Origin of the sequence: Mangrovicoccus algicola, assembly GCF_014903745.1 — a bacterium.
Taxonomy (GTDB): Bacteria; Pseudomonadota; Alphaproteobacteria; order Rhodobacterales; family Rhodobacteraceae; genus Mangrovicoccus; species Mangrovicoccus algicola.
Map to the genome: position 1 here is coordinate 1 of NZ_JACVXA010000041.1, position 45,308 is coordinate 45,308.

45 protein-coding genes, 1 tRNA gene and 2 pseudogenes are annotated in these 45,308 nt (G+C 69.7%); 24 read left to right on the forward strand and 24 right to left on the reverse strand.

The window, feature by feature from the left end:
- A pseudogene (locus ICN82_RS13320) lies at positions 1-647 on the reverse strand (hypothetical protein); the annotation flags it as partial.
- Between the two features lie 120 nt (positions 648-767).
- On the opposite strand from ICN82_RS13320, the gene ICN82_RS13325 reads away from it, so the two are divergent.
- Entirely contained in the window at positions 768-1,475 is a 708-nt protein-coding gene (locus ICN82_RS13325; protein WP_193183587.1) for an SIMPL domain-containing protein, read from the forward strand.
- A 51-nt stretch (positions 1,476-1,526) separates the two neighbouring features.
- On the opposite strand, the gene ICN82_RS13330 is transcribed toward ICN82_RS13325, so the two are convergent.
- Positions 1,527-2,810: an O-acetylhomoserine aminocarboxypropyltransferase/cysteine synthase family protein gene (locus tag ICN82_RS13330; protein ID WP_193183589.1), complete on the reverse strand. Its 1,284-nt coding sequence runs from the start codon at positions 2,808-2,810 to the stop codon at positions 1,527-1,529.
- 138 nt (positions 2,811-2,948) lie between these two features.
- Here ICN82_RS13330 and ICN82_RS13335 point away from each other — a divergent pair, with 138 nt between their 5' ends.
- The 4 genes from ICN82_RS13335 to pgi all read left to right on the forward strand — a co-directional run bounded on the left by ICN82_RS13335 (position 2,949) and on the right by pgi (position 8,028).
- Entirely contained in the window at positions 2,949-3,980 is a 1,032-nt protein-coding gene (locus ICN82_RS13335) for a ligand-gated ion channel (protein ID WP_193183591.1), read from the forward strand.
- 314 nt (positions 3,981-4,294) lie between these two features.
- Positions 4,295-5,746 carry a glucose-6-phosphate dehydrogenase gene (zwf, locus tag ICN82_RS13340; protein ID WP_193183593.1) on the forward strand — a complete coding sequence of 484 codons (1,452 nt, stop codon included), beginning with the start codon at positions 4,295-4,297 and terminating at the stop codon, positions 5,744-5,746.
- Entirely contained in the window at positions 5,743-6,408 is a 666-nt protein-coding gene (gene pgl, locus ICN82_RS13345; protein WP_193183595.1) for a 6-phosphogluconolactonase, read from the forward strand. The genes zwf and pgl overlap by 4 nt, the downstream gene beginning before the upstream one ends.
- A 9-nt stretch (positions 6,409-6,417) precedes the next feature.
- Entirely contained in the window at positions 6,418-8,028 is a 1,611-nt protein-coding gene (gene pgi / locus ICN82_RS13350; protein WP_193183597.1) for a glucose-6-phosphate isomerase, read from the forward strand.
- Between the two features lie 95 nt (positions 8,029-8,123).
- Here pgi and ICN82_RS13355 read toward each other — a convergent pair whose 3' ends face one another.
- Entirely contained in the window at positions 8,124-8,603 is a 480-nt protein-coding gene (locus ICN82_RS13355) for a hypothetical protein (protein ID WP_193183599.1), read from the reverse strand.
- A gap of 256 nt (positions 8,604-8,859) precedes the next feature.
- Between ICN82_RS13355 and trmB the strand changes: the two genes are divergently transcribed.
- Positions 8,860-9,576, forward strand: a complete 717-nt coding sequence (trmB, locus tag ICN82_RS13360; protein ID WP_193183601.1) for a tRNA (guanosine(46)-N7)-methyltransferase TrmB — start codon at positions 8,860-8,862, stop codon at positions 9,574-9,576.
- Positions 9,577-9,673: 97 nt separating this feature from the next.
- Positions 9,674-11,017 (forward strand): 3-phosphoshikimate 1-carboxyvinyltransferase, encoded by a 1,344-nt coding sequence (gene aroA / locus ICN82_RS13365; protein WP_193183603.1) that lies wholly within the window; start codon positions 9,674-9,676, stop codon positions 11,015-11,017.
- A 7-nt stretch (positions 11,018-11,024) separates the two neighbouring features.
- Here the strand turns inward: aroA and ICN82_RS13370 are convergent, their stop codons facing one another.
- Positions 11,025-11,387, reverse strand: coding sequence for a hypothetical protein (locus ICN82_RS13370; RefSeq protein ID WP_193183605.1), 363 nt, complete (start codon positions 11,385-11,387; stop codon positions 11,025-11,027).
- Between the two features lie 179 nt (positions 11,388-11,566).
- Here ICN82_RS13370 and ICN82_RS13375 point away from each other — a divergent pair, with 179 nt between their 5' ends.
- The 11 genes from ICN82_RS13375 (at position 11,567) to ICN82_RS13425 (ending at position 22,761) form a co-directional block, all read left to right on the forward strand.
- Positions 11,567-12,178 (forward strand): (d)CMP kinase, encoded by a 612-nt coding sequence (locus tag ICN82_RS13375; protein ID WP_193183607.1) that lies wholly within the window; start codon positions 11,567-11,569, stop codon positions 12,176-12,178.
- 258 nt (positions 12,179-12,436) lie between these two features.
- Complete coding sequence (locus ICN82_RS13380; RefSeq protein ID WP_193183609.1) at positions 12,437-13,066, forward strand: nitroreductase family protein; 630 nt, start codon at positions 12,437-12,439, stop codon at positions 13,064-13,066.
- A gap of 214 nt (positions 13,067-13,280) precedes the next feature.
- A complete protein-coding gene (gene rpsA / locus ICN82_RS13385) occupies positions 13,281-14,987 on the forward strand; it encodes a 30S ribosomal protein S1 (RefSeq protein ID WP_269142410.1) in 1,707 nt (568 codons plus the stop codon).
- 277 nt (positions 14,988-15,264) lie between these two features.
- Positions 15,265-15,552, forward strand: a complete 288-nt coding sequence (ihfB, locus tag ICN82_RS13390) for an integration host factor subunit beta (protein WP_193183613.1) — start codon at positions 15,265-15,267, stop codon at positions 15,550-15,552.
- 12 nt (positions 15,553-15,564) lie between these two features.
- On the forward strand, positions 15,565-15,933 hold the full coding sequence (locus tag ICN82_RS13395; RefSeq protein ID WP_193183615.1) for a LapA family protein: 369 nt from the start codon (positions 15,565-15,567) through the stop codon (positions 15,931-15,933).
- Positions 15,934-15,937: 4 nt separating this feature from the next.
- Positions 15,938-16,606, forward strand: coding sequence for a phosphoribosylanthranilate isomerase (locus ICN82_RS13400; protein WP_193183617.1), 669 nt, complete (start codon positions 15,938-15,940; stop codon positions 16,604-16,606).
- 175 nt (positions 16,607-16,781) lie between these two features.
- Entirely contained in the window at positions 16,782-18,077 is a 1,296-nt protein-coding gene (locus ICN82_RS13405; RefSeq protein WP_193183619.1) for an XRE family transcriptional regulator, read from the forward strand.
- 69 nt (positions 18,078-18,146) lie between these two features.
- A complete protein-coding gene (locus tag ICN82_RS13410; RefSeq protein WP_193183621.1) occupies positions 18,147-18,515 on the forward strand; it encodes a response regulator transcription factor in 369 nt (122 codons plus the stop codon).
- Positions 18,512-18,856 (forward strand): hypothetical protein, encoded by a 345-nt coding sequence (locus ICN82_RS13415; protein WP_226898482.1) that lies wholly within the window; start codon positions 18,512-18,514, stop codon positions 18,854-18,856. Before ICN82_RS13410 ends, ICN82_RS13415 begins: the two co-directional genes overlap by 4 nt.
- Positions 18,846-21,527: an ATP-binding protein gene (locus ICN82_RS13420; RefSeq protein WP_193183623.1), complete on the forward strand. Its 2,682-nt coding sequence runs from the start codon at positions 18,846-18,848 to the stop codon at positions 21,525-21,527. Before ICN82_RS13415 ends, ICN82_RS13420 begins: the two co-directional genes overlap by 11 nt.
- Positions 21,528-21,636: 109 nt before the next feature.
- Positions 21,637-22,761, forward strand: a complete 1,125-nt coding sequence (locus ICN82_RS13425; RefSeq protein WP_193183633.1) for a FliM/FliN family flagellar motor switch protein — start codon at positions 21,637-21,639, stop codon at positions 22,759-22,761.
- 17 nt (positions 22,762-22,778) lie between these two features.
- On the opposite strand, the gene ICN82_RS13430 is transcribed toward ICN82_RS13425, so the two are convergent.
- The 3 genes from ICN82_RS13430 to ICN82_RS13440 are packed head-to-tail and all read right to left on the reverse strand — an operon-like array spanning position 22,779 to position 24,076.
- Positions 22,779-23,204, reverse strand: coding sequence for a TIGR01244 family sulfur transferase (locus tag ICN82_RS13430; protein ID WP_193183636.1), 426 nt, complete (start codon positions 23,202-23,204; stop codon positions 22,779-22,781).
- 9 nt (positions 23,205-23,213) lie between these two features.
- The gene (locus tag ICN82_RS13435) at positions 23,214-23,651 is read right to left on the reverse strand and encodes a DUF6691 family protein (protein WP_193183638.1); all 438 of its coding nucleotides are present in this window, start codon (positions 23,649-23,651) and stop codon (positions 23,214-23,216) included.
- Positions 23,648-24,076 (reverse strand): YeeE/YedE family protein, encoded by a 429-nt coding sequence (locus tag ICN82_RS13440; RefSeq protein WP_193183679.1) that lies wholly within the window; start codon positions 24,074-24,076, stop codon positions 23,648-23,650. Before ICN82_RS13440 ends, ICN82_RS13435 begins: the two co-directional genes overlap by 4 nt.
- A gap of 220 nt (positions 24,077-24,296) precedes the next feature.
- Here ICN82_RS13440 and ICN82_RS13445 point away from each other — a divergent pair, with 220 nt between their 5' ends.
- From ICN82_RS13445 to ICN82_RS13455, 3 genes are all read left to right on the forward strand, one after another.
- Complete coding sequence (locus ICN82_RS13445) at positions 24,297-24,515, forward strand: hypothetical protein (RefSeq protein WP_193183640.1); 219 nt, start codon at positions 24,297-24,299, stop codon at positions 24,513-24,515.
- 68 nt (positions 24,516-24,583) lie between these two features.
- Positions 24,584-25,345: an imidazole glycerol phosphate synthase subunit HisF gene (hisF, locus tag ICN82_RS13450; RefSeq protein WP_193183641.1), complete on the forward strand. Its 762-nt coding sequence runs from the start codon at positions 24,584-24,586 to the stop codon at positions 25,343-25,345.
- The gene (locus ICN82_RS13455; protein ID WP_193183643.1) at positions 25,342-25,653 is read left to right on the forward strand and encodes a phosphoribosyl-ATP diphosphatase; all 312 of its coding nucleotides are present in this window, start codon (positions 25,342-25,344) and stop codon (positions 25,651-25,653) included. The genes hisF and ICN82_RS13455 overlap by 4 nt, the downstream gene beginning before the upstream one ends.
- Before the next feature lie 36 nt (positions 25,654-25,689).
- Here the strand turns inward: ICN82_RS13455 and ICN82_RS13460 are convergent, their stop codons facing one another.
- From ICN82_RS13460 to ICN82_RS13470, 3 genes are all read right to left on the reverse strand, one after another.
- A complete protein-coding gene (locus ICN82_RS13460; RefSeq protein ID WP_193183646.1) occupies positions 25,690-26,121 on the reverse strand; it encodes a CoA-binding protein in 432 nt (143 codons plus the stop codon).
- 251 nt (positions 26,122-26,372) lie between these two features.
- The gene (locus ICN82_RS13465) at positions 26,373-26,669 is read right to left on the reverse strand and encodes a hypothetical protein (protein WP_193183648.1); all 297 of its coding nucleotides are present in this window, start codon (positions 26,667-26,669) and stop codon (positions 26,373-26,375) included.
- A complete protein-coding gene (locus ICN82_RS13470) occupies positions 26,666-27,445 on the reverse strand; it encodes a TrmH family RNA methyltransferase (protein WP_193183650.1) in 780 nt (259 codons plus the stop codon). Before ICN82_RS13470 ends, ICN82_RS13465 begins: the two co-directional genes overlap by 4 nt.
- A 126-nt stretch (positions 27,446-27,571) precedes the next feature.
- On the opposite strand from ICN82_RS13470, the gene ICN82_RS13475 reads away from it, so the two are divergent.
- Positions 27,572-27,655: transfer RNA gene (locus ICN82_RS13475), tRNA-Tyr, on the forward strand.
- A gap of 218 nt (positions 27,656-27,873) precedes the next feature.
- Here ICN82_RS13475 and ICN82_RS13480 read toward each other — a convergent pair.
- The 8 genes from ICN82_RS13480 to gltX all read right to left on the reverse strand — a co-directional run bounded on the left by ICN82_RS13480 (position 27,874) and on the right by gltX (position 37,470).
- Positions 27,874-28,443, reverse strand: a complete 570-nt coding sequence (locus ICN82_RS13480; protein ID WP_193183652.1) for a PqiC family protein — start codon at positions 28,441-28,443, stop codon at positions 27,874-27,876.
- A 2-nt stretch (positions 28,444-28,445) separates the two neighbouring features.
- Positions 28,446-31,199, reverse strand: a complete 2,754-nt coding sequence (locus ICN82_RS13485; protein ID WP_193183653.1) for an MlaD family protein — start codon at positions 31,197-31,199, stop codon at positions 28,446-28,448.
- Positions 31,196-31,825, reverse strand: coding sequence for a paraquat-inducible protein A (locus ICN82_RS13490; protein ID WP_193183655.1), 630 nt, complete (start codon positions 31,823-31,825; stop codon positions 31,196-31,198). Before ICN82_RS13490 ends, ICN82_RS13485 begins: the two co-directional genes overlap by 4 nt.
- Positions 31,801-32,424: a paraquat-inducible protein A gene (locus ICN82_RS13495; protein WP_193183657.1), complete on the reverse strand. Its 624-nt coding sequence runs from the start codon at positions 32,422-32,424 to the stop codon at positions 31,801-31,803. The genes ICN82_RS13490 and ICN82_RS13495 overlap by 25 nt, the downstream gene beginning before the upstream one ends.
- A 105-nt stretch (positions 32,425-32,529) precedes the next feature.
- Positions 32,530-33,102: a pseudouridine synthase gene (locus ICN82_RS13500; protein ID WP_193183659.1), complete on the reverse strand. Its 573-nt coding sequence runs from the start codon at positions 33,100-33,102 to the stop codon at positions 32,530-32,532.
- A gap of 70 nt (positions 33,103-33,172) precedes the next feature.
- Complete coding sequence (locus ICN82_RS13505) at positions 33,173-34,483, reverse strand: pectate lyase family protein (RefSeq protein WP_193183661.1); 1,311 nt, start codon at positions 34,481-34,483, stop codon at positions 33,173-33,175.
- 191 nt (positions 34,484-34,674) lie between these two features.
- Positions 34,675-35,979, reverse strand: coding sequence for a citrate synthase (gene gltA / locus ICN82_RS13510; RefSeq protein WP_193183663.1), 1,305 nt, complete (start codon positions 35,977-35,979; stop codon positions 34,675-34,677).
- Between the two features lie 75 nt (positions 35,980-36,054).
- On the reverse strand, positions 36,055-37,470 hold the full coding sequence (gene gltX / locus ICN82_RS13515) for a glutamate--tRNA ligase (protein ID WP_193183665.1): 1,416 nt from the start codon (positions 37,468-37,470) through the stop codon (positions 36,055-36,057).
- 161 nt (positions 37,471-37,631) lie between these two features.
- Here gltX and ICN82_RS13520 point away from each other — a divergent pair, with 161 nt between their 5' ends.
- Complete coding sequence (locus tag ICN82_RS13520; RefSeq protein ID WP_330999005.1) at positions 37,632-39,704, forward strand: ComEC/Rec2 family competence protein; 2,073 nt, start codon at positions 37,632-37,634, stop codon at positions 39,702-39,704.
- Between the two features lie 219 nt (positions 39,705-39,923).
- Here the strand turns inward: ICN82_RS13520 and lexA are convergent, their stop codons facing one another.
- From lexA to ICN82_RS13550, 6 genes are all read right to left on the reverse strand, one after another.
- The gene (gene lexA / locus ICN82_RS13525) at positions 39,924-40,610 is read right to left on the reverse strand and encodes a transcriptional repressor LexA (protein ID WP_193183667.1); all 687 of its coding nucleotides are present in this window, start codon (positions 40,608-40,610) and stop codon (positions 39,924-39,926) included.
- A 79-nt stretch (positions 40,611-40,689) separates the two neighbouring features.
- Positions 40,690-41,865: a molybdopterin molybdotransferase MoeA gene (locus ICN82_RS13530; RefSeq protein WP_193183669.1), complete on the reverse strand. Its 1,176-nt coding sequence runs from the start codon at positions 41,863-41,865 to the stop codon at positions 40,690-40,692.
- Positions 41,862-42,335, reverse strand: coding sequence for a cyclic pyranopterin monophosphate synthase MoaC (moaC, locus tag ICN82_RS13535; protein ID WP_193183671.1), 474 nt, complete (start codon positions 42,333-42,335; stop codon positions 41,862-41,864). The genes ICN82_RS13530 and moaC overlap by 4 nt, the downstream gene beginning before the upstream one ends.
- Complete coding sequence (gene trpC / locus ICN82_RS13540) at positions 42,335-43,150, reverse strand: indole-3-glycerol phosphate synthase TrpC (protein WP_193183673.1); 816 nt, start codon at positions 43,148-43,150, stop codon at positions 42,335-42,337. The genes moaC and trpC overlap by 1 nt, the downstream gene beginning before the upstream one ends.
- A complete protein-coding gene (trpD, locus tag ICN82_RS13545) occupies positions 43,147-44,169 on the reverse strand; it encodes an anthranilate phosphoribosyltransferase (protein ID WP_193183675.1) in 1,023 nt (340 codons plus the stop codon). Before trpD ends, trpC begins: the two co-directional genes overlap by 4 nt.
- Positions 44,166-44,747, reverse strand: a complete 582-nt coding sequence (locus ICN82_RS13550) for an anthranilate synthase component II (protein WP_193183677.1) — start codon at positions 44,745-44,747, stop codon at positions 44,166-44,168. Before ICN82_RS13550 ends, trpD begins: the two co-directional genes overlap by 4 nt.
- 168 nt (positions 44,748-44,915) lie before the next feature.
- On the opposite strand from ICN82_RS13550, the pseudogene ICN82_RS13555 reads away from it, so the two are divergent.
- Positions 44,916-45,308, forward strand: a pseudogene (locus ICN82_RS13555) (hypothetical protein); the annotation flags it as partial.

The following is a 45,308-nucleotide window of genomic DNA, read 5'->3' on the forward strand; positions in this document are numbered from 1 at the left end:
GGGACCCCCGGTCGCGGCGCGGCCGGGGCCGGAGGCGGGACAGGCTCCGCGGCGGGCCCGGCCGGTTCCGCGGGCGCCATGGGCAGCGCGGTGTCGAGCGTGACGATATTGCCCGGATGCGGGGCGGCCACCACCTCCCGCCCGTCCGGGGCAGGCGGCGCGGCCCCCAGCCCGAACCAGGCGGTCCCCTCGAAGGGATCGTCCGCGGCGGGCAGGGCGGCGACGCCGAGCGGGCGGAAACCATGGGCCGCGCAGAATTCCTCGACCTCGGCGAGGGTCTGCGCGGGCAGGGCGGCCGCGTCGATCCCCGCGCCGCTGCGGCGCCAGTCGATGCGCAGCTCCGCGACCGGGTAGGGGGTGGCGTCTTCCAGCATGCGGCGGATATGCGCCGCGACCTGCCCGGGCGCGGCGCCGACGCCATCGGCATCCAGCCTGCGCCACATGACCTGGTCGGCCGGGATGCAGATCAGGGAATCAAGCGCCTCGCTGTCGGAGAAGCTCTGGGCGATGCGCCGCAGGACGGCCATCTGGAGCCCCAGATTGCGGCCCTCCAGCGAGACACGGCCGAGACGCTGCCAGCCGTCATCGCTGCTGACATAAAGGACCACCTCCGAGGTGGACAGGGACAGGGCCAGGTTCGGTCGCATGTTTCCGCTCTATGCCTGGTTTTCGGCAGGCTTGGTTTTTCTTCCATATAGCATGTTCGGGTATGCCGACACTATATCCGGTAAACACTGCATTGGGGAAAACTCCCGGGAGGCAAGAAAATGCGGCAGGTAATGGCAGCGGCGCTGATGGGAACGATGGCCGGGGCGCTGATCGCGCCCGCAGCGGTCCATGCCCAGGGCCAGGCGGAGCTGGCGGTGACGGGCACGGGCGAGATCCAGGTGGTGCCGGACATGGCGACGGTCACCCTGGGCGTCGAGGAACAGGGCATGACCGCCGAGGAGGCGATGACGGCCGCCTCGGACAAGATCGCGGCCGTGCTGGCCGTCGTGGCGGAGGCCGGCGTCGCGCCGGAAGACGTGCAGACCGCCGGGCTGACGCTGAACCCGGTCTACGAGACGCCGCGCGATGACGTGAACCGTCCCCCGCGCATCCTGGGCTTCGAGGCGGGCAGCACGCTGCGCGTGACGGTGCGCGACCTGGACGGGCTCGGCGGGATTCTCGACAGCGTCGTGCGCGAGGGGGCCAACACGTTCCGCGGGCTGGATTTCGCGCTTCAGGACCCGGCGATGGCGCATGACGATGCCCGCAGGGAGGCGGTGACGGACGCACTGGCCAAGGCCGCCGTGATCGCCGAGGCGGCGGGCGGCAGCCGCGGGGCGATCCTGTCGATCCGCGAGGAAGGCGCAGGCGCGGTCCGGCCCGAATACAGCGCCCGCATGGTGATGTCGGACGGCGCGATGCCGGTGGCGCCGGGATCGCTGAATGTGACGGAACGGGTGACGATCATCTTCGCCCTCGGCGAGTGACGCCGCAGGGGGCCGCCCGCGGCGCGGCCCCCGACGCCCGGCCTCCGCGGCTCAGGCGGCGGCCAGGGCCCGGTCGAGATCGGCGATCAGGTCGGCCGGATCCTCGATGCCGATCGACATCCGCACCATGTCCGGCGCGGCGCCCGCCGCCACCTGCTGCGCCTCGCTCAGCTGGCGGTGCGTGGTGGAGGCGGGGTGGATGATCAGCGACCGCGTGTCGCCCAGGTTGGCGACATGGGCGAACAGGGTCAGCCGGTCGACCAGCGCCACGCAGGCCTCGTAGCCCCCCTTCACGCCAACGGTGAAGAGCGCGCCGGGACCGCGCGGGCAGATCCGCGAGACCCGCTCCTGCCCGGCAAAGGAGGCCAGCCCCTGATAGCTGACGCGGCTGATCCGCGGATCGGCCTCCAGCCACTGCGCCACCGCCCGCGCGTTGGAGACATGGCGCGCCATCCGCAGGCTCAGCGTCTCGATCCCGCACAGGGTGTAATGCGCGGCCTGCGGGTTCAGCGTCATCCCCAGGTCGCGCAGCCCCACGGCGATGGAATGGAAGGTGAAGGCCATCGGGCCCAGCCCGGCAAAGGTCAGCCCGTGATAGGCGGGCTCGGGCGCCGAGAGCGAGGGAAAGAGGTCCGAGGCGGCCCAGTCGAAGCGGCCGCTGTCGATCACGGCGCCGCCCGTCACCGTGCCGTTGCCGGTGAGGTATTTCGTCATCGAATGCACGACCAGCGTGGCACCGTGATCGAAGGGACGGCACAGCCAGGGCGTGGCCGAGGTGTTGTCGACGATCAGCGGCAGGCCCGCATCGGCGGCAACCGCCGCCACCGCGTCCAGATCGGTGACATGCCCCGCCGGATTGGCGATGGTCTCGCAGAAGATCGCGCGGGTGTCGCCGTCGATGGCCGCCGCGATGGCCCCGGGATCGTCGAAATCCACGAATTTCGCCTCCCAGCCGAAGCGGCGGATGGTCTGGCTGAACTGCGTGACCGTCCCGCCATAGAGCCGCGAGGAGGCCACGACATTGCGCCCCGGCGCCATCAGCGGAAACAGCGCCATGATCTGCGCGGCATGGCCCGAGGAACAGCAGATGCCGCCCGCGCCGCCTTCCAGCGCGGTGATGCGCGCCGCCAGCGCGGAGACCGTCGGATTGGTCAGGCGCGAGTAGATGTAGCCGATTTCCTCCAGGTTGAAGAGCCGCGCGGCATGGGCGGCATCGCGGAACTGGTAGGCGGTGCTTTGATAGACTGGGGTCTGGATCGCGCCGGTGGCCGGGTCGGGCGGGGTGCCGGCATGGACCTGCAGCGTGTCGAAACCGTAGGCGGGTGCATCTGTCATCTGTGTCCTCCCTTGACGGCCAAGGCTTAGGCGCTTGCCCCGGGGGAAGCAACGGCCGCGTCTGCCATGATGCCGAGGGCTATTGCGCGGCGCCCGCGCTTCGTGGATAGCTCGCGCACTGGCCGCTTCGGAGGGATCATGCGACGGCAATTCGGGGGCCTGGCCCTGCTTCTGTGGATCACCTTCCTTCCCGCGCTGGCCCTGGCGGATTGCCTGCCGCCGCAGATGCGCACCGACGAGCGTCCGCCCGGGGAGGGACCGACCGAGGTCACGATCGGCTTTGCCCTGGCGGATTTCCTGGGCGTCAATGACGTGGACCAGAATATCGATGTCGATCTGCGGATGATCATGGAATGGACGGATCCGCGGCTGGCGGGGCAGGCGGGCTGCCGCTTCGGCGTGGCGGAGGTGTGGTTCCCGCCGGTGCTGCTGGGCAATTCCGCGTCGCTGCGCGAGGCGTTCCGCATCACCCGCAACCAGGTCTCCGTCGGCGAGGGCGGGCGGGTGCGCTATGTCCAGCGCTATACCGGCTGGATCTCTTCCTATCACCGGCTCGACCGCTTCCCCTTCGACCGGCAGGATTTCGAGATCCGCGTGCTGGCGCCGGACCTGACGGCCGACGAGCTGGTGCTGGTCCCGGCCGAGGTGCCGCCGCGCATCGCGGCGCGGCTGAATGTCGAGGGCTGGGAGATCGGCGGCGCCTCGCTTTCCGCGCAGCCCCAGCAGCTGACGATCCTCGACCATCCCGCCAGCGTGGCAAGCCTGACCCTGCATGCCGAGCGCGAGGCGACCTATTACATCTATCGCATCCTGCTGCCGCTGAGCTTCGTGGTGGCGATGTCCTGGGCGATCTTCTGGGGGTCGCCGGAACGGTTCGAGTTCCGCATCGGGCTGGGCGCCACGGCGATGCTGACCGCCATCGCCTTCTCGCTGTCGATCGCGGGGCAGCTGCCGCAGCTGGGATATCTGACGCTGATGGACAAGATGTTGATCTGGGCGGTCGGGCTGGTCTTCCTGTCCATGGCGGAATCGCTGGTCTCCTGGCTGATGAACAAGGGCTGGGACGGCCGTCCTTCGGACAAGCGCGGGGCGCGCAGGCTGGACCGGGTGTCGCGCTGGCTGTTCCCGGTGCTGCTCTTCGGCGGATGGGCGGTGATCTGCCTGCTATAGGCCCGCCCGCCCCGCCGCCCGGCGCCGCGCGTGCCCGGCCCCGGTTGCCAAGCGCCGCCTCCCGGCCCACAGTGGCCACGGGTCGCAAGGGCGATCGTTGCGCGGCGCTTTCCTTTAGCGGTAACATGCCCGCGCCGGAGCCGTCCGGAGGGTCTGTTCAGGGGCGCATTTCCCGCTGGACGCAGCACCCCGGACCGGCATGTCCCGCCTGCGGGGACCGGCAGAGCATGTCGCATCCCCTTGCCGGGGCGGCGGCGCGGCACAGGTTGCAACGACCCCGTCCCGAGACGGGGCAGAAGCGGTGGGGCAGGATCATGGCAGCACGCATCATTCCGGTCGAGGATTTCGACCTGGTCATCTTCGGCGGAACCGGCGATCTGGCGCGCCGCAAGATCCTGCCGGGCCTCTACCGGCGCTTTGCCACCGGCCAGATGCCGCCCGAGGCGCGCATCATCGGCGCCGCGCGCGGCGAGATGGACGCCGAGGGCTATCGCGCCTTCGTGCGCGCCGCGCTGAACGAGTTCCTGGCCCCCGGCGATTGCGCGCCCGCGGATGTGGCGCGATTCCTCGATCGGCTGGATTTCCAGAGCGTCGATGCCCGCGGCGAAGGCGGCTGGGACGAGATGAAGCCCAAGCTGCGCGAAGGCGTCGTGCGGGCCTTCTACTTCTCCGTCAGCCCGTCGCTTTTCGGCGACATCGCGGAACGGCTGCGCACCCACGGGCTGGCCCATCGCGACAGCCGCATCGTGGTGGAGAAGCCCTTCGGCCATGACCTGGCCTCGGCCAAGGCGCTCAATGCCGAGCTGGCCGCGCATTTCGCCGAGGACCAGATCTACCGGATCGACCATTACCTGGGCAAGGAGACGGTCCAGAACCTGATGGCCGTGCGCTTCGGCAACATCCTGTTCGAGCCGCTGTGGAACCACCAGTATATCGACAATGTCCAGATCACCGTCGCCGAGACGGTGGGCGTCGGCGGGCGCGGCAGCTATTACGACCATTCCGGCGCGATGCGCGACATGGTGCAGAACCACATCATGCAGCTTCTGTGCCTTATCGCGATGGAGCCGCCGGCCAAATTCGACCCCGACGCGGTGCGCGACGAGAAGCTGAAGGTGATCCGCGCGCTCGATCCGGCGACGCGCGAACATACCGTGCGCGGGCAATATGCCGCCGGGTCCGACACGCCCAGCTATTTCGACGATGTCGAGAACGACGCCTCGGAAACCGAGAGCTTCATCGCCATGCAGCTGTCGATTTCCAACTGGCGCTGGAAGGGCACGCCCTTCTTCATCCGCACCGGCAAGCGGATGAAGGCGCGGCTGTCGGAGATCGTCATCACCTTCCAGCCGACGCCGCATTCGATCTTCGATGCCGATGCGGGGGGGATGCCGAACCAGCTGGTGATCCGGCTGCAGCCCAACGAGGGCATGGACCTGCGCGTCACCATCAAGGAGCCGGGCCCGGGGGGGATGCGGCTGATCGACGTGCCCCTGGACATGACCTTCGCCGAACGTTTCGGCCAGGAGGCGGCGGGGTCGGATGCCTATGAACGGCTGATCATGGACGTGATCCGCGGCAACCAGACCCTGTTCATGCGCGGCGACGAGGTGGAGGCGGCCTGGGCCTGGACCGACCCGATCCTGAAGGAATGGGAAGAGAAGCACGACCGCCCCATCCCCTACGAACCCGGCAGCGCGGGACCGGACCAGTCGCTGGCGCTGCTGCACCGCTCGGGGCGGGCCTGGCGGGAGATCAAGGCATGAACCTGATCACCTATCCCGACCGCGAGATGATGATGATCGACGTGGCCAACATGATGGCCGGGGAATTGCGCGCGGCGCTGGCCTCCAATGGCACGGCCAGCCTGGCGGTGCCCGGCGGCACCACGCCCGGGCCGGTCTTCGACAACCTTTGCGATGTCGACCTGGACTGGGCGAATGTCACCGTCATGCTGGGCGACGAACGCTGCGTCCCCGAGACATCGGAGCGGTCCAACACGCGGCTGATCCGCCACCGCCTGCTGACCGGCAAGGCGGCGGCGGCGCGGTTCGTCTCCTTCGCCATCGATCCCGAAACCGGGCTGGAGGCGCTGCAGGCCGAGGTGGAGACGCATCTGCCGCTGAGCCTGCTGCTGCTGGGGATGGGGACGGACATGCATACCGCCTCGCTGTTTCCCGGGGCGCCGGAACTGCCCGCCGCGCTGGCCGAGGATGCGCCCGCCGTGGTGCGGATGACGCCGCGGGACGGGCTGGAGCCGCGGCTGACCCTGTCGGGGCGGGTGCTGAAGGGCGCCATGTCGACGCATGTGCTGATCGCGGGCGAGGAAAAGCGCGCCGCTTTGGAGACTGCGGCATCGATTCACGATGCGGCCGCCGCGCCGATCCGTACGGTGCTGGGCGACGCGACCATCCATTGGGCAGAGTGAGAGTTTGAGATGTCCGAGTACTGGCAGAAGCTGAAGGCGCATCGCGCCGCCACCATGGACACCCGCATCAAGGCGCTGTTCGACGCCGATCCCGGCCGGGCAGGGACGTTTTCGGCGTCGCTGGGCGAGATGCTGTTCGACTATTCCAAGACGTCGATCGACGCGGAGGCGATGGCGCTGCTGATCGCGCTGGCGCAGGATCGCGGCGTGGCAGAGCGGCGCGAGGCGATGTTCGCCGGGGAGAAGATCAACGACACCGAGGGGCGCGCGGTGCTGCATACCGCGCTGCGCAATCCCGATGCCTCCGTCATCGTCGATGGCGAGGATGTCATGCCCGAGGTGCGCGCCACGCTGGAGCGCTGCTGCGCCTTCGCCGAACAGGTCCGCTCGGGTGCCTATCAGGGGCAGGGCGGGGCGATCACCGACGTGGTCAATATCGGCATCGGCGGCTCGGATCTGGGCCCGGCAATGGCGGCGATCGCGCTGTCGCCCTGGGCCGACGGACCGCGGCTGCATTTCGTGTCGAACGTGGACGGGGCGCAGATCGCCGAGACCCTGGCCGGGCTGGACCCGGAAACGACGCTGGTGATCGTGTCGTCCAAGACCTTCACCACCATCGAGACCATGACCAATGCCGAGACGGCGAAGGCCTGGATGGCGCAGAAGGTCGCCGACCCGGCCGCGCAATTCGCCGCCGTCTCCACCTCGGCCGAGAGGACGGCCGCCTTCGGCATCGATGCGTCGCGCGTCTTCGGCTTTGCCGACTGGGTGGGCGGGCGCTATTCGATGTGGGGGCCCATCGGGCTGAGCCTGATGATCGGCATCGGGGCGGAGGATTTCCGCGCCTTCCTCAAGGGTGGTGCCGAGATGGACGCGCATTTCCGCGCCGCGCCCCTGGCGGAGAACCTGCCCGTCCTGCTGGCGCTGGTGGGGATCTGGCACCACCAGGTCTGCGGCTATCCCTCGCGCGCGGTGCTGCCCTATGACCAGCGGCTGTCGCGGCTGCCGGCCTATCTGCAGCAGCTGGAGATGGAATCGAACGGCAAGTCGGTCCGCATGGACGGCACGGCGCCCGCGACCGTGACCGGCCCGATCGTCTGGGGCGAGCCCGGCACCAACGGCCAGCACGCCTTCTACCAGCTGATCCACCAGGGCACCGGCGTGGTTCCCTGCGAATTCATGGTCGCGGCGAAGGGGCACGAGCCCGAGCTGGCCCATCATCACCGCCTGCTGATCGGCAACTGCCTGGCCCAGGCCGAGGCCCTGCTGCTTGGCCGGTCGATGGAATCCGCGCGGGCGCTGATGGAAAAGGCGGGGTTCGAGGGTGCCGAGCTGGAGCGGCAGGCCGCGCACCGGGTCTTCCCGGGCAACCGGCCCTCGACCATGCTGGCCTATCCGCAGCTGACCCCGGAGATGCTGGGCCGGATCATCGCGCTGTATGAGCACCGGGTCTTCGTCGAGGGCGTGATCCTGGGAATCAACAGCTTCGACCAATGGGGCGTGGAGCTGGGCAAGGAGCTGGCCAGCGCGATGGGACCGATCCTGGAGGGCAAGGCGGATGGCGCGGGCAAGGACGGCTCGACCGCTCAGCTCGTGGCCTTCATGCGCAGCCACGGCTGAGCCTGCGCTACGGCCGGGCAGGTGCGGGGCAGGGCCAGACACGAAAAAACGCCCCCCGGATGGGGGGCGTTTCCGCCATTGGAGGTGGCGTTCTGTCAGCTGTCGCCGGCGCCCGTCGCGTCGAGATAGGCGGAAGCCAGTTCCGCGGTGCTGCGGCTGCCCGGCTCGACGTTCAGCGCGCGGGCCAGCTGGTCGCCCGCCCCGTTGGTGGCTGCATCGCGCGAGGTGACGGCGGTGCTTCCGGTCACGAAGGCGGCACGGTCGGCCTCGTCGCGTTCCACGGCATTCTTCAGCGCGGTCAGCTCGGCGGCGGTATAGGCGCCGGGGGCAACGCCCAGGCTGGCGGCCAGCTGGTCGGAGGCGGTCACGTCGCCGCGGGCGGCACCGTCGAGGATAAAGGCGGCGCGGTCGAGATCGCCGGCCTCCTGCGCGGATTTCAGCGCCACCAGCTCGGCGGTGCTGAGGCGGTCGGCATCGACGCCGAGCGATCCGGCAAGCTGGCCTGCCGAAGCGGCGCCGATGAGGCCGGAGGAGGCGAGGGCGAATGCGGCAATGGCTGCAAATTTACTGGTCATGGTCGTTTCCTTGGTACTGCGCCGGAACCCGGCGCCTGGTGGCGGGTGTCGTGCCGCCTTGGACAAGCGGGGAGATAGGGCTCCGCGCTGAGGAACGAAACTACCCGAATGGCCCAGACTGATGTTCATATGTGCACATCAACTGGGCGTGATCTTCCTTGCAAGCGGAGGATGCCTCCGTCTATGCGCGACGGGATGGGACGCGCCCCGGCTTTGCGTCTTGACCTTGGCGCGCCGCTCGCGCATCCCGCGCGCCATGGGACAGGATCAGAGCATACCGAAGGACGGCTGGCGCAATTTCTACGGGCGTCGCCATGGCAAGCACCTGCGCGACAGCCAGCGCGGCTATCTGGACGAGGATCTGGCGGAATTGTCGCTCGAGGGCATCTCGCGGCGCGAGGAGGACCGGCTCGACAGGTTCGACCCGGCCGCGCGCTTCGGCGACCGGCCCGTCTGGCTGGAGATCGGCTTCGGCGGCGGCGAGCACATGGTGCATCAGGCGGCGCTGAACCCGCAGGTCGGCTTCATCGGCTGCGAACCCTATATCAACGGTGTCGCGATGCTCTTGGGCAAGGTGCGGCAGGCGGGGGTGGAAAACCTCGCCGTGCATCCCGGCGACGTGCGCGACCTGTTCGACCTGATGCCGGATGCCTGCATCGATCGCGCCTTCCTTCTGTATCCCGATCCCTGGCCGAAGAAGCGGCACCATCGCCGCCGCTTCGTCACCCGCGATTACCTCGACCCGCTGGGGCGGGTTCTCAAACCCGGCGCGATCTTCCGCGTGGCGACCGACATTCCCGACTATGTCCGCCAGACGCTGGAAGAACTGATGCCCGACCCGAATTTCGAGTGGCTGGCCGAGGGACCGGATGACTGGCGCAGGCCGTGGGATGACTGGATTTCCACGCGCTACGAACAGAAGGCGCTGCGCGAGGACCGGACCCCGCATTACCTGACCTTCCGCCGAATCTGAGCCGGCCGGGTCCGGCCGCCGCCGCGTCCCGCTTTCCCGGTGGACCGGGGGCGGGGCATGCGCTACCCCCATCCGACCAGAACGCAGGAGACGATCCATGGCATCCCACGGCCCCGCTACCCCGATGACCTCGCGCCCCTGCGGGCCGCTGACCGGCACGGCCGACGTTCCCGGCGACAAGTCGGTGTCGCACCGCTCGCTGATCCTCGGCGCGATGGCGGTGGGCGAGACCAGGATCACCGGGCTGCTCGAGGGGCAGGACGTGCTGGACACCGCGAAGGCGATGCAGGCCTTCGGCGCCGAGGTGACGCGCCATGGCGAGGGCGCCTGGTCGGTCCATGGCGTGGGCGTCGGCGGCTTCGCCGAGCCCGACCAGGTGATCGATTGCGGCAATTCCGGCACCGGCGTGCGGCTGATCATGGGGGCGATGGCGACCTCTCCGATCACCGCGACCTTCACCGGCGATGCCTCGCTGCGCTCGCGCCCGATGGCGCGGATCACCGATCCGATCGCGCTGTTCGGGGCGCAGTCCTTCGGGCGGCAGGGCGGGCGGCTGCCGATGACGATCATCGGCGCGGCCGATCCGGTGCCCGTCACCTACACGACGCCGATGCCCTCGGCTCAGGTGAAATCCGCCGTGCTGCTGGCCGGGCTGAACGCGCCGGGCCGGACCGTGGTGATCGAGAAGGAAGCCACCCGCGACCATTCCGAGCGGATGCTGGCGGGGTTCGGCGCCGAGATCACCACCGAGGCGACCCCCGAGGGCCATGTGATCACGCTGACCGGCCGGCCCGAGCTGCGCCCCCAGACCATCGCCGTGCCGCGCGATCCCAGCTCGGCCGCTTTCCCGGTGGCCGCCGCGGTGCTGGTGCCCGGATCCGAGATCCTCGTGCCCAATATCGGCCTGAACCCGACCCGGGCGGGGCTGTTCCGGACCCTGATCGAGATGGGCGCGGACATCACCTTTGAGAACGAGCGGCTGGAAGGGGGCGAGCCGGTGGCGGACCTGCGCGTGCGCCATTCCGCGCTGAAGGGCATCGAGGTGCCGCCCGAGCGCGCGCCCTCGATGATCGACGAGTACCCGATCCTGTCGGTGCTGGCGGCGAATGCCGAGGGCGTCACGGTGATGAAGGGCGTCAAGGAACTGCGCGTCAAGGAAAGCGACCGGATCGACGCCATGGCCCGCGGGCTGGAGGCGATGGGCGTCACGGTCGAGGAGGACGAGGACACGTTCATCGTCCATGGCATGGGGCCGGGCGGCGTGCCCGGCGGCGGCACCGCGGCGGCCCGGCTGGACCACCGCATCGCGATGAGCTTCCTCTGCCTCGGCATGGCCGCGAAACGCCCGGTCTCGGTCGATGATGCCGCGCCGATCGCGACGTCCTTCCCGATCTTCGTGCCGCTGATGTCCGCGCTCGGCGCGGATTTGGCCGAAGGCTGACCCCGGATCAGGCGTCGGGGTCTTCGGGCCCCTCGCCGACCCCTTCGTCGGTGGTGCCGACACTGATATGCCAGACCCTGTTCTCGGACGGGTCGGAATTCTCCACATAGGTCACGCGGACCGGCGCCTCGTTGCGCAGGATGTCGTACCAGTACTGGAAATCGCTGTCGTCGAGCATCCCGACCAGCCGCGATCCGGCCACATAGCCGACCGTGTCGGCTGGCTTCACCGGCCAGAAATAGATGACCGCCGCCGAGACAGGCCCCGAGGCGGAGGCGCCGGACAGGCTGAGAAAGAAGCGGTGGGCATTGGCATTCGTGCGGCTGCGATTGGTGCCGACGCGATATTCGGTGACATTGAGTGTTCCCATGGCTGAAACCTTCCCCCTCTGGACCGGAACTGCCCCCGCAGCAAATCAGGGAATCGGGTCCGCGGGACATTGCGGTATTCCATGTTGCGGTATTCCCGACCCGCGGCATTGCGGAACGGGGGTCTCTGGGCCTATGCACGTGCGGATAGGTGTTGCCGTACAGCAGGGATGAACCGCTCATGAAATTCACCGTTGCCATCGACGGCCCGGCCGCGGCCGGAAAGGGAACCATCGCGCGCGCGCTGGCGGCGCAGTTCGGATTCGGCCATCTCGATACCGGGCTGCTCTACCGGGCCACGGCGCGCCGCGTCATGGAGGGCGAGGAGGCGCTGAGTGCGGCGCTGGCGCTGCAATCCGCGGATCTGCGCCGCGACGACCTGCGCAGCGCCGAGGTGGGGCAGGTCGCCTCGCGCGTGGCGGCCATGCCGAAGGTGCGCACCGCGCTACTGGATTTCCAGAAGAACTTCGCCCGTCGCGACGGCGGCGCGGTGCTGGACGGGCGCGATATCGGGACGGTGATCTGCCCGGATGCCGAGGTCAAGCTGTTCGTCACGGCGACGGACGGGGTGCGCGCCGCACGGCGCCATGCGGAACTGTCGCGCAAGGACGCCGCCCTGACGGTGGCGGAGGTCCTGGCGGATCTGCGCGCGCGCGACCGCCGCGATGCCGGGCGCGACACGGCCCCGATGTCGGCCTCGGCGGAGGCGCTGCTTCTGGATACGTCCGAGCTGACCATCGACGAGGCCATCGAGATGGCCGGGGCGGCCGTGATCGCCAAGCTGCCGATCTGAGCGGCGGCCCCGCGGCGGGCCCGGGTCCCGGGGGCTGCGCCGCAAGCCTCCTTTCCGTGGCGCGAGCGGCACCGCGGCTGACGCCCCGGCCGGGGTTGGCTGGGGACGGCGGCATCACCCCGGCGCCGGGCCGAGCCTGTCCGCATTTTCGCAACCCTCCTGTGCGCGGTCTCGGGGTTGCCCCCGCCGCGCCGCGGCATCAGTTTTCCGGGGAAAGCGTCCGCCGACGGGCGCCAACCGTTCAGATCGGGAGTTCGAGTGATGCTGGACAAGCTTTCCTGGCGCTATGCCGTCAAGAAGATGGATCCTTCGCAATCCGTGCCGGAAGAGAAGGTGGAGAAGATCCTGGAGGCGATCCGCTTCGCGCCGACCTCCTCGGGGGTGCAGCCTTTCGAGGTCTTCGTGGTCGCCAATCCCGGGATCCGCGCGCAGATCCGCGAGGCCGCCTTCGGCCAGGCACAGGTCACCGACGGGTCGCACCTGCTGGTCTTCGCGGCCTGGGACAACTACACCGCCGCGCGCATCGACGCGGTGCTCGAAGCCAATCTGGAGGCGCGCGGCGCCTCCGAGACGCTGACCGCGTATTACGACCGGCTCAAGGGCATGTATCTGCCGCGCAGCGAGGCGGTGAATCACGACCATGCCGCGCGCCAGGCCTATATCGCCTTCGGCTTCGCCCTGGCCGCCGCCGCCGAGCTGGAGGTCGACAGCACCCCGATGGAAGGGTTCGATCCCTCCAAGGTCGACGAGATCCTCGGCCTGCGCGCGAAGGGCCTGCGCTCCGTCACGCTGCTGCCCTTGGGCGTGCGCGCCGCCGAGGGCGACTGGCTGCAGGGCATGTCCAAGGTCCGCAAGCCCGCGGAAGAGCTGTTCACGGTTCTGGCCTGACGGCGGGACCGCGGGGCAAGCGCAGGCGGTTCGATGCCGCCTGCGCTTGCCTTTCCTTCCGATCCGCCGTAAAAGGCGCGCGTCGAAGGCCGTTAGAGCCGGGGCAAGGGCAGGGTCGGGGTCGCCTCCGGCCCGTTTTGTTTATGTGTGGCCCGCGTCCCACAGGCGACAGACCAACCGATAGACCGGCGGAGACAACCGTTCGGCCAGCAACATGACATGTAAGGAACACCACAGCCACATGGCGAACGCATCCATGGAGGAATTCGAAGCCCTCCTCAATGAAAGCTTCGAACTCGAGACCCCGACCGAAGGCCACGTCGTCAAGGGCCGCGTGCTGGCCATCGAAGCCGGCCAGGCGATCATCGATGTCGGCTACAAGATGGAAGGCCGCGTCGACCTGAAGGAATTCGCCAATCCGGGCGAAACCCCCGACATCACCGTCGGCGACGAGGTCGAGGTCTATCTGCGCGCGGCCGAGAATGCCCGCGGCGAGGCCGTGATCTCCCGCGAGATGGCGCGCCGCGAAGAGGCCTGGGACCGTCTCGAGAAGGCCTATGCCGAAGAGAAGCGCGTCGAGGGCGCGATCTTCAACCGCGTCAAGGGCGGCTTCACCGTCGATCTCGGCGGCGCCGTGGCCTTCCTGCCCGGCAGCCAGGTCGATGTCCGTCCGGTGCGCGATGCAGGCCCGCTGATGGGTCTCAAGCAGCCGTTCCAGATCCTCAAGATGGATCGCCGCCGCGGCAATATCGTCGTGTCGCGCCGCGCCATCCTCGAAGAGTCCCGCGCCGAGCAGCGCGCCGAGGTCATCGGCAAGCTCTCCGAGGGAGATGCGGTGGACGGTGTCGTCAAGAACATCACCGAATACGGCGCCTTCGTCGATCTGGGCGGTGTTGACGGCCTGCTGCACGTCACCGACATGGCCTGGCGCCGCGTCAACCACCCCTCCGAGATCCTGTCGATCGGCGAGACCGTCAAGGTCCAGGTCATCAAGATCAACAAGGAAACCCACCGCATCAGCCTCGGCATGAAGCAGCTGATGGCCGATCCGTGGGATTCGGTGGAACAGAAATACCCGCTGGAGACCGTCCATACCGGCCGCGTCACCAACATCACCGATTACGGCGCGTTCGTCGAGCTGGAGCCGGGTGTCGAGGGTCTCGTTCACGTCTCGGAAATGTCCTGGACCAAGAAGAACGTGCATCCCGGCAAGATCGTCTCCACCTCCCAGGAAGTGGAAGTCATGGTGCTGGAGATCGACTCCGCCAAGCGCCGTGTCTCTCTCGGCCTGAAGCAGACCATGCGCAACCCGTGGGAAGTCTTCGAAGAGAACCATCCCGTCGGCACGCAGGTCGAGGGCGAGGTGAAGAACATCACCGAGTTCGGCCTGTTCATCGGTCTCGACGAGGAAATCGACGGCATGGTCCACCTGTCGGACCTGACCTGGGAAGGCCGCGGCGAGGATGTCATCGGCAACTACCGCAAGGGCGATGTCGTCCAGGCCGTGGTCACCGAGGTCGACACCGACAAGGAGCGCATCTCGCTCTCCGTCAAGGCCCTGGGCGGCGACCCCTTCGCCGAGGCGATCGACGGCGTGAAGCGCGGCGCGATCATCACGGTGAACGTCACCGCGATCGAGGATGGCGGCGTCGAGGTGGAATATGAGGGCATGAAGTCCTTCATCCGCCGCTCCGACCTGGCCCGCGACCGTGCCGACCAGCGCCCCGAGCGCTTCCAGGTCGGTGACAAGATCGACGTGCGCGTCACCAATATCGACGCCCGTTCGCGTCGCCTGGGCCTGTCGATCAAGGCCCGCGAGATCGCCGAAGAGAAGGAAGCCGTGGAACAGTACGGTTCCTCCGATTCCGGCGCGTCGCTCGGCGACATTCTCGGCGCGGCCCTCAAGGGCGGCGACAACTGATCCATCCCGGATCGGACGGCATCAGGGGCGGCTCCTCGCGGGGCCGCCCTTTTTCATGGGCGCGGGCGGAGTGGCGCGAATCGGGTCCCTGCAGGCGCCCTGCCGCCGGGGCAGGCGGGCGTTCCGCGGCGTCCCGGAGGCGCGATTTGCGCCAAACCCGCGCCATGCATCTGGTTTACCTTGCTATTTCTGGGGATTACCGGCGAAACTCCTTCCTGCATATTTGCGATTCCCTGTAGGGTCGCGGAACTGGGCGGCAGCGCTGAGGAGGGACTTGATGATCCGGTCGGAACTGATCCAGAAAATAGCCGACGAGAACCCGCATCTGTATCAGCGCGACGTCGAGAAGATCGTGAACACGATCTTCGAGGAGATCATCGAGGCGATGGCCCGCGGCGACCGGGTGGAGCTGCGCGGCTTCGGGGCGTTCTCGGTCAAGAAGCGCGACGCGAGGATCGGCCGCAACCCGCGCACCGGCGAGGCGGTTGAGGTCGAACAGAAGCATGTGCCATTCTTCAAGACGGGCAAGCTCCTGCGGGACCGCCTCAATACCGAAGACGACTAGGACCGGACACCCATGCGCTATCTGAAGATCGCTCTCGCCATTCTCGTCGCGATTCCGCTGATCACCATCTTCTATGCCAATGGCCAGATCGTCGAGCTGGTGATCCTGCCCCAGGGGCTGGAACGGTTCGTCGGGCTCAACGCGATCATGGGACCGATCCGCGTGCCGCTCTGGGCGGTGGCGACCGGCTTCCTCGCGCTGGGGCTGATCCTGGGCTTCTTCTGGGAATGGTTCCGCGAGCACAAGCACCGCCACGAGGCCGCGAAGGGCCGTCAATCCAAGGCGGAGCTCCAGGCCGAGGTCCGCAAGATGAAGGCCCGCGAGAATGCGGGCAAGGATCCGGTCCTCGTCATGGTCGAGGAAAGCGGCACGGCCCGCTGACGCGATGACCGGGGTCAAGATCTGCGGGCTGACCGCACCCGGCCAGGTGGAGGCCGCCGCGCGGGCCGGGGCGGCCTATGTCGGTTTCGTCTTCTTTGCCAGATCGCCGCGCAATCTCGCCGCGGATCATGCGGCAGGGCTTGCCCTGCAGGTGCCCGCGGGGATCTGCAAGGTCGCCCTGACGGTGGATGCCGATGACGCGATGCTCGAGGCGCTCCTTGCCGCCGTGCCGCTCGACATGCTGCAGCTTCACGGCCGCGAGAGCCCGGAGCGGGTCGCGCAGGTGCGGGCGCGGTTCGGATTGCCGGTGATGAAGGCGCTGGGGATTGCGTCGGCGGAGGATGTCGCCGGGGTGGCGCGCTACGAGGATGCGGCGGACATGCTGCTTCTGGATGCCAAGGCGCCTGCAGGGGCGGCCTTGCCGGGGGGCAACGGTCTCGCCTTCGACTGGCGGCTGCTGGCCGGAAAGCGCTTCTCCCGGCCCTGGATGCTGGCCGGGGGGCTCACCCCTGAGACGGTGGCCCGGGCGGTGACGCTGACCGGCGCGCCGAATGTGGATGTCTCCTCGGGCGTGGAATCGGCACCGGGCGTGAAGGACGCGCGCAAGGTCGCGGATTTCGTCGCGGCGGCGCGGACCGCTTCCGGGGGGGAACCGGCACCCTGCCTGCGCTGAGGCCGGGGCCGGGCGGCCGCGGGGCCGCAAGGCCCCGCCCGCCGGTCCGCGGGGACGGGGGCGCAGTCCCCGGCGCCGGGGACATCTGCCTCCGGCGCGGGCTGCGACCGGATTGCCTTCGGCCCCGCCCGGGGGCTAGCATGGCGCCGGAAGGCAGCCGCGCGAAAGGACCGACATGGCGCGCAGCGCATTGACCGGCACGCGCATCCGCGAACGCCGCACCCTGCTGGGACTGAAACAGGCGGATCTTGCCCGCGCGGTGGAGATCTCCCCTTCCTATCTCAACCTGATCGAGCATAACCGCCGCCGCATCGCGGGCAGGCTGCTTGCAGAGATCGCCCGCGCCCTGGGCGCCGATGTGGCGCAGCTGACCCGCGGCGCTGGGGCCGAGCTTGTCGATCAGCTCGGCCAGGCCGCCGCCGACCTGCCCGGGGCCGGGGCGGAGACGGGCCGGATCGACGAATTCACCGGCCGCTTTCCCGGCTGGGCGGCGCTGGTGCGCGACCAGCATCGCCGCATCGAGCAGCTGCAGGATCGCATCGAGGGACTCAGCGACCGGCTCAGCCACGATCCGCGCCTGGGATCGGCGATGCACGAGGTTCTCTCCAAGGCCACGGCAATCCGCTCCGCCGCCTCCATCCTGGTGGAAACCGAGGATATCGACGAGGCCTGGCAGCGCCGCTTCCATCGCAACCTGCAGGGCGACAGCCTGGCCCTGGCCGAAAGCGCCCAGGCCCTGACCGCCTTTCTCGACGGCGCGGGCGCGGCGCGCGCGGAACCCGCCACGCCCTGGGGAGAGCTGGAGCTTTTCCTGGAACGCCACCGGTTCCATTTCCCTGCGCTGGAGGCCGGGGCGCCCGTGGCCGCGCTTCTGGATGACGCTGCCGGCATGAGCGCGCCGGGGCGGTCGCTGACCCGCGCCTGGCTGGAGCGCTATCGCCGCGAGGCCGCGCTGCTGCCGCTGGACGAGGTGATCGCCGCGCTGGAGAGGGGGCAGGCCGCGCAGGCGCGGCTGGGCGCGGCGCGGGGCCTGCCGGTCACGCTGGTCCTGCGGCGCCTGGCCTCCGCGCCGCCGGTTCCGGGCCAGGACCCGGTCGGGCTGGTGGTCTGCGAGCCCGGCGGCGCAATCGCGCTGCGCAAGCCCGCCAGCGGCTTCCTGGTGCCGCGCACGGGATCCGCCTGCGCGCTCTGGCCGCTCTACGAGGCGCTCGGGGCCCCGGGGCGGCTGGTCTCGCGGCAGCTGCTGCACAGTTCCGGCAGCGGCAATCCGGTCAGGGCCTTCGCCGTCGCCGAGCCGCGCTGGCCTTTCGGGGCGGAGGGCCCCTGCCTGTCCGAGGGCTGGATGGCGCTGCTGCCGCAGCCCGGCGGCGACGGGGCCGGGGCGCTTCCGGTGGGCAGCGCCTGCCGGGTCTGCGTGCTGGCGGAGTGTCCGGCCCGCAGCGAACCCTCGGTCATGACCCCGGGGCTTTGACAGGCCGCGGCAAAGCGGGGATAACCGGCGGCGACGAATGAGAACGGGCCAGCCCGCGGAGGAGCGAGGATGGGACGGCATGTCTTGCTGATCGAAGACGAACCCAACATCACCGAGGCGATGCGCTTCATCCTGGCGCGGGACGGCTGGACGGTCTCCAGCCATGCCGATGGCGCCACCGCCGTCGCGGCCGTGTCCCGGGCCCGGCCCGACGTGGTCGTGCTGGACGTGATGCTGCCGGGACGCTCGGGCTACGATATCCTGCGCGACCTGCGCGCCGATCCCGGCACGCGCCGCCTGCCGGTCATGATGCTGACCGCGCGCGGCCAGCTGCGCGACCGGGAACGCGCCGAAAGCTTCGGGGTCAGCCATTTCATGACCAAGCCCTTCTCCAACCAGGAGGTCCTGGAGACGCTCAACAGCCTGGTCGCGTCATGAGCGCCGCGCGCCCGCCGGTTTTCCTGGAGCGCCAGTCCTACCGGCACAGGCGCCTGATCGATGCCTCGCGGGTGGTGCCGGTCTTCGGGCTGATGCTGTTCCTGGTGCCGCTGCTCTGGCCGCAGCCGCAGCCGGAGGCGCAGGGCGCGCCGGGGCAGGTCGCGCTGGCGGGCAGGGGGCTCTACCTGTTTCTCGCCTGGGGCGGGCTGGTCGCGGTCACCGCGCTGATCTCGCAGCGGCTGCGGTCGCGCCTGGCCGCGGCGGCGCCGCCCCCGGCGCGCACCGGCGGCGAGGCCGCTGAAGGGGTTTCGGACGGGGCGGGGGGGGCGGATGTCCTTTGACCTGCTGGTCTCGGTCTCGCTGGTCTATGTCGGCTTCCTCTTCGGCATCGCCTACTGGGCCGAGCGCCGCGCGCGCCGCGGCGGGGTGCGCTGGCTGCGCTCGCCGCTGGTCTACACGCTGTCGCTGTCGATCTATTGCACCGCCTGGACCTTCTACGGCGCGGTCGGCTATGCGAGCCGTTCTGGGCTGGAATTCCTGACGATCTATATCGGCCCGTCGCTGGTGCTGTTCGGCTGGTGGTGGATCCTGCGCAAGCTGGTGCGGATCGGCCGGTCCCAGCGGATCACCTCCATCGCCGACCTCATCTCCTCGCGCTACGGCAAATCCGCCATGCTGGGCGGCATCGTCACGCTGATCGCGGTGGTGGGCACCACGCCCTATATCGCGCTGCAGCTGCAATCGGTGACGCTCAGCTTCGGCGTCTTCGCCGAGGGCGCGCCCGGAAGCTTCCCGGTGCCCGACCAGAGGCCCACGGCGATCTGGGTGGCCGGGGGCATGGCGGTCTTCGCCATCCTGTTCGGCACGCGCAATGTCGATGCAAACGAACGCCATCACGGCGTGGTGACGGCCATCGCGGCGGAGGCGCTGGTCAAGCTCTTCGCGCTTCTGGCGGTGGGGATCTTCATCGTCTGGGGGGTGGCCGGGGGGATCGGTCCGGTGGCCGAGCGCATCGACGCCTCCTCCCTGGCGCGCATCCCGCTGGATCGCGGCCGCTGGCTTGCGCTGATCTTCGTCTCGGGGGCGGCGCTCCTGGTGCTGCCGCGGATGTTCCAGGTGCTGGTCGTGGAGAACGAGGACGAGCGCCACCTGGCCACGGCCTCCTGGGCCTTCCCGCTCTACCTGGCGCTGATGAGCGTCTTCGTCATCCCCATCGCGGCGGTGGGCATGTCGGAACTGCCCTCCTGGGCCAATCCCGACCTCTTCGTGCTGACCCTGCCGCTGGCGCACGGGCAGGACATGCTGGCGCTGCTGGCCTTTCTCGGCGGCTTCTCCTCGGCCACGTCCATGGTGATCGTCGCGGCGATCGCATTGGCGACGATGATTTCCAACCATATCGTGCTGCCGCTGTGGCTGTCGCTGCGCAAGGGCGCGCCGGGCAACCTGCGGCTGGTCCTGCTCAGCGCGCGGCGGCTGGCGATCGCCGGGGTGCTGGGGCTGGGCTATGTCTATTACGTCTGGTCCGGCGGCGGGCGCGAACTGGCGGCGATCGGCATCATCAGCTTCGTCGGCGTGGTGCAGGTCATGCCCGCCGCGGTGGGCGGCATCTTCTGGCGCGGCGCCACGCGGCGCGGCGCGGCGGCGGGGGTGCTGCTGGGGGCGGCGGTCTGGGCCTATACGCTGTTCCTGCCCAGTTTCGGCCATGGCGTCATCCTGCCGGACCGGCTTTTCGCCCAGGGGCCCTTCGGCATCGGCTGGCTGCGTCCGCAGGCGCTGTTCGGCATCGAGGGGCTCGACCCGGTCGTGCATGCGGTGATCTGGTCCATGGCGGCCAATTGCACCGCCTTCCTGCTGGGCTCGATCACCGCCTTTCCCGCACCGCTGGAACGCTTGCAGGGGGCGCAGTTCGTCAATGTCTACGATCATTCCCAGGGGCCGCGCGGCTGGAGCCAGTCGCGCGCGGAGGCGGAGGACCTGCTGATCATGGCCCAGCGGATCCTCGGTCCGCGCCAGGCGCAGGACCTGTTCGCCGGGGAAGCGCGGCGGCAGGGCAAGGCGGGGTTCCTGCCGGATACCTCCCCGGATTTCCTGGACCGGCTGGAGCGGGAACTGGCCGGGTCGGTCGGCGCCGCCACGGCGCATGCGATGATCGGCCAGATCGCGATCGGCACCGCCGTCTCGGTCGAGGACCTGATGGCCGTCGCGGGGGAGGCGGCGCAGATCCTCGAACATTCCATCCAGCTGCAGGCCAAGTCCGACGAGCTGAGCCGCACCGCGCGGCAGCTGCGCGAGGCGAACCGCAAGCTGACGGAACTGTCGGTGCAGAAGGATTCCTTTCTCGGCCAGATCAGCCATGAATTGCGCACGCCCATGACCTCGATCCGGTCCTTCTCGGAGATCCTGATGGATGGCGAGGGCATGGATCCCGGGGCGCGGCAGCGGTTTGCCGCGATCATCCATGACGAGGCGGAGCGGCTGACCCGGCTTCTGGACGCGCTGCTGGATCTCAGCGTGCTGGAACACGGGCAGGCGCCGCTGAACTGCGAGACGGTGCGGCTGCGCGACCTGATCGGGCGGGCCGTGGCGGCGACGGGCTCCGTCGGGCCGGGGGCGGGGCTGGCCGTGCGCCGCGAGATACTGGAGGAGGATGTGGTGCTGCGCACCGATGCCGACCGGCTGGCGCAGGTCTTCATCAACATCATCGCCAATGCCCGGAAGTATTGCGATGCCGACGAGCCGCAGCTGCGCATCGTGGTTCAGCGCCACGGCGCCCGGCTCACGGTGGATTTCATCGACAATGGCAGCGGCATCCGGCCGCGGGATCAGGGCGTCATCTTCGAGAAGTTCTCCCGCCTGTCCGACCAGTCCGCGGCCGGCAGTGCCGGGCTGGGCCTGGCGATCTGCCGCGAGATCCTGCAGAAGCTCGGCGGGTCCATCGCCTATCTGCCCGGCCAGGGCGGGGCGGCCTTCCGCGTCACGCTGCCGCTGGATATTTCCGCCTGTGCCGCCTGAAAGAGCCGCGCGGCTTTAACCTTTGGTAACTGCGTTCGGGGCAGGTTGCTGCAACAGCAACCCTTTCCGGCCGATGTCGAACGAAACCCACGCCAGAATCATCCACAGCATGACCCTTGCCGGGCGCGCCCCGCCGGAATTCGGCGAGGTGAGCCCGGCCAAGGCATTGCGCCTGGCCCTGGCCAAGGCGGGACAGGAAGTGCTGCAGCAGGTCGTGACTGGCTCGGGACTGGAGGAGCTGAAGCTGCCCATCGACAAGGTGGCCGACCAGCTTCCCGAAGCCGCGCTGGTGCTGGAACTCTCGGGCCCGCGCGGCAAGCGCGGGCTGATCGCGCTGGACCGGGGGCTGGTCTTTGCCATCACCGAGTCGCTGACCACCGGCCATGTCAATGGCGGCCCCGTGCCGGACCGGCTGCCGACGCGCACCGATGCATTGCTGTGCCGCCGGTTCCTGGTGATGATGATGACCGTCTTCGCCGCGCGGCTGGTCGGGCATCCGGCGTCGGACTGGGCCACCGGTTTCGTCCCCGAGGAGAAGATCGAGGATCTGCGCCGTCTGCCGGTGACGATGGAGGACGTGCCCTATCGCATGCTGGTGATGGAGACGGATATTGCGCTGGGAACGCGGCTTGGCCAGATCTGCATCCTCGTGCCTTGGGACGACATGAGCCTGGAGCCGGTTGCCGCGCTGGAGGATCACGGCGCCGAGGACCGTGCCCGCGCCTGGAGCAGCGCGCTGGAAGCCGCGGTGATGGGCTGCGACATCGAGATGACGGCCGTGCTGCATCGCGCGCAGATGACGGTGGCCGAATTGCGGGCATTGCAGCCCGGATCGCTGATCCGACTGCCCGCGGGCGCGCTCGGCCGCGCCGTGCTGGAGACCGCGGACGGGCAGAAGGTCTTTTCCGGGCGGCTCGGCGATCTGGATGGCTATCGTGCGGTGATGGTCGAGGACCTGCCCGGCGCCCCGTCAGGCCCGCCGGAAAGCCCCGGGGACCCGGGCGCGCCGTCGCTGCCCGATACCGGGATGGTCGATGCGATGGCGATGGCCGCGCCGGGCAACCTGGAGATGCCCGCCTTCGACGAGGGCGCGGCGGAGGAGATGCCCCCGCTGGATTTCGACGCGATCGAAGCGGGGGAGGCGCTGCCCGAGCTGGACGGCGACTTCCCGGCGATGGATCTGGGCGGGCTCAACATGGACGATCTGGACGACATGCCCGAAACCATCGAGTGACCGCGCCCCGCCCCGGCCTAGCCGCGGGCGGCGGCGTCCAGATAGGGGCGCAGGCCGCCCAGGTCATAGCCCGCGGCGCGTGCGGCGGCCAGGATGTCGTCCACCGGCATCCGCGGCGCCATGGCCAGGGCCCAGGCCACGGAGGACCGGTTGCCGGAGCGGCAATAGGCGAAGACCGGACCTTGCGCATCCTCCAGCGCCTCGCGCTGGACGGGGACGGCCTCTTCTCCCAGCGTGCCGCCCTCGACGGGGTTGTGCACGAAGGTCATTCCGGCGGCTTCCACCGCGGCGCGCAGCGCCTCGGCCTGCAGGCCGGGCGGCACTTCATGATCGGGACGGTTGCAGATGACGGTGGTGAACCCGGCCGCTTTCAGGGCGGCCACGTCCTCGGTCGAGATCTGCGGCGAAACGGCGTAATCGGGGGTGAGATGAGCGATCTGCATGGCCCTGATCTAGCCTGTCGCCGGCCCTGCGTCCAGCCTGCGCCGCAGCCGCGGCATCAGGGCCATCGCGGCGATCATCGATCCGGTGAACAGCCACAGGCGCGGGTCTGCGTAGCCGATCGAGGCCAGGGCCGGGCCGGGGCAGAGACCCGCCATGCCCCAGCCCGTCCCGAACAGCACCGATCCCGCGATCAGCGGGCGGTCGATCACCTGCGGCGGCGGGGCGGGAAAGCGCGGCGCCAGAAGCGGCCGGCGCCCGGCGCTCAGACGCCAGGCCGCCGCCATGGGCAGGACCGCGCCGCCCAGCACGAAACCCAGCGTCGGGTCCCAGGCGCCGAAGACATCCAGCCATCCCAGCACCTTCGCCGGATCGGTCATGCCCGAAACCATGAGCCCCAGTCCGAAAAGCGCGCCCGAGACAAGGCCGACCAGGTGCCGCGCGTTCATGACAGCCCCAGGAGGTGACGCACCGCCAGAAGGCTGATCCCTCCAGCCGCCAGATAGGCTACGGTGGCCGCGATCCCGCGCCGCGACAGCCGCGAGATGCCGCACACCCCGTGCCCTGAGGTGCAGCCATTGGCCAGCCGCGTGCCGAAGCCCACCAGCAGCCCGGCCAGGATCAGCAGGACCGGGCTGTCCACGGGGGTGATCTGCGGTGCGCCGCCGCGGATCAGCACCACGATCAGCGGCGCGCCGACCAGCCCGGCGAGAAAGGCCGCCCTTTCGCCCAGATCGGCCCGCCCGCTGCCGTCCACCGCGCCGCCCAGGATGCCGCTGGCCCCCATGATGCGCCCGTTGCCCCAAAGCAGCAGCACCGCCGCCGCCCCGATCATCAGCCCTCCGGCCAGCCCGGCCGCCCATTCCGCCTGCATCATGCCCGTTCCTTCCGCATCCGGTCGCGCCGGAGGCATAAGCGATGTCGAATGCGTGCTCAATGCGCGTCGACTTGATCCTGCGCAAGGCCGGGCGGTTTGGAATCGGGCAGGATTGTGGCATCGTGACGGCGGCGCATCCGGACGGCAGAGGCCGGGGCCGCAGGGGACGGGCAGGCGCGGCACATGCCGCGCGGATCTCATCAAGGGGAGGATGATCATGACGCTGTTTCCGACCGACCTGCATCGCCACATGGAGCGCATCCGCGCGGTGGCCGGCACGGGCGATGCCGATACCCGCCGCCTGTTCACCGAGGTCCAGGACCTGATCGCCGCGCTGGAGGCGCGCGCCGCGCCCGTGCCTGCCGGGCTGCGCGAGATCCGGGCCGACCTGGAGGCCGAGATCCTAGAGGAATTCTACGACAACATGCCGGTCTGAACCGCCGCCGGGCCCCGCGCCGCGGATCCGGGCTTTCCTTCGGGCGGGCGGGAGGCTAGAGCGGGGCCATGCTGAAGACCCGTGTCATTCCCTGCCTCGACGTGAAAGACGGCCGTGTCGTCAAGGGCGTCAATTTCGTCGATCTGATCGATGCCGGCGACCCCGTGGAGGCTGCGCGCGCCTATGACGCCGCAGGCGCCGACGAGCTGTGCTTTCTCGATATCAACGCCACCCATGAAAACCGCGGCACGATGTACGATCTGGCCACGCGGACGGCGGAACAGTGCTTCATGCCGCTGACCATCGGCGGCGGCGTGCGGACCCATGAGGACGTGCGCGCGCTGCTTCTGGCGGGGGCGGACAAGGTCAGCTTCAACTCGGCGGCCGTGGCCAATCCCGATGTCGTGGCCGAGGCCGCCATGCGCTTTGGCAGCCAGTGCATCGTGGTGGCCATCGATGCCAAGACGGTGGAGCCCGGCCGCTGGGAGATCTTCACCCATGGCGGCCGCCGCCCCACCGGCATCGATGCCGTGGAATTCGCGCGGACCGTGGTGGAGAAGGGCGCGGGCGAGATCCTGCTGACCTCGATGGATCGCGACGGCACGCGGGCGGGGTTCAACCTGGGGCTGACCCGGGCGATTTCCGATGCGGTTCCGGTGCCGGTGATCGCCTCCGGCGGGGTCGGGACGCTGGACCATCTGATCGAGGGCGTGACCGAGGGCGGGGCCAGTGCGGTCCTCGCCGCCTCGATCTTCCATTTCGGCGAATTCACCATCGGCGAGGCCAAGGCGCATATGGCCGCGGCCGGCATCCCCGTGAGGCTGTCATGAGCGTTCTCGAAGACCTGGCCGCCACCATCGCCGCGCGCAAGGGGGCCGATCCGGACAGTTCCTGGACGGCGAAGCTTTTCGCCAAGGGGCCCGAGAAATGCGCCGAGAAATTCGGCGAGGAGGCGATCGAGGCGATCATCGCGGCGGCCAAGGACGACCGGGAGAACCTGGTCTACGAGGCGGCGGATGTGCTCTATCACCTGCTGGTGATGCTGGAATCGCGCGACGTGCGCCTGGCGGAGGTGCTGGATGAACTGTCGCGCCGCCAGGGCGTCTCGGGCATTGCCGAGAAGGCCGCGCGCGGCTGACAGGGCAAGGACCGCCGGGCGGCCCCACAGGGCGGTTCAGGCCATTAGCCCGAGGCGCGGATATTCCTGCTTGGGGCAGCGGTCCTGCACGACATCGATGCCGCGGGCGGTCGCCATCTGCGCGGTGGCCTCGTCGCGCAGTCCCAGCTGCAGCCAGATCGTGCGCAGCTGCGGCAGCGCGAAGAGCGCTTCGTCCACCACATCCGGCACGTGCTCCAGCCGGCGGAACACGTCGACCATGTCGACGGGGATGTCCGGCGGAATGTCCGACAGGGTCGCATAGATCCGCTGGCCGAGGAAATCCTGCCCTGCCAGGCCGGGATTGACGGGCACGACACGCTTTCCCTGCGAAACGAGGAATTGCGAGACGTAATGGCTGGGGCGGTCGGGATTGGCCGAGAAACCGACACAGGCCACGACCTGGGTGCGGCGGAGGATCTCGGCAATCTGGGCATCGTCTTCGATCATGGCCGAAGCCATATGCCCAATCGCGACGGCTGGCAAAGGGCCTTGGCGGGGTTGCGGCAATCCGCCTAGTGCCGCCGGGCAAGGGGCGAGGCGGAAAAAAGCCCGGGCCGAAGCCCGGGCGGAAAGTGCGGAACGAGGGACAGTGAAGACGCGGCGGAGTTCCGGCCGTCCGCGTTCCTGAAAGACATAGGCGGCCGGGATGCGCGTCAAAGGGGTGCTCCCCGGAATGTGATCGCCCGAACCCCGGAGGTTCAGTCCAGCACGTCCAGAACGGCGCCGATCGCCTTCTTCATAAGGCGTTTCTTGATCCGCCGTCCGGCCTTGCCCTGCAGCAGCCGGGCAAGCTCCGCCCCCGGCCCCGGGAGGCTGTGGGGCGGAGGCTTGGGCCGGGTCTGCCTGTGGCCCCCCGCATCGCAGCGGATCGCCTTGAGGTCGCTCAGCGGCGCGCCGCAGCCCGCGCAGGCCAGTTCGTGGCGCTGCCTTCCGGCCAGGATCAGCGTGTCGCGGCGCCCGCAATAGCAGCAGGTGGCGATCCGCGGCTGGCTCATCCGCGCGCGGCCATGGCGTAAAGCCCGACCGCCGCCGCGTTCGACACGTTGAGCGACCCGAATTCCCCGGCGAAGGGCACGCGCGCCATGATCTGGCAGGTGTCGCGCGTGCGGTCGCGCAGGCCCGGGCCCTCGGCGCCGAGCACCAGGACGACAGGCTCGCCCGCGCAGGCGGCGGCCGCCTCGGCCAGGGTATGGTCGGCCTCGCCATCCAGCCCGACGGCGCGGTAGCCCATGCCGATCAGCGCTTCCAGCGTGTCGGCGAGGTTCCGCACCCGCAGATAGGGCTGGCGCTCCAGCGCGCCGCAGGCGGTCTTGGCCAGCGCGCCGGTCTCGGGGGCGGAATGGCGCGAGGGCGCGATCACCGCTCGGGCGCCGAACACCTCGGCCGACCGCAGGATGGCACCCACGTTATGCGGATCGGTCACCCGGTCCAGCGCCACGACCAGCGGCTGCGCGCCGCCGGGACGGCAGACATCCTCCACGGCGCCCCAGTCCAGCGGACGCACCTCGACGGCCGCGCCCTGGTGGACAGATCCCGGATCCAGCGGGACGGGAAACTTGCGCGCATCCGCGATCTCGGGCTCGATCCCGGCCCCGGGCAGGGCATCGGCCAGCCGGTCGGCGGCATTCCTGGTCAGCACCAGGCGCAGCTTGTCGCGCATCGGATTGGCCAGCGCGTCGCGCACGGCATGGATGCCGAACATCCAGAAGGTTTCGGCGGCGGCGGCGCGGCGCGACCGCTCTTTCTCGATCACCCATTGGGGCTTTTTCATGGCTTTTTCCCGGCTCTGCGGCTTTGCGGACAGATGCGGGACGGGGGATGCAAGGGCAAGCGATTTTCCTGAAATTTCCTGCTTGACCCCCCCCGCCGCTATAGGTAGATCACCCCACACACGTCAGGGCGACGAGCTGCAAGGTGCGGCAGCGGACTGTAACTCCGCCGGGGAGACCCACGCCTGGTTCGATTCCAGGGTCGCCCACCACCACCCCTTCGCGGGGCAGGTGGCGGGACAATGACGGGGCAGGACGCCCGGACATGTCGCGTGGGAATCATCCTGAAAACTTGATAGCACTCCTTTTTCGCCGAGGCGAGCCTGTCGCGCAGCCGGATCAGATCCCGCGGCGCGGCGCGCGCCCCATGTCAGGCTTGTGCCCGCACCGGACCGCGCCTTTCGGGGCGGCCCGGGCAGCTCGGCCGATCCTAGCCGGAGATGCGGCGCGCGATTTCCTCGGCCAGCCTTTCGATGGCCAGGCCATGGGCGCGGGCGATATCGGTGGTGGCGGCGTTCTCGGGCAGGGGGATGGCGATGTCGAAGCGTCCGCCGCGATCCGACAGGCTGCTGCCCACCGGCGAGATCGCATAGGCCCCCTGCAGCCGCAGCCCGGTTCCCTGCGCGGCCAGGAACCGTTCCACCACGACCGTGACTGACGCGGCGGGCAGATCGGCGAAGGGCCAGGGTTCGGCCGCCACGCGGGTCCCGGTGATGGCGGCGAGGTTGCGCGCCAGCGCCAGCGTCGTGGCGCGTTCCGGCGTATCGGCCCAGACTTCCTTGGGATCGGCCTTGACCGAGCCGTCCGGCTGCTGCAGCGCGATGCCGTCGGCCGCCGAGGCGTATTGCGGCAGCGACACGTCGCGCACCTCCAGCGAGGAGACGACGGCGCGCAGCCGCAGATCGGAAGTCGGCGCGTCCAGCTGGTACTGGGTGGGCGGCGAGGTGCAGCCCGCAACCCCCAGCAGCATCAGGATCGGCAGGATGGTGAAGTTCTTCATGGTCAGCGCCCCCGTATCAGCGCGGATGGATTGCGTTCGATGGTGCGCGCCAGCGAGGTGACGGCCTTCGCTGCCTCGCGCAGGTCGTTCAGTGCGGCCAGGGTCTGGGCGTTGAACCGCGACCGGTCGCCATAGCTGGCCAGCAGGCCTTCGCCGGTGGTGACCAGCCCGTTCAGCCGCGCGGACAGCTCCGGCAGGGTGGCGGCGGCGGCCGATATCGCATCGGCGGCCTCGGCGGCCGATTGCAGCGTGGCATTCACGTTTTCCACCGTGCCCCCCTCGCGCAGTTCGGACAGGCTCAGCGTCAGCTCGTCCAGCGTGCCGTTGAGCGAACCGGGCAGGGCGCGGGTCTCGGGCTGGGACAGGAAGCTGTCAGTCGTCGCCAGAAGCGCGTCGGCGCTTTGCACCAGCTCCTCGACCGGCAGGGAATCCGCCTTGGCCACCAGCTCGCTGATTTGGTCGCGCAGTTCCGGCAGCCCCGCGGCCGTGCCCTCGATCGAGGCGGTGATGGCATCCAGGCGCTCCAGCGCGGCGACCAGGGAATTGACCCCGTCCGAGCCGTTGACCTGGTCGATGACCTGCCGCAGCCCGGCCACCGCCCCGGACACCTCTCCGGGCAGGGCGCGCACCCCCTCGGAGGCGATCAGCCCGCGGGCCTCGTTCAGCGTGCCGTTGATCGTGCCGGGCAGGGCCTGGGTCTCGGGCGCCGCCGCCAGCGCGGCCAGCCCCTCCGCCGTCGTGGTGGCCGCATCCACCAGCGGCTGCAGCTCCAGCGCCTGCACCTTGCCCAGGACATCGGCGATCTGCTGGCGCAGCTCGGGCAGTCCGCTGGCGGTCGTCTCGATCGAGGCGGCAATGGTGTCCAGCCGCTCCAGCGCCGCCAGCGCATCGGTCAGCCCGCCGGAATCGCGCACCCGCGTCAGCACATCCGTGGCGGCGGAGATGGCGGCATCGGCCCGGCCCGGCAGCGCCTGCACCCCTTCGGAGGCCAGCAGCTCCCGCGCCTCGGCCAGCACCGCGCCGATCTCTCCGGGCAGGGCCCGGGTCTCGGGCGAGGCGGCCACGGCCTGCACCGCGTCCAGCGTGCCCTGCGCGCTGTCGACCAGCCCCTGAAGCTGCAATTCGCCGGCCGTGTCGGTGACGCCGCGCGCGGATTGCATCAGCGGCCCCAGTTCCGCCGCGGCGGTTTCCAGCTCGGCCAGCAGGGTATCGACCCGCTCCAGGTTCCGGTCGCTGCCGATGCCGGAGATGACCCCGCGCAGATCGGCGACCGCGCCGGTGAGATCGGCCATCAGCGGCTCCAGGTCCAGGGCGTCGACCTTGGCCTGCGCGCTGCCCAGCACGCCGACCACGGCACCGGGCACCTCCTGGATGCCAGGGGAGCTGATCAGGGCATTGGCGCTGTCGATCAGGCCGGTCACGCTGTCCATGAGGTCCTCGATCGGCAGCGCGGCGATGCGGTCGGCGATCCCCTGGGCCGAGGCGTTCAGGCTGGAAACGTCGACCGGCACCGTGGGAATGACCGGATAGCCCTCGGCGATGGTCTCCATCTCGCCGGCCGGGATGTCGCCATCCTCCGACAGGACGATCTTCAGCCCCCCCGAGAACAGGCTTTCCACGGTCAGCTCGGCGCGCAGCCCCTCGCTGACCTGGGCCGCGATATAGCTGCGGACCTCTTCCTCGCCATCGGTCTGGGGCAGGCCCAGCGGCTGGGCGCGCAGACCGATATCGACGCGCAGCCGCGGCTCGGCCTCGCCATCCTCGTCGGCGACATTCACCATGTTCAGCACCTGGCCGACCTGGACGCCCGCCATTTCGACCGGCGCGCCCAGTTCCAGCCCGCCGAGCGCGCCCTCGAAGATCGCGGAGAACAGCACCTCGTCGGTGCGGTCCTCGGGGGTGATGCTGCGCCGGGCCGTCTCCTCGTCGGGATGCACGGTGAAGGCGGCATTCGGGCCCAGCGGGCTGCCCGGCAGTCCCACCGTCCCGAAGGTCACGCCGCCCTCGATCAGCGAGGCGATGTTGCCCACGTCGAGCCGTAGCCCGCCTGCGCCGACATTCACCGAGAATCCGCCCACCGACCAGAATCGCGAGGTGGAGGTGACAAGCTTGTCATAGGGGGCGTTGATGAAGGCATGGGCGGTGACGCCCGAGCCGTCCTCGGCCAGCTTGGGTTCGTCCAGCTCGCCCACCGTCACGCCGCGATAGACCACCGGCGCGCCGGCCTGGATGCGCCCGCCCTGCATGGCCCTGAGCGTGACGACCGTGCCTTCCTGCCCGTTGCGCACCAGCGGCGGCTCGTCCGTGCCCTCGAATTCGCGGCGTTCCTCTCCGGGGGTGCTGTCCCAGCTGCCCTCGATGAAGACGCCCGACAGCACGGTGTCCAGCCCCGAGACCCCGCGCGCCGTCACCTGCGGCTGCACGATCCAGAACTGCGCGTCCTGGTCGATATAGGATGCGATGGACTTGTCCAGGCGGATATGGGCGACCACGGCGGCCAGGTCATCGGTGAAGGTCAGCTCCTCCACCGTGCCGACGGTCAGCGACCGGAATTTCAGCTGGGTCTGCCCGGCGGTCAGCCCGCTTGCCTGGTTGAACCGCACCTCGATCACCGGCCCGCGCGCGGCATAGGTCTGCCAGGCGATGAACAGCGCGACGGCCACGGCCGCCATGGGAACCAGCCAGACAAGCGACAGGCTCGGGCGGCCCTTGCCGCCGGGACTGCTGATTTCCATCCGGGGTATCTCGTCACTCATGTCCTGCCCTGTTCGCTGGCGTCGTAGATGAGGCGCGGATCCAGGCTCTGGGCGGAGAGCATGGTGAAACCGACCGAACAGGCAAAGCTGATCGCGGCCAGGCCCGGATGGATGCTGACCACCACCGAGAACTGGACCAGCGCCGAAAGGATGGCGACCACGAAGACGTCGATCATTGACCATCGGCCGATGAACTCGACCAGGGCGTGGACGCGGTGAAGCTGATGCGCGGGAACCGACCCGGCCGGGCGCCGCAGGGCCAGGGCGATCCAGGCGATGGCCAGGAACTTGCCCAGCGGAATGCAGACCGAGGCCAGGAAGACCACCGCCGCGACGAAGGCGGCATCATGGTGCAGCAGGTCGAGCACCCCGCCGATGATGGTCGAGGCGGTCTCGTCGCCCAGCATGCTGGTCTTCATCATCGGGAACAGGTTGGCCGGAATATACGTCACGACCCCCGCGACCCACCAGGCCCAGACCCTCTGGAGGCTGTGCGGCGCCCGCGAGGTCAGGCTCGCGCGGCAGACGCCGCAGACGGGGGTTCCGGCGGGCCAGACATGGGCGCAGTGGCGGCAGGCCACCAGCCCCGCGCGGCGCGCGGTCAGGCGGGGCGCAGCATGTGCCAAAGGGTTCTCTCGCAGGTGACGGCGTCCTTTGCGGCCAGAAGCGTGGCGACGGCCGCCATCGCCCAGAAGGCCGGGCCGAAGCTGATCGTGGCCATGTCGGCGACCTTTACCATGGCGACGGCGACGCCGACCATGAAGATTTCGGCCATCGACCAGGGACGCAGCTCGACATTCATGCGGAAGGCCTCGCGCGCCCGGGGCCAGGGGCGGCGTCCCAGGGCCAGCGGCAGGGTGACGTAGATCAGAAGGCACAGGCGCAGGCTGGGCAGCAGCACGATCAGCAGGCCGATCGCCAGGCTCAGCGGCGCCATGTCATCCACGGCGAAACTGGCCACCGCGTCGATCACCGAGGCCTGGGTGGTCAGCCCGCTGGCGGTCATGGTCAGGAACGGAAAGCCGAGCGCGACCGCCATCAGCACCAGCGCCGCGACGGCCAGGGCAAGCACGGTGCGGATCGCGCCGTTGCGCGGGGCGAAGATCACCGTGCCGCAGCAGCTGCAGGTCGCGGTCCGGCCCGCGGTCAGAAGATCCGCGTGGAACAGCGTGTCGCAGGTCGGGCAGGCGACCAGTCGCGCGGGATCGGGGCTCGTGCTCGTCATGCCTTACCATCGGAAAGCGGGGAGGGACTGTCAAAGCCATATAGCGGGTTCGCGGCCCGGTTCCGCGCTGGTGCGGGGCAGGGTGACATTCGGCCGCGTCCGGGATCAGGCCCGCCCCGGCGGAACAGCCGGGGCCTCCTGCCACCGGCCCGGCGCCAGCCCCTCCAGGCGCCATCGCCCGATCGCCGCCCGGATCAGCCGCAGCGTCGGATGCCCGATCGCGGCGGTCATGCGCCGGACCTGGCGGTTGCGCCCTTCGGTGATGGTGATCTCCAGCCAGCTGTCGGGCACCGTCTTGCGGAACCGCACCGGCGGATCGCGCGGCCACAACCCGGCCGGTTCCGCGATGGCGCGCACCCTGGCGGGCCGGGTCGGGCCGTCCTTCAGCTCCACGCCGGCCGCCAGCGCCTCCAGCGCCGCGGGCTCGGGCAGGCCCTCCACCTGAACCCAGTAGGTCTTGGCGGTCTTGTGGCGGGGCTCGGCCAGCCGCGCCTGCAGCCGCCCGTCATCGGTCAGCACCATCAGCCCCTCGCTGTCCTTGTCCAGCCGCCCCGCCGGGTAGACGCCGGGCAGGTCGATGAAGGCCGAAAGCGTCGGCGAGGGCGAGGCGGCGGTGGAGCTGTCGGTGAATTGCGACAGCACGCCGAAGGGCTTGTTGAACAGGATCGTGCGGGCCATGGCGCGGCGCTAGCAGCTTCGGCCGCCGCGCTCAAGCGTGACGGGCGGGGCAGGCCCCGCCCGGCCGCGGTCAGTCGTCGCCCAGAAGCGTGGGACCCGCGCTGGCGGGGATGGCCTCGGCCAGCCCGGCCGGGTCGGGCAGCTCGTACTCATAGGGCGGCTCCCACCCGGCGCCGGCCTCCAGCGTCTTGTCGGGATTGGCGGCATTGTAAAGCGCCACCAGGTCGGCCGCCTCTCCATTGACCAGCGATCCGCGATCCTCGATGCGCTCGCCCTTGTAATGCTTGATGATCTTCGACGGATCCATCCCCTCGGGCAGCACGAAGGCATTGGCCTCGGACAGGGCCTGCGATTCCTTGCCCGCCCCCAGCGCGTAGTCGAAGGCATAGGGCCCGCTATCGGTGGGGGTGTAGAGATTGCCGAAGACATGAACCTCGCCATAGCGCACGCGCGGCAGGCGCTGGCGGACATTGTCGTACCAGTTGCCGGTCAGCGTCACCTTCAGCCGCCCGCGATCCTCGGTGCGGCTGTCGGAGGAGCCGATGATATGGGTCTTGTCATGGTCGAAGAAATGGCTGTTCGACACGGTGACCAGGCTGGCGCCGTTCTTGACGTCGATCAGCCCGTCATGATGCTGGTGCACCCGGCCGAAGACCTGCGGAATGCTGTCGTCATGGCGCGCCCCGTCGGAGAAGGAACAGTGGTCGATCCAGACATGGCGCGTCTCGTCCTCGATCGAGATCAGGTCGTATTCGGCGTTCCAGTTCCCCTGGCTGCCATCCGTGGGGTCCCATTGCGGGAAGAAATCCCAGCTGTCCTCGAAGGCGATGTTGCGGATGATGACGTTCTCCACGCCCTTCAGCAGCAGCGTGCCGTTGATGATCTTCGCGCCCGGCAGGCCGATCAGCGTCTTGTTGGACCCCACGCGGATCATGGAATGGGCCTTCTGCGCCTGTTCGGAGGCTTCGCGCGCCTCCTCCAGCGCGCCTTCGGGTTCCTTGTCGCGGCCCCAGGCCTCGGGGGAATAGGCGTCGATATAGGCGGCCTCGTCATAGCCCTCGGCGGCGAAGGCGGACGCATCCTGCGGCGCGCCCGCATCATCGGCGGTCAGGTCGATCACCCCGTCGATGACGATGACCGCCGCCTCGGCATTGGCGGCATTCTCCAGGTTGTCGCCGCCGAGCGCGGCGACCAGTTCGGCGCGGCTGGTGACGATGACCGGCTCCGCCCCGGCGCCGCCGGTCGTGCCGCCCTCCACCGTTGCCCAGCCGGTGGCGGCGGGGGCGGCGGCCAGCGCCAGCACCTCCTCGGAGAGCGGTTCGGCGGCATAGGCCGCAAAGGCGGTGCTGCCCGCCAGAAGGGCGATGAGTGCGCGTGACATGTGGTCCTCCCTGACCGTCGGATATCCTCGGATCACAGGCTAGTATGCCAGTGGGTCCGACCCAATGACCGAAACCGGATGGACGAAACGGAAGACCCCGGGCCGGCGCCCGCAGACGCGAAAGCCCCGGCGCTGCGGCCGGGGCTTTGCATTAACGTGTCGCGACCGCTCAGCGGCGCGAAGGCATGCTCTCAGCGGTCTTCGACATCCACGTAGTCGCGCTCGGCGGCGCCGACGTAAAGCTGGCGCGGACGGCCGATCTTCTGTGCCGGATCGCCCAGCATTTCCTTCCACTGCGAGATCCAGCCGACGGTGCGGGAGACCGCGAAGATCGGCGTGAACATCGAGGTCGGGAAGCCCATCGCCTCCAGGATGATGCCGGAATAGAAATCGACATTCGGGAAGAGCTTCTTCTCGATGAAGTAGGGGTCTTCCAGCGCGGTCTTTTCCAGTTCCTTGGCAACCTGCAGCAGCGGGTTGTTCTCGACGCCCAGAAGGCCCAGCACCTCGTCCGCCGATTCCTTCATCACCGTCGCGCGCGGGTCGCGGTTCTTGTAGACCCGGTGCCCGAAGCCCATCAGGCGGAAGGGATCGTTCTTGTCCTTCGCGCGGGCGATGAATTCCGGGATGCGGTCGACCGTGCCGATTTCCTTCAGCATCTCCAGGCAGGCCTGGTTGGCGCCGCCATGGGCGGGACCCCAGAGGCAGGCGATGCCGGCGGCGATGCAGGCGAAGGGATTGGCGCCCGAGGAGGAGGCCAGGCGCACGGTCGAGGTCGAGGCGTTCTGCTCGTGATCCGCGTGCAGCGTGAAGATCCGGTCCATCGCGCGGCTGAGGATCGGGTTCACCTCGTAATCCTCGGCGGGAACCGAGAAGCACATGCGCAGGAAGTTCGACGCGTAGTCGATATCGTTGCGCGGATACACGAAGGGCTGGCCGACATGGTACTTGTAGGCCCAGGCCGCGATGGTCGGCATTTTCGCGATCAGGCGGATCGAGGCGACCTCGCGCTGCCAGGGATCGGAGATGTCGGTGCTGTCATGGTAGAAGGCCGACATGGCGCCGACCACGCCCACCATGATCGCCATCGGGTGGGCATCCCGGCGGAAGCCGCGGAAGAAGTTCTGCATCTGCTCGTGCAGCATCGTGTGCTTGGTGACGCGGCTCTCGAAATCCTCGAGCTGCGCGCCGGTCGGCAGTTCGCCGTAAAGCAGCAGGTAGCAGACCTCGAGGAAATGCGATTTCCCGGCAAGCTGGTCGATCGGGTAGCCGCGATGCAGCAGCACGCCCTCTTCGCCATCGATGAAGGTGATGGTCGACTCGCAGGACGCGGTGGAGGTGAATCCGGGATCGTAGGTGAACACGTCGCCCTGGGCATAGAGCTTGCGGATGTCAATGACATCCGGGCCCAGCGTGGGCGACATCATCGGCAATTCCACGGTCTTGTCCCCGAAGGTCAGGGTCGCGGTCTTGGCCGGTTGCGCAGTATCAGGCATTGGCATCCCTCCTTTGCCGACCTGCCGTCCCGGAGCGGGGCGGACAGGCGATGGGTATGTCTTGCGCCGGCCGGGTCAGTCCCGGCCAGAGGAAAATACGTCTTCGAGGCGGGCAAGAGTTTCCTCCCGGCCCAGGACGAGCATCATGTCATAGACGCTCGGGGTCGCCGTCCGGCCTGCAAGCGCGGCCCGCAGCGGTCCGGCAAGCTTGCCGAATTTGAGTTCCCGAGGGTCCATGAAGCTGGCGATCACCGCCTCCAGATCATTGCGGCTCCAGCTAGCACTTTGCAGCTGCGGCGTCAATTCGACCAGTATACCAATGGATACAGCGTCAAGGGCGGCGGCGGCCTTCGCATCCGGCTGGATCGGCCGGGAGGCGAGGGCGAATTCCCCCTTTTCAAGAAGATCGCCCCAGGTCTTGGCGCGGTCTTTGAGGCAATACATCGCAGCCGAGAGCCGGTCGCGCCGGATCCCGTCAAGCGGCGGCTTCGCGGTCGCAGCAAGAAATCCGTCCAGCTCGGCCAGGATCGCCTCGTCCTCCATCATCGCCAGATGATGGCCCGAAACGTTTTCCAGTTTCTTGAAATCGAACCGCGCGGGTGCCTTGTTCATGCCCTCGAAGCCGAACCAGTCCAGCGCCTGGGCGGTGGTGAAGACCTCGTCATCGCCATGGCTCCAGCCCAGCCGCGTCAGGTAGTTGCGCAGCCCTTCCACCGGGTAGCCCATGGCGCGGTATTCCTCGACCGCCAGCGCGCCGTGCCGCTTGGACAGCTTCTTGCCGTCGGGCCCGTGGATCAGCGGGATATGCGCCCAGACCGGCAGGTCCCAGCCCATCGCGGCGTAGATCTGGCCCTGGCGTGCGGCATTGGCCAGGTGGTCGTCGCCGCGGATCACATGCGTGACACCCATGTCATGGTCATCCACCACCACCGCCAGCATGTAGGTGGGCGTGCCGTCCGAGCGCAGCAGCACCATGTCGTCGAGCTGGTCGTTGCGGAAGGTGACATCGCCCTGCACCTGGTCGCGGATCACCGTCTCGCCGTCGCGCGGGGCCTTCAGCCGGACCACGTAGGGCGCATCCGGCCGGTCTGCCGGATCGGCATCGCGCCAGGGCGACTGGAAGAGGGTGCTGCGGCCCTCGGCCCTGGCCGCATCGCGGAAGGCCTGGATCTCGTCTTGGGTGGCATAGCAGCGATAGGCATGGCCCGTTTCCAGCATCTGCAGCGCCACTTCGGCGTGGCGCGGCGCGCGCTCGAACTGGCTGACGATCTCGCCGTCATGGTCCAGCCCCAGCCAGGCCATGCCCTCGATGATCGCGGCGGTGGCCTCCGGGGTCGACCGCGCGCGGTCGGTATCCTCGATGCGCAGCAGGAACCGGCCGCCGCGGCCGCGGGCGAAGAGCCAGTTGAACAGCGCGGTGCGCGCGCCGCCGATATGCAGGAATCCGGTGGGCGAGGGGGCGAACCTCGTCACGACGGGGGCATCAGCCATGGAACGGACCTCGTGTCTTGCTCGATTGGCCGCCGGTTTAGTCGCTCGGCCGCACCGGGTAAAGCGCCCGCCGGCGGGCCGGGGCCCGGCTGGCGTTAACGGTCTGTAAACCATGAGGCGGCACTGCGGTATGCAGGACAGTTCCGGCCCGGAGGCCCCTCGTGCCGCTCGACATGCTGATCGCTGCGCAACGCGGACATCTGTTTCCCTGGGTGCCGGTGATGCTGGGCTGCGGGATCGGCGGGTATTTCGCGCTGCCCGCGGAGCCCGCGGACTGGATGCGCCCGGCCGCCTGGGGGGCGGCGGCGCTGCTGGTGCTCGGCGCGCGGCGCGCGGCGGAATCGCTCGCGCCGCTGCTGCTGGGGCTGTCGCTGGTGCTGGCGGGCGGGGCGCTGGCCGCCTGGCGCAGCCACCAGGTTGCCGCGCCGGTGCTGTCCTTCCGCTATTACGGGCCGGTGGAGGGGCGGATCCTGAAGATCGACCGGTCGCTCAGCGACCGCATCCGGATCACCCTGGACCGGGTCATGCTGGCCGATACCGCGCCCGCGCGGCTGCCCGCCACGGTGCGGGTCTCGCTTTCGGCCGACATGCCCCATACCTCGCTGGAGCCGGGCAAGACCGTCATCCTGACCGCGCATCTGTCGCCGCCGATGGGCCCGGCGGAGCCCGGCGGCTTCGATTTCCGCCGCCTCGCCTGGTTCGAGAGACTCGGGGCGGTGGGCTATTCCCGCACGCCGGTCCTGGCCCTGGAGCCTGCCATCCGCGACGGTCCGGCCATGAGAATCGCGGGGTTCCGGGCGCAGCTGTCGCAGGCCATACGCACCGGCATTCCGGGGCAGGCGGGGGCCTTCGCCGCGGCGGTGGTGACCGGCGACCGCCTCGGGCTGGACCGGGCGACGATGGATGCGATGCGCGCCAGCAACCTGGCGCATCTTCTGGCCATCTCGGGGCTGCATATGGGATTGCTGACCGGCTTCGTCTTCCTCGTGCTGCGCCGGGCCATCGCGGCGGTGCCCCGCCTGGCGCTCAGGATCGACGGGCGCAAGGCGGCGGCGATCGTGGCCCTGGCGGCGGCGACGGCCTATCTGGCGCTGTCGGGCGGCAGCATCGCGACCCGCCGGGCCTATGTCATGGCGGCGGTGATGCTGGGGGCGGTGCTTCTGGACCGCAGGGCGCTGACGCTGCGGGCGGTGGCGGTGGCGGCCATCCTGATCCTGGCGGCGCGTCCGGAAAGCCTGCTGAATGTCGGGTTCCAGATGTCCTTTGCCGCGACCAGCGCGCTGGTCTGGGCCTTCTGCTGCCTGCGCGATGCGCCGCTTCCGCGCGCGCCGCGGCTTCTGAGGCCCGTTCTGGCGCTGGCTCTTTCCTCTGCCGTGGCGGGGGCGGCAACCGCACCGATCGGCGCGGCGCAGTTCAACCAGATCGCGCAATGGGGCGTGCCGGCCAATCTCATGGCCGTCCCGGTGATGGGGCTTCTCGTGGTGCCTGCCGCGGTGCTGGCCGCCTGCCTGGCACCGTTCGGGCTGGCGGGTCCGGCGCTCTGGGCGATGGGGGCGGGATGCAGCTGGATCCTGGCCGTGGCCGCGCGGGTCGCCGCGCTGGAAGGCGCGGTGCGCCCGGTCGTGGCGCCCGCGCCCGCGGTGCTGCCGCTGATCGCCGGCGGGGCGCTGGTGGTGATCCTGTGGCAGGGGCGCGGCCGCTGGGCGGGGCTGCTGCCGGTCGTCGCCGCGCTGTGGCTCTGGGCGGGAACCCAGCGCCCCGCGGTGCTCATCTCCGCCAGCGGCGGGCTGGTCGGCGTGCTGGAGCCGGGGGGACGGGTGCTGAACAAATCCGGCGGAGACGGCTATGCCGCCCGCGCCTGGCTGGAAAACGACGGGGATGGCCGCCTGCCGGAGGCGGCGGCCCGACCCGGTCCGGCGGGGTTCGAGGCGGAGCTGGCCGGGCTGCGGCTGCGGCAGCTGTCGGCCGCACAGCTGCGCCGCCGGGCCGATCCCTGTGCCGGGGCGGACCTGGTCGTCACGCCCGGCGAGGCCGCGGCGGAGGGGGAAGCGTGCCTCGTGCTGGACCGCAACCGTCTGGCCGAAACCGGCTCCGTCGCGCTGCGAAACGGGCCCGGCGGGGATCTTTACCTGGTGACGGCGGCAAAGCGCGCCGGGCAGCGGCCCTGGACGGGCAGGGCGGGCAGGGAGGCCCTTCGCGGGCCGCGCCTGCCGGGGCCCGGCGCGGGCAGCTGAGCGACGCAGGCCCAGGCCCGGTCCGGCGGCGCACCGGTTTTCGTCCAGGCACCGCCTGGCAGGCATGCGGGGATCGGGATTGCCGGACGGCGCCTGCGGATCCGGAGGTAAGACGAGTCCCGCCCTTGTCGCCGCGCCCGCGGACATGCCGCAGACCGGTGTGCTTCCCCCGGGGGGCGCCGGGTCCGCCTGCGCGGCCCGGCGCGGGACAGCGCGGGGTCAGTAGGTGCGGATCAGCCCGACGAGCCTGCCCTGGATCTGCACGCGGTCCTCGGAATAGGTCTGGACGACATGCGCGGCATTGGCCGGTTCCAGCGCGATGGTCCGGCCCCGCCGACGATAGCGTTTCAGCGTCACGGTCTCGTCGTCGATCTTGGCGACGACGATCTCGCCGTTCTCGGCGGAACTGCCTTCGCGGATCACTACGATATCGCCGTCATTGATCCCGATATCGATCATCGAGTCGCCCTGGACCTCCAGCGCGTAATGGTTGCCGCCGCGGCTGAGCATGCTGCCCGGCACGGTGACGGATTCCTCCTGCCGCACCGCCTCGATCGGGCCTCCGGCCGCGATGCGGCCCTGCAGGGGGATATCCCAGGCACCGCCATGATCCACCGCGATCGCCCCCGCCGGAGCCTCGCCGCCGCGCGATCCCTCGATGACCCGCGGGGCGAAACCGGGATTGGCGAGCGTGTCGGGAAGGCGGAGGATCTCGATCGCGCGGGCCTTGTGCGGCAGGCGCCGCAGATAGCCGCGTTCCTCCATCGAGGTAATCAGCCGGTGAATCCCGGATTTGGATCGCAGGCCGAGGTGGTCCTTCATCTCGTCGAAGGAGGGCGGGACGCCGTCGCGGCTCTGCCTCTCATGGATGAATTCCAGCAGTTCGAGCATCTTCTTCGTCAACATCAGCCGGTGCCATTTCCAGGTTCTGGTTTAGTTTGACAAATGTTCTAGGCGCGTTCCCGGTTTGTGTCAAGAAGACCCGTCACAGCGGGATGTATTCGACCTCTTCGCCCGGCTGCCGCGCCGGGTCCCCCGGCGGCCGCACCAGCAGCGCATCGGCCGCCGCCAGCACGCTCAGCAGGCTGCTGTCCTGGCTGGCAAGCGGCGCGAGCCCCGCAGGGCCCATGGCGGCACGCATGTAATGTTCCCGCGGGCCATTGGCCGGGAGCGGCCGGGCCAGCGGGCTGCGGCGGCGCGGCACGGCGCGGGCCGGCAGGCCCAGCATCGCCTCGAGCATCGGCAGCAGGAAGATCCGGCCGCAGACCAGAGCGCTGACCGGATTGCCGGGCAGGCCCAGCATCGCCGCACGGCCCATGCGTCCTGCCATGAGCGGCTTGCCCGGGCGCATCGCGACCTTGTGGAAGTCCAGGCTCAGGCCGCGCGCCTGCGCCACGGAGGCCACGATGTCATGATCGCCGACGGACGCCCCGCCGCAGGTGACGACCAGGTCGGCCCCGGCCGCCAGGTCGAGACACTGGCCCAGGCTGTCCTCGCTGTCGCGGGCGATGGGCAGCAGATGCGCGATCCCGCCCGCGGCCTCGATCATGGCGATCAGCCCGAAAGCATTGGAGGCGACGATCTGCGACGGGCCGGGCGTCTCGCCGGGCATGACCAGTTCGTCGCCGGTGCAGATCAGCGCCACCCGCGGCTTGCGCGCGACGTCCGCTGCGGGCAGGTTCATCGCCGCCAGAAGGGCAATCTCCGCCGGCCCCAGACGCCTGCCGGCAGGCAGCATCTGCATCCCTTCGGTGAAATCCCCTCCAGCGGGGCGGATGTTGCTGCCCGCGCCCGGCCGGTCGCCGATGGTGATGCGGTCGCCCTCGCGCAGGACATCCTCCTGGATCACGACATGCCCGGCGGAGGCCGGGACAGGGGCGCCGGTGAAGATGCGCACGGCCTCTCCGGGCTGCACCGGTCGATCGTGCCCGCCCCCGGCGGCGGCCTCGCCGATCACCCGCAGGACCGCCCCGGGCCGCAGGTCCTGCGGACGCAGCGCATATCCGTCCATGGCCGAAGCGGCGAAGGGCGGCTGGGTGCGGCGGGCGATGGCCGGGCGCGCCAGCACCCGTCCGGCGGCGGCGCGCAGCGGCACCGTCTCGGCGCCGGTCGGCTCCACCAGCGCGAAGAGCCGCGCCAGCGCCTCCTCGACGGAAATCACGGGGCGGCCTCGTAGCGGCCGGACTTGCCGCCCTCCTTCAGCATGACGCGGATGCCGAGGATCTCCATGTCCTTCTGGGCGGCCTTCAGCATGTCATAGACGGTCAGCGCGGCGGTCGACACGGCGGTCAGCGCCTCCATCTCGACGCCGGTCTGGCCGGTCGTCTTCACGGTGGCCTCGATCCGCACGCCCGGCAGCGTCGCGTCCGGGCTGAGCTCCACCGAGACGCTGGTGACGGGCAGCGGGTGGCAGAGCGGGATCAGATCGGCGGTCCGCTTGGCCCCCATGATCCCGGCCAGCCGCGCCACGCCCAGAACGTCGCCCTTCTTCGCCGTGCCCTCGGTGACAAGGCGCAGCGTCTCGGGTGACATCCGCACCGCGCCCTCGGCCCGGGCGGTGCGGGCGGTCACGGCCTTGCCCGAGACATCGACCATATGCGCATCGCCCTTGGCATCGAAATGGGTCAGCATCACATGCCCCCATGCGCGGTCAGGGGCTGGGACAGCAGGTCGCGCGTGGCCATGGCGACATCCTCCTGCCGCATCAGGCTTTCCCCGATCAGGAAGCAGCGCACGCCGAAGCGCGCCATGTCGGCCAGGTCCTCGCGGGTGAACAGCCCGCTCTCGCCCACCAGAAGCCGGTCGATCGGCGCCAGCTTGGCCAGGGTCCGCGTGGTGTCCAGCGAGGTCTCGAATGTCTTGAGGTTGCGGTTGTTGATCCCCAGGAGGGTGGATTTCAGCAGGCTGGCCCGCTCCAGTTCCTCCTGGTTATGCACCTCGATCAGCGCGTCCATGCCCCAATCCGCGGCGGCGGCTTCCAGCTCCTGCGCCTGCGCGTCCGAGACGCTGGCCATGATGATCAGGATGCAATCCGCGCCCAGGCTGCGCGCCTCGGCCACCTGGTAGGTGTCGTACATGAAATCCTTGCGCAGCACCGGCAGGCTGACCGCCCCGCGCGCCGCCACCAGGTAGTCGTCGGCGCCCTGGAAGCTGGGCCCGTCGGTCAGCACCGAGAGGCAGGTCGCGCCGCCTTCCTCATAGGCGGCGGCGATGGCGGGCGGATCGAAATCGGGGCGGATCAGCCCCTTGGAAGGGCTGGCTTTCTTGACTTCGGCGATCAGGCCATAGCCCTGCTGGCTGGCCTCGTGCAGCGCGCGGGCAAAGGGGCGCACCGGCGAGGCGCTGCGGGCGCGGGCCTCGATCTCGGAGAGCGGCACGGCCTGCTTGCAGGCGGCGACATGCTCCAGCTTGTAGGCCTTGATGCGGTCCAGGACGGTCTCGCTCATGCGGCCACCTCCGATGTGATGCGCGCCAGCGCCTGGACCTTGCCCAGGGCTGCGCCGCTGTCGATGCTTTCCGCGGCCAGCGCCGCGCCTTCCTTCAGACCGCCCGCGCGTCCGGCGATCACCAGCGCCGCGGCCGAGTTCAGCAGCACCGCGTCGCGATAGGCCGAGGCCGTCCCCTCCAGCAGCGCCCGGAAGGCCGCACCGTTCTGCGCGGGGGTGCCGCCGACGATCTCCTCGAAGGGATGGACCGGCAGTCCCGCATCCTCGGGATGGACGCGGAAACTGTTGACCGCCCCGTCCTTCAGCTCGGCCACCTCGGAGGTGCCGGTGATGGTCAGCTCGTCCGTGCCGTCCGAGCCATGGACCAGCCAGGCGCGCTCCGACCCCAGCGCGCCCAGAACCTCGGCCATGGGCCGGATCAGCGCGGCCGTGTAGGCGCCGGTCAGCTGGTACCTGACGCCCGCCGGATTGGTCAGCGGTCCCAGGACGTTGAACACGGTGCGCGTGCCCAGCTCGACCCGCGCGGGGCCGACATGCTTCATCGCCGGGTGATGCATCGGCGCCATCATGAAGGCGATGCCGCAGGCATCCAGCGCCTGCTGCACCACGGCGGGGGACACCATGACATCGACGCCCATCTGCGCCAGCGCATCGGCGGAGCCCGATTTCGAGGACAGGTTGCGGTTGCCGTGCTTGGCCACCGCGACGCCCGCGCCCGCCACGACGAAGGCCGCCGCGGTGGAGATGTTCAGCGTCCCCTTGCCGTCGCCGCCGGTTCCCACGATGTCAATGGCGCCCGCGGGCGCCGTCACGGGGCTGCACTTGGAGCGCATCACCTGCGCGGCGGCGGCGATTTCGTCCACCGTCTCGCCGCGGGTGCGCAGCGCCATGAGGAAACCGCCGATCTGCGCCGGCGTCGCGCGGCCCTCGAACAGCGCAAGGAAGGCCGCCTGTGCCTCGTCGCGGGTCAGGGGCCCGGCCGCCGCCCTGCCGATCAGGGGTTTGATATCGTCGCTCATGCCGGTTCCTTCAGCCCGTCGAGGAAAGTCTTGAGCATCTGGTGTCCATGCTCGCTGCGGATGCTCTCGGGGTGGAACTGCACGCCTTCCACGGCCAGGTTGCGGTGGCGCAGCCCCATGATCGTGCCATCCTCCAGCCAGGCCGTCACCTCCAGGCAGTCGGGCAGGCTGTCGCGTTCCACGATCAGCGAGTGATAGCGCGTGCCCTGCAGCGGCGAGGGCAGCCCGGCGAAGACGCCGCCGCCCGCATGGTGGATATGGCCCATCTTGCCATGCACGATCTCGCCGGCGCGCACCACCTTGCCGCCGAAGGCCTCGCCGATGGTCTGGTGGCCCAGGCAGACCCCGAAAAGCGGAATGCCCTCGCGCGCGGCGGCGCGCGTCAGATCAAGGCAGATCCCGGCCTGGGCCGGATCGCAGGGGCCGGGCGACAGCACGATCCCCGCGGGGCGCAGCGCCAGCGCGGCCTCCACGCTCAGCGCGTCGTTGCGATGCACCTCCACCCCGGCGCCGAGTTCGCCGAAATAATGCACCAGGTTATAGGTGAAACTGTCGTAGTTATCGATGAGCAGCAGCATGGCGGGTCCTTCGGTCTGGAACGCAGTTGCACCCTTCGGGCCATCATGGTCAAGGGGCGCGGGGCGGCAAGGCGGCGGGCGCGGCGCGATCCGGTCTTGTCCGCGGCAGGCAGGACTGACAGGCTGGGCAGGGCAGGCGATGGAAACGGGACGGAAAACTTGGGACGGGTGACGCGGGGCGTACTGGCCGGGCTGGTCTTCGGGCTGGCGGTCGCGGCGGTTCTTCTGGCGATGGCGGCCGTGCAGATCGAGCAGGCCAAGCCCGTGCCCCCCGGTGCGGCGCCGGTGGTCCGGCAGGTCCTGCCGCCGGTCGCGCCGCAACCGGCCGCGGCGGTTGCGCCAGCTCCGCCGGGGGCAGCGCGGATCTTCCATGATGCGGGGGCCCCGTCCCGCCCGGTCCCGCCGCCGCGGCCCGTTGCCCTTTCCGCCGGAACGGCGCTGCCCGCGCTTGCCGCGCCGCCTGCGCCCGCACTGATCGATCTCAGCGCCGTTGCCCCGCCCGTGCTCCTGCGGATCGGGCCGACGGAGCGGGACGGGGCTGCCGCGCCGCCAGCCGCGGTG

Bases quoted from the DNA above. Each gene is read 5' to 3' on its own strand.
- ICN82_RS13325 (WP_193183587.1), top strand. From the start codon at position 768: ATGCGGCAGGTAATGGCAGCGGCGCTGATGGGAACGATGGCCGGGGCG.
- ICN82_RS13330 (WP_193183589.1), bottom strand. From the start codon at position 2,810: ATGACAGATGCACCCGCCTACGGTTTCGACACGCTGCAGGTCCATGCC.
- ICN82_RS13335 (WP_193183591.1), top strand. From the start codon at position 2,949: ATGCGACGGCAATTCGGGGGCCTGGCCCTGCTTCTGTGGATCACCTTC.
- zwf (WP_193183593.1), top strand. From the start codon at position 4,295: ATGGCAGCACGCATCATTCCGGTCGAGGATTTCGACCTGGTCATCTTC.
- pgl (WP_193183595.1), top strand. From the start codon at position 5,743: ATGAACCTGATCACCTATCCCGACCGCGAGATGATGATGATCGACGTG.
- pgi (WP_193183597.1), top strand. From the start codon at position 6,418: ATGTCCGAGTACTGGCAGAAGCTGAAGGCGCATCGCGCCGCCACCATG.
- ICN82_RS13355 (WP_193183599.1), bottom strand. From the start codon at position 8,603: ATGACCAGTAAATTTGCAGCCATTGCCGCATTCGCCCTCGCCTCCTCC.
- trmB (WP_193183601.1), top strand. From the start codon at position 8,860: ATGGGACAGGATCAGAGCATACCGAAGGACGGCTGGCGCAATTTCTAC.
- aroA (WP_193183603.1), top strand. From the start codon at position 9,674: ATGGCATCCCACGGCCCCGCTACCCCGATGACCTCGCGCCCCTGCGGG.
- ICN82_RS13370 (WP_193183605.1), bottom strand. From the start codon at position 11,387: ATGGGAACACTCAATGTCACCGAATATCGCGTCGGCACCAATCGCAGC.
- ICN82_RS13375 (WP_193183607.1), top strand. From the start codon at position 11,567: ATGAAATTCACCGTTGCCATCGACGGCCCGGCCGCGGCCGGAAAGGGA.
- rpsA (WP_269142410.1), top strand. From the start codon at position 13,281: ATGACATGTAAGGAACACCACAGCCACATGGCGAACGCATCCATGGAG.
- ihfB (WP_193183613.1), top strand. From the start codon at position 15,265: ATGATCCGGTCGGAACTGATCCAGAAAATAGCCGACGAGAACCCGCAT.
- ICN82_RS13395 (WP_193183615.1), top strand. From the start codon at position 15,565: ATGCGCTATCTGAAGATCGCTCTCGCCATTCTCGTCGCGATTCCGCTG.
- ICN82_RS13400 (WP_193183617.1), top strand. From the start codon at position 15,938: ATGACCGGGGTCAAGATCTGCGGGCTGACCGCACCCGGCCAGGTGGAG.
- ICN82_RS13405 (WP_193183619.1), top strand. From the start codon at position 16,782: ATGGCGCGCAGCGCATTGACCGGCACGCGCATCCGCGAACGCCGCACC.
- ICN82_RS13410 (WP_193183621.1), top strand. From the start codon at position 18,147: ATGGGACGGCATGTCTTGCTGATCGAAGACGAACCCAACATCACCGAG.
- ICN82_RS13415 (WP_226898482.1), top strand. From the start codon at position 18,512: ATGAGCGCCGCGCGCCCGCCGGTTTTCCTGGAGCGCCAGTCCTACCGG.
- ICN82_RS13420 (WP_193183623.1), top strand. From the start codon at position 18,846: ATGTCCTTTGACCTGCTGGTCTCGGTCTCGCTGGTCTATGTCGGCTTC.
- ICN82_RS13425 (WP_193183633.1), top strand. From the start codon at position 21,637: ATGACCCTTGCCGGGCGCGCCCCGCCGGAATTCGGCGAGGTGAGCCCG.
- ICN82_RS13430 (WP_193183636.1), bottom strand. From the start codon at position 23,204: ATGCAGATCGCTCATCTCACCCCCGATTACGCCGTTTCGCCGCAGATC.
- ICN82_RS13435 (WP_193183638.1), bottom strand. From the start codon at position 23,651: ATGAACGCGCGGCACCTGGTCGGCCTTGTCTCGGGCGCGCTTTTCGGA.
- ICN82_RS13440 (WP_193183679.1), bottom strand. From the start codon at position 24,076: ATGCAGGCGGAATGGGCGGCCGGGCTGGCCGGAGGGCTGATGATCGGG.
- ICN82_RS13445 (WP_193183640.1), top strand. From the start codon at position 24,297: ATGACGCTGTTTCCGACCGACCTGCATCGCCACATGGAGCGCATCCGC.
- hisF (WP_193183641.1), top strand. From the start codon at position 24,584: ATGCTGAAGACCCGTGTCATTCCCTGCCTCGACGTGAAAGACGGCCGT.
- ICN82_RS13455 (WP_193183643.1), top strand. From the start codon at position 25,342: ATGAGCGTTCTCGAAGACCTGGCCGCCACCATCGCCGCGCGCAAGGGG.
- ICN82_RS13460 (WP_193183646.1), bottom strand. From the start codon at position 26,121: ATGATCGAAGACGATGCCCAGATTGCCGAGATCCTCCGCCGCACCCAG.
- ICN82_RS13465 (WP_193183648.1), bottom strand. From the start codon at position 26,669: ATGAGCCAGCCGCGGATCGCCACCTGCTGCTATTGCGGGCGCCGCGAC.
- ICN82_RS13470 (WP_193183650.1), bottom strand. From the start codon at position 27,445: ATGAAAAAGCCCCAATGGGTGATCGAGAAAGAGCGGTCGCGCCGCGCC.
- ICN82_RS13480 (WP_193183652.1), bottom strand. From the start codon at position 28,443: ATGAAGAACTTCACCATCCTGCCGATCCTGATGCTGCTGGGGGTTGCG.
- ICN82_RS13485 (WP_193183653.1), bottom strand. From the start codon at position 31,199: ATGAGTGACGAGATACCCCGGATGGAAATCAGCAGTCCCGGCGGCAAG.
- ICN82_RS13495 (WP_193183657.1), bottom strand. From the start codon at position 32,424: ATGACGAGCACGAGCCCCGATCCCGCGCGACTGGTCGCCTGCCCGACC.
- ICN82_RS13500 (WP_193183659.1), bottom strand. From the start codon at position 33,102: ATGGCCCGCACGATCCTGTTCAACAAGCCCTTCGGCGTGCTGTCGCAA.
- ICN82_RS13505 (WP_193183661.1), bottom strand. From the start codon at position 34,483: ATGTCACGCGCACTCATCGCCCTTCTGGCGGGCAGCACCGCCTTTGCG.
- gltA (WP_193183663.1), bottom strand. From the start codon at position 35,979: ATGCCTGATACTGCGCAACCGGCCAAGACCGCGACCCTGACCTTCGGG.
- gltX (WP_193183665.1), bottom strand. From the start codon at position 37,470: ATGGCTGATGCCCCCGTCGTGACGAGGTTCGCCCCCTCGCCCACCGGA.
- lexA (WP_193183667.1), bottom strand. From the start codon at position 40,610: ATGTTGACGAAGAAGATGCTCGAACTGCTGGAATTCATCCATGAGAGG.
- moaC (WP_193183671.1), bottom strand. From the start codon at position 42,335: ATGCTGACCCATTTCGATGCCAAGGGCGATGCGCATATGGTCGATGTC.
- trpC (WP_193183673.1), bottom strand. From the start codon at position 43,150: ATGAGCGAGACCGTCCTGGACCGCATCAAGGCCTACAAGCTGGAGCAT.
- trpD (WP_193183675.1), bottom strand. From the start codon at position 44,169: ATGAGCGACGATATCAAACCCCTGATCGGCAGGGCGGCGGCCGGGCCC.
- ICN82_RS13550 (WP_193183677.1), bottom strand. From the start codon at position 44,747: ATGCTGCTGCTCATCGATAACTACGACAGTTTCACCTATAACCTGGTG.